The organism is Neobacillus terrae (assembly GCF_011393025.1).
GTDB classification, from domain to species: domain Bacteria; phylum Bacillota; class Bacilli; order Bacillales; family Cytobacillaceae; genus Neobacillus_A; species Neobacillus_A terrae.
Genome location: NZ_JAAOEO010000013.1, coordinates 1 through 57671 on the forward strand (window position 1 = coordinate 1; position 57671 = coordinate 57671).

General features: G+C 42.0%; 58 protein-coding genes, 1 tRNA gene and 1 other RNA gene (1 of these 60 running past the window's edge). 11 read left to right on the forward strand and 49 right to left on the reverse strand.

Going from position 1 to position 57671, the window contains the following annotated elements:
- Window positions 1–521: 521 nt before the first annotated feature.
- Window positions 522–1439 (forward strand): class I SAM-dependent methyltransferase, encoded by a 918-nt coding sequence (locus G8761_RS17380; RefSeq protein ID WP_166028954.1) that lies wholly within the window; start codon window positions 522–524, stop codon window positions 1437–1439.
- Window positions 1440–2343: 904 nt separating this feature from the next.
- On the opposite strand, the gene ssrA is transcribed toward G8761_RS17380, so the two are convergent.
- From ssrA to rpoN, 16 genes are all read right to left on the reverse strand, one after another.
- Window positions 2344–2678: a transfer-messenger RNA gene (gene ssrA, locus G8761_RS17385) on the reverse strand.
- Window positions 2679–2829: 151 nt separating this feature from the next.
- On the reverse strand, window positions 2830–3297 hold the full coding sequence (smpB, locus tag G8761_RS17390) for an SsrA-binding protein SmpB (protein WP_166028956.1): 468 nt from the start codon (window positions 3295–3297) through the stop codon (window positions 2830–2832).
- A gap of 90 nt (window positions 3298–3387) precedes the next feature.
- The gene (gene rnr, locus G8761_RS17395; protein ID WP_166028957.1) at window positions 3388–5733 is read right to left on the reverse strand and encodes a ribonuclease R; all 2346 of its coding nucleotides are present in this window, start codon (window positions 5731–5733) and stop codon (window positions 3388–3390) included.
- Between the two features lie 239 nt (window positions 5734–5972).
- Entirely contained in the window at window positions 5973–6719 is a 747-nt protein-coding gene (locus G8761_RS17400; RefSeq protein WP_166028959.1) for an alpha/beta hydrolase, read from the reverse strand.
- Between the two features lie 117 nt (window positions 6720–6836).
- Window positions 6837–7196: a PH domain-containing protein gene (locus G8761_RS17405; protein WP_166028961.1), complete on the reverse strand. Its 360-nt coding sequence runs from the start codon at window positions 7194–7196 to the stop codon at window positions 6837–6839.
- 100 nt (window positions 7197–7296) lie between these two features.
- Window positions 7297–7530, reverse strand: coding sequence for a preprotein translocase subunit SecG (gene secG, locus G8761_RS17410; protein ID WP_166028963.1), 234 nt, complete (start codon window positions 7528–7530; stop codon window positions 7297–7299).
- A 101-nt stretch (window positions 7531–7631) separates the two neighbouring features.
- Window positions 7632–8549 carry a DUF7916 family protein gene (locus tag G8761_RS17415; protein WP_166028964.1) on the reverse strand — a complete coding sequence of 306 codons (918 nt, stop codon included), beginning with the start codon at window positions 8547–8549 and terminating at the stop codon, window positions 7632–7634.
- Window positions 8550–8921: 372 nt separating this feature from the next.
- Window positions 8922–10298, reverse strand: coding sequence for an N-acetylglucosamine-specific PTS transporter subunit IIBC (gene nagE, locus G8761_RS17420; protein WP_166028966.1), 1377 nt, complete (start codon window positions 10296–10298; stop codon window positions 8922–8924).
- A 203-nt stretch (window positions 10299–10501) separates the two neighbouring features.
- A complete protein-coding gene (gene eno, locus G8761_RS17425) occupies window positions 10502–11800 on the reverse strand; it encodes a phosphopyruvate hydratase (RefSeq protein WP_166028968.1) in 1299 nt (432 codons plus the stop codon).
- Window positions 11801–11861: 61 nt separating this feature from the next.
- On the reverse strand, window positions 11862–13394 hold the full coding sequence (gpmI, locus tag G8761_RS17430) for a 2,3-bisphosphoglycerate-independent phosphoglycerate mutase (protein ID WP_166028970.1): 1533 nt from the start codon (window positions 13392–13394) through the stop codon (window positions 11862–11864).
- Window positions 13387–14148, reverse strand: a complete 762-nt coding sequence (gene tpiA, locus G8761_RS17435) for a triose-phosphate isomerase (protein WP_166028972.1) — start codon at window positions 14146–14148, stop codon at window positions 13387–13389. Before tpiA ends, gpmI begins: the two co-directional genes overlap by 8 nt.
- Window positions 14149–14183: 35 nt before the next feature.
- Window positions 14184–15368, reverse strand: a complete 1185-nt coding sequence (locus tag G8761_RS17440; RefSeq protein WP_166028974.1) for a phosphoglycerate kinase — start codon at window positions 15366–15368, stop codon at window positions 14184–14186.
- A 214-nt stretch (window positions 15369–15582) separates the two neighbouring features.
- On the reverse strand, window positions 15583–16590 hold the full coding sequence (gap, locus tag G8761_RS17445) for a type I glyceraldehyde-3-phosphate dehydrogenase (RefSeq protein WP_166028976.1): 1008 nt from the start codon (window positions 16588–16590) through the stop codon (window positions 15583–15585).
- A gap of 55 nt (window positions 16591–16645) precedes the next feature.
- On the reverse strand, window positions 16646–17668 hold the full coding sequence (locus G8761_RS17450; protein WP_166028978.1) for a sugar-binding transcriptional regulator: 1023 nt from the start codon (window positions 17666–17668) through the stop codon (window positions 16646–16648).
- A 141-nt stretch (window positions 17669–17809) separates the two neighbouring features.
- Window positions 17810–18049 carry a glutaredoxin family protein gene (locus tag G8761_RS17455; RefSeq protein WP_166028980.1) on the reverse strand — a complete coding sequence of 80 codons (240 nt, stop codon included), beginning with the start codon at window positions 18047–18049 and terminating at the stop codon, window positions 17810–17812.
- 227 nt (window positions 18050–18276) lie between these two features.
- A complete protein-coding gene (rpoN, locus tag G8761_RS17460; RefSeq protein ID WP_166028982.1) occupies window positions 18277–19605 on the reverse strand; it encodes an RNA polymerase factor sigma-54 in 1329 nt (442 codons plus the stop codon).
- A 378-nt stretch (window positions 19606–19983) separates the two neighbouring features.
- Here rpoN and G8761_RS17465 point away from each other — a divergent pair, with 378 nt between their 5' ends.
- Window positions 19984–20205, forward strand: a complete 222-nt coding sequence (locus tag G8761_RS17465; protein WP_166028984.1) for a helix-turn-helix domain-containing protein — start codon at window positions 19984–19986, stop codon at window positions 20203–20205.
- Window positions 20206–20679: 474 nt separating this feature from the next.
- Here G8761_RS17465 and G8761_RS17470 read toward each other — a convergent pair.
- A tRNA-Arg gene (locus G8761_RS17470) sits at window positions 20680–20751 on the reverse strand.
- Between the two features lie 258 nt (window positions 20752–21009).
- Between G8761_RS17470 and clpP the strand changes: the two genes are divergently transcribed.
- Window positions 21010–21639 (forward strand): ATP-dependent Clp endopeptidase proteolytic subunit ClpP, encoded by a 630-nt coding sequence (gene clpP / locus G8761_RS17475; RefSeq protein WP_338000987.1) that lies wholly within the window; start codon window positions 21010–21012, stop codon window positions 21637–21639.
- Window positions 21640–21830: 191 nt separating this feature from the next.
- Here clpP and G8761_RS17480 read toward each other — a convergent pair whose 3' ends face one another.
- The 21 genes from G8761_RS17480 to hprK form a co-directional block, all read right to left on the reverse strand.
- Window positions 21831–22088, reverse strand: a complete 258-nt coding sequence (locus G8761_RS17480; protein WP_166028988.1) for an HPr family phosphocarrier protein — start codon at window positions 22086–22088, stop codon at window positions 21831–21833.
- Between the two features lie 62 nt (window positions 22089–22150).
- The gene (gene whiA, locus G8761_RS17485; RefSeq protein WP_166028990.1) at window positions 22151–23101 is read right to left on the reverse strand and encodes a DNA-binding protein WhiA; all 951 of its coding nucleotides are present in this window, start codon (window positions 23099–23101) and stop codon (window positions 22151–22153) included.
- A gap of 48 nt (window positions 23102–23149) precedes the next feature.
- On the reverse strand, window positions 23150–24133 hold the full coding sequence (locus tag G8761_RS17490) for a gluconeogenesis factor YvcK family protein (RefSeq protein WP_166028992.1): 984 nt from the start codon (window positions 24131–24133) through the stop codon (window positions 23150–23152).
- Entirely contained in the window at window positions 24126–25022 is an 897-nt protein-coding gene (rapZ, locus tag G8761_RS17495) for an RNase adapter RapZ (RefSeq protein ID WP_166028994.1), read from the reverse strand. Before rapZ ends, G8761_RS17490 begins: the two co-directional genes overlap by 8 nt.
- Before the next feature lie 27 nt (window positions 25023–25049).
- On the reverse strand, window positions 25050–25508 hold the full coding sequence (locus tag G8761_RS17500) for an NUDIX domain-containing protein (RefSeq protein ID WP_166028996.1): 459 nt from the start codon (window positions 25506–25508) through the stop codon (window positions 25050–25052).
- Window positions 25509–25803: 295 nt separating this feature from the next.
- The gene (gene trxB, locus G8761_RS17505) at window positions 25804–26751 is read right to left on the reverse strand and encodes a thioredoxin-disulfide reductase (protein WP_166028998.1); all 948 of its coding nucleotides are present in this window, start codon (window positions 26749–26751) and stop codon (window positions 25804–25806) included.
- Between the two features lie 92 nt (window positions 26752–26843).
- The gene (locus G8761_RS17510) at window positions 26844–28346 is read right to left on the reverse strand and encodes a tetratricopeptide repeat protein (protein WP_166029000.1); all 1503 of its coding nucleotides are present in this window, start codon (window positions 28344–28346) and stop codon (window positions 26844–26846) included.
- 408 nt (window positions 28347–28754) lie between these two features.
- Window positions 28755–29375, reverse strand: coding sequence for a bifunctional phosphoribosyl-AMP cyclohydrolase/phosphoribosyl-ATP diphosphatase HisIE (hisIE, locus tag G8761_RS17515; RefSeq protein WP_166029002.1), 621 nt, complete (start codon window positions 29373–29375; stop codon window positions 28755–28757).
- Complete coding sequence (gene hisF / locus G8761_RS17520) at window positions 29372–30130, reverse strand: imidazole glycerol phosphate synthase subunit HisF (RefSeq protein WP_166029004.1); 759 nt, start codon at window positions 30128–30130, stop codon at window positions 29372–29374. The genes hisIE and hisF overlap by 4 nt, the downstream gene beginning before the upstream one ends.
- 31 nt (window positions 30131–30161) lie before the next feature.
- The gene (gene hisA / locus G8761_RS17525; protein WP_166029006.1) at window positions 30162–30893 is read right to left on the reverse strand and encodes a 1-(5-phosphoribosyl)-5-[(5-phosphoribosylamino)methylideneamino]imidazole-4-carboxamide isomerase; all 732 of its coding nucleotides are present in this window, start codon (window positions 30891–30893) and stop codon (window positions 30162–30164) included.
- Window positions 30890–31525 carry an imidazole glycerol phosphate synthase subunit HisH gene (gene hisH / locus G8761_RS17530; protein WP_166029009.1) on the reverse strand — a complete coding sequence of 212 codons (636 nt, stop codon included), beginning with the start codon at window positions 31523–31525 and terminating at the stop codon, window positions 30890–30892. Before hisH ends, hisA begins: the two co-directional genes overlap by 4 nt.
- A complete protein-coding gene (hisB, locus tag G8761_RS17535; protein ID WP_027321964.1) occupies window positions 31526–32113 on the reverse strand; it encodes an imidazoleglycerol-phosphate dehydratase HisB in 588 nt (195 codons plus the stop codon).
- A 19-nt stretch (window positions 32114–32132) separates the two neighbouring features.
- A complete protein-coding gene (gene hisD / locus G8761_RS17540; RefSeq protein WP_166029011.1) occupies window positions 32133–33398 on the reverse strand; it encodes a histidinol dehydrogenase in 1266 nt (421 codons plus the stop codon).
- A 1-nt stretch (window position 33399) separates the two neighbouring features.
- Window positions 33400–34041, reverse strand: a complete 642-nt coding sequence (gene hisG / locus G8761_RS17545) for an ATP phosphoribosyltransferase (protein ID WP_166029013.1) — start codon at window positions 34039–34041, stop codon at window positions 33400–33402.
- The gene (locus tag G8761_RS17550; RefSeq protein ID WP_166029015.1) at window positions 34034–35221 is read right to left on the reverse strand and encodes an ATP phosphoribosyltransferase regulatory subunit; all 1188 of its coding nucleotides are present in this window, start codon (window positions 35219–35221) and stop codon (window positions 34034–34036) included. The genes hisG and G8761_RS17550 overlap by 8 nt, the downstream gene beginning before the upstream one ends.
- Before the next feature lie 560 nt (window positions 35222–35781).
- Window positions 35782–35949, reverse strand: coding sequence for a hypothetical protein (locus G8761_RS17555; RefSeq protein ID WP_166029017.1), 168 nt, complete (start codon window positions 35947–35949; stop codon window positions 35782–35784).
- 18 nt (window positions 35950–35967) lie between these two features.
- Window positions 35968–36501, reverse strand: coding sequence for an acyltransferase (locus G8761_RS17560; RefSeq protein WP_166029020.1), 534 nt, complete (start codon window positions 36499–36501; stop codon window positions 35968–35970).
- 1 nt (window position 36502) lies between these two features.
- Entirely contained in the window at window positions 36503–37150 is a 648-nt protein-coding gene (ppaX, locus tag G8761_RS17565) for a pyrophosphatase PpaX (protein ID WP_166029022.1), read from the reverse strand.
- On the reverse strand, window positions 37140–38087 hold the full coding sequence (locus G8761_RS17570) for a nucleoside recognition domain-containing protein (protein ID WP_166029024.1): 948 nt from the start codon (window positions 38085–38087) through the stop codon (window positions 37140–37142). Before G8761_RS17570 ends, ppaX begins: the two co-directional genes overlap by 11 nt.
- Before the next feature lie 17 nt (window positions 38088–38104).
- Window positions 38105–38926 (reverse strand): prolipoprotein diacylglyceryl transferase, encoded by an 822-nt coding sequence (lgt, locus tag G8761_RS17575; RefSeq protein ID WP_166029026.1) that lies wholly within the window; start codon window positions 38924–38926, stop codon window positions 38105–38107.
- A gap of 85 nt (window positions 38927–39011) precedes the next feature.
- The gene (hprK, locus tag G8761_RS17580) at window positions 39012–39947 is read right to left on the reverse strand and encodes an HPr(Ser) kinase/phosphatase (RefSeq protein ID WP_166029028.1); all 936 of its coding nucleotides are present in this window, start codon (window positions 39945–39947) and stop codon (window positions 39012–39014) included.
- A gap of 240 nt (window positions 39948–40187) precedes the next feature.
- Between hprK and nagA the strand changes: the two genes are divergently transcribed.
- From nagA to G8761_RS17595, 3 genes are read left to right on the forward strand one after another with little or no spacing between them, the layout of a single operon-like run.
- Complete coding sequence (gene nagA, locus G8761_RS17585; RefSeq protein WP_166029029.1) at window positions 40188–41378, forward strand: N-acetylglucosamine-6-phosphate deacetylase; 1191 nt, start codon at window positions 40188–40190, stop codon at window positions 41376–41378.
- Complete coding sequence (gene nagB, locus G8761_RS17590) at window positions 41375–42100, forward strand: glucosamine-6-phosphate deaminase (RefSeq protein WP_166029031.1); 726 nt, start codon at window positions 41375–41377, stop codon at window positions 42098–42100. The genes nagA and nagB overlap by 4 nt, the downstream gene beginning before the upstream one ends.
- A gap of 24 nt (window positions 42101–42124) precedes the next feature.
- Window positions 42125–42850 carry a GntR family transcriptional regulator gene (locus G8761_RS17595; RefSeq protein WP_166029032.1) on the forward strand — a complete coding sequence of 242 codons (726 nt, stop codon included), beginning with the start codon at window positions 42125–42127 and terminating at the stop codon, window positions 42848–42850.
- Window positions 42851–42859: 9 nt separating this feature from the next.
- Here G8761_RS17595 and G8761_RS17600 read toward each other — a convergent pair whose 3' ends face one another.
- From G8761_RS17600 to G8761_RS17630, 7 genes are all read right to left on the reverse strand, one after another.
- Complete coding sequence (locus G8761_RS17600) at window positions 42860–43219, reverse strand: phage holin family protein (RefSeq protein ID WP_166029034.1); 360 nt, start codon at window positions 43217–43219, stop codon at window positions 42860–42862.
- A complete protein-coding gene (locus tag G8761_RS17605; RefSeq protein WP_166029036.1) occupies window positions 43216–43413 on the reverse strand; it encodes a PspC domain-containing protein in 198 nt (65 codons plus the stop codon). The genes G8761_RS17600 and G8761_RS17605 overlap by 4 nt, the downstream gene beginning before the upstream one ends.
- A 12-nt stretch (window positions 43414–43425) precedes the next feature.
- Window positions 43426–44544: a DUF4097 family beta strand repeat-containing protein gene (locus G8761_RS17610; protein ID WP_166029038.1), complete on the reverse strand. Its 1119-nt coding sequence runs from the start codon at window positions 44542–44544 to the stop codon at window positions 43426–43428.
- A gap of 37 nt (window positions 44545–44581) precedes the next feature.
- Window positions 44582–44896, reverse strand: coding sequence for a magnetosome magnetite crystal formation protein family (locus G8761_RS17615; RefSeq protein ID WP_166029039.1), 315 nt, complete (start codon window positions 44894–44896; stop codon window positions 44582–44584).
- A gap of 787 nt (window positions 44897–45683) precedes the next feature.
- Entirely contained in the window at window positions 45684–48557 is a 2874-nt protein-coding gene (gene uvrA, locus G8761_RS17620; protein WP_166029041.1) for an excinuclease ABC subunit UvrA, read from the reverse strand.
- A gap of 7 nt (window positions 48558–48564) precedes the next feature.
- Window positions 48565–50544: an excinuclease ABC subunit UvrB gene (gene uvrB, locus G8761_RS17625; protein WP_166029043.1), complete on the reverse strand. Its 1980-nt coding sequence runs from the start codon at window positions 50542–50544 to the stop codon at window positions 48565–48567.
- A 333-nt stretch (window positions 50545–50877) separates the two neighbouring features.
- Window positions 50878–51114 (reverse strand): DUF2198 family protein, encoded by a 237-nt coding sequence (locus tag G8761_RS17630; protein WP_166029046.1) that lies wholly within the window; start codon window positions 51112–51114, stop codon window positions 50878–50880.
- Between the two features lie 245 nt (window positions 51115–51359).
- Here G8761_RS17630 and G8761_RS17635 point away from each other — a divergent pair, with 245 nt between their 5' ends.
- The 4 genes from G8761_RS17635 to G8761_RS17650 all read left to right on the forward strand — a co-directional run bounded on the left by G8761_RS17635 (window position 51360) and on the right by G8761_RS17650 (window position 53350).
- Entirely contained in the window at window positions 51360–51620 is a 261-nt protein-coding gene (locus G8761_RS17635; protein ID WP_166029048.1) for a hypothetical protein, read from the forward strand.
- 25 nt (window positions 51621–51645) lie between these two features.
- Window positions 51646–51945: a hypothetical protein gene (locus G8761_RS17640; RefSeq protein ID WP_166029050.1), complete on the forward strand. Its 300-nt coding sequence runs from the start codon at window positions 51646–51648 to the stop codon at window positions 51943–51945.
- A 137-nt stretch (window positions 51946–52082) separates the two neighbouring features.
- Window positions 52083–52412 carry an ArsR/SmtB family transcription factor gene (locus G8761_RS17645; RefSeq protein WP_166029052.1) on the forward strand — a complete coding sequence of 110 codons (330 nt, stop codon included), beginning with the start codon at window positions 52083–52085 and terminating at the stop codon, window positions 52410–52412.
- 20 nt (window positions 52413–52432) lie between these two features.
- Entirely contained in the window at window positions 52433–53350 is a 918-nt protein-coding gene (locus G8761_RS17650) for a cation diffusion facilitator family transporter (RefSeq protein WP_166029054.1), read from the forward strand.
- A gap of 232 nt (window positions 53351–53582) precedes the next feature.
- Here G8761_RS17650 and G8761_RS17655 read toward each other — a convergent pair whose 3' ends face one another.
- Entirely contained in the window at window positions 53583–55700 is a 2118-nt protein-coding gene (locus tag G8761_RS17655) for a heavy metal translocating P-type ATPase (protein ID WP_166029056.1), read from the reverse strand.
- Window positions 55701–55704: 4 nt separating this feature from the next.
- Complete coding sequence (locus tag G8761_RS17660) at window positions 55705–56091, reverse strand: ArsR/SmtB family transcription factor (protein ID WP_166029057.1); 387 nt, start codon at window positions 56089–56091, stop codon at window positions 55705–55707.
- Window positions 56092–56235: 144 nt separating this feature from the next.
- Here G8761_RS17660 and G8761_RS17665 point away from each other — a divergent pair, with 144 nt between their 5' ends.
- Window positions 56236–57018, forward strand: coding sequence for a DUF2071 domain-containing protein (locus G8761_RS17665; RefSeq protein WP_166029059.1), 783 nt, complete (start codon window positions 56236–56238; stop codon window positions 57016–57018).
- 74 nt (window positions 57019–57092) lie between these two features.
- On the opposite strand, the gene G8761_RS17670 is transcribed toward G8761_RS17665, so the two are convergent.
- Together G8761_RS17670 and G8761_RS17675 are read right to left on the reverse strand one after the other, a co-directional pair.
- The gene (locus G8761_RS17670; RefSeq protein ID WP_166029060.1) at window positions 57093–57548 is read right to left on the reverse strand and encodes a chemotaxis protein CheX; all 456 of its coding nucleotides are present in this window, start codon (window positions 57546–57548) and stop codon (window positions 57093–57095) included.
- Window positions 57549–57577: 29 nt separating this feature from the next.
- A protein-coding gene (locus tag G8761_RS17675) for a methyl-accepting chemotaxis protein (protein WP_166029062.1) crosses the window boundary here: on the reverse strand, window positions 57578–57671 show its end. It continues 1385 nt past the right edge of the window; 94 of the gene's 1479 nt are visible here — the last part of the coding sequence; its start codon lies off the right edge, out of view; the stop codon is at window positions 57578–57580.

Below are 57671 nucleotides of genomic sequence, written 5' to 3' on the forward strand. Positions count from 1 at the left end.
CTAGCCTTTACCAGAGAAATGTAACCATCCTCCATTTAAGCTAGAAACATTTCGCACAGCTAACCTGCCCCGTTAGTTGAACAAGTAAAAATCCACTCTAGAGTCATTTAATGTCCTCATAACACAATCACACAATTATAAAAGTTCGAAATGTAAATTGTCACTTTTGGAGGTAATTTGCACCTATTTTAAGCGTTATTTTGCACTATAAGTAAATATAAAAAAGCCCAATTTCCCAACATGAAATTGAGAAATTGAACTTTTCGCTACTACGGAAAAGCGCCCGATTGTTGAACAATATCCTTTATTACTTAAAATAGAATTTCTACCATAATATATAGAAATATATCTTAATTTACTACAAAGTAATTTATTAACGTAATTTATTAATTATTATAAAACAAAAAAATCTTGACAAAAATTTTTATTTATGCTATAATTTACAGTTAAAATTTTTGTGTGTATAATAAGATTCTCCTGGCCAGGGGAATCTTATTTTTGTTATATGGGAGGATTAATGTATGAAGAAAAATGAAACAAGTTTAACTTCCTTAATATCAGCCTTTGGTCGAGCATACCACAGTAAATATGACACACCCAAAATTTTTGATGATTTTATTGCAAAAGATTTAATTACCCAAAAAGAATTTGCAGATATTCGTGAGAACATGATTAAAGGAATTCAATTCTTTAATAGTAAAATTGCAAAGAAGTTTCAAGATCATCCAGATGAAATTTTAAAATGGATTACACAAGTTCAACTTTCTCCAACTCCTTTAGCACGTGCTGCCTATTGCGAAAATGTATTATTTCATGAAATGTTGCTAGGCGTTAATCAGTATGTCATTCTAGGAGCTGGATTAGATACCTTTTGTTTCCGACACCCAGAATTAAACGACAGCATAGAAATATTTGAAGTTGATTATCCAGCCACACAAGACTTTAAAAAGATAAGGTTAGCAAATGCTAATTATCAAATTCCGGATAATCTTCATTTTGTTTCAATGGATTTCACCAAAGAATTTACTGTTCAAAATCTTGTTGAAGAAGGTTTTATGCCTAAGAAAAAAACTTTATTTAGTCTTTTAGGTGTTTCTTATTATTTAACAAAAGAGGAAAATACCAACTTGATTAATAAATTATTTACCAAAGTTCCATCAGGAAGTTCTATCGTTTTTGATTATGCAGACGACAAACTATTTGAAGAAAAAGGAATGTCTAATCGAGTTCAAAATATGGTTCAAATGGCTTCAGCTAGTGGTGAGCCAATGAAATCATGTTTTACTTATGATGAAATGGAGAAAATGTTAGAAAACTCAGGTTTACTCATTTATGAACATCTATCACCTGTTACTATTAATAATGAATTCTTTCGTAGTCGTACAGACTATTTGTCTGCATTCGAAACGATTCATTACATCCATGCTGTAAAAGAATAATATTTCGGTTAATAACAGACTTACCTCCCAATTTCCCTATGATTGGGAGGTTATATTCATTTTTATCTAAAAATTTATATATTCTAATTTTCTTACTGCAAGTTATTCAAAAATCTGGCCCGATTGTGGAAGATTTTAAGCCTAATTCCTCGCTAAAAATACGAAGAGGATTAGGCTTTTTTATCTTTTATTTATTAACATTGTTAGTCTCCATTTTCGTGACGTTATCCATCTGTAATTGCATTGGCGATAAGTGGTAAATCTGATGTCGATTACTGGTAAAAACCTGACAGAAGTTATACATTCTTATGGCCGAAATCAGATTGTTAAATACATTTATAACTGTGATAATTCATTTATTAAAAATGAAAGTATGAAAAAACAAAAAAATGTAGACCTTTTTAAAGATCTACATTTTTTATAAAATGACTCAGCAAATTGTTTCAAGCATACTATTGTCACAAACAATTTTAAGCATAATGATGTAATAGTGACATTTTTATGCTTAAAGTAAAAAATTTAAGCATAACATTGCGCAAAGTATATTTAAGCATAATTCTTCATACTGCGCAATCTTATGGTTAAAGTCTCACAAATTGCTAGGCTTTATCCACCTATGTATGGTGGAGACGGTGGGACGTGCTCTTCCATGCTTTCGTCATGGCACTGACTATATCTTGAACCTGATTAACAGGTTCTCCGGCGTATTATGCGAAACATAGATTTCTCCATTAGGAGTTGATTTCGCATCCTAGTACTACCAATGTGGCAGCCTATAAGTCGATACACGGCTGTTGGATTGCTCCACATACCGCTCGGCATTGCCTTGCCGCTAAAGCGGGTTAGGTTTCACCGATAAAGCCGAATTTTCACTTATGTGTTACCACATAAGGCGACTAATTACTAATCGAACCCACGTCCAAGAACATCGGCACTTAAGCTTCTACGAGTGTAGTCGACATATTGGCGCTTCACTGATCCATATGCCTGTCGACAGGCGTCCAGTCAGCTAGCCTGGTTGTTCTCTTCCTTCATCCTCAGGCGGTGGAATCCGGCGTAGCCCACTTAGAGTGAGTCCCTTACCCTACCACATGGGCGATGGAGGGAGGAACCGCTATGCAGTATTAAGCTGCGAAAGCGAGGTTGTTGTTAGTTTTGCCAGTTATGGCTTTGACGTTTTTACGAGGCCGATCCCCTCGACTCGCACCCTAAGCTCGAACTACCCCTGTCGAATCCGTAGCGTCCCCATATATAAGAAAACGTCGGAATCTCAGCTTTAGCTGAGCATTAAGTCGTTGCCGCATCCCTGCGACATAAACAAGTATACCATAGTTACAGAAAAATTCAATTGTAAGTATCTGTAAGCAGAGACTAACAAAGGTACGATTGGCTACATTTTCTGCCGATCGCGGAAAGCGCGCTCGATATCACGTTTGGCTTCTTTCTGTTTTAAATCCTCACGCTTATCATAATTCTTTTTACCCTTTGCAAGACCAATTAAAACTTTGGCAAAACCATTTTTCAAATACAACTTTAAAGGAATAAGTGCATATCCCGCCTGCTTTGTTTCACCCAGAAGCTTGGCAATTTCACGGCCGTGCAGCAAGAGCTTCCTTGTCCGCAATGGATCATGATTATATCGGTTTCCCTGCTCGTACGGGCTCACATGCATGCTGTATAAAAAGATTTCATTATTTTGAATCCTGCAGTAGGAATCCTTTAAGTTAATGCGTCCAGCACGGATAGCCTTAATTTCTGTTCCTTGCAGAACAATGCCCGCTTCATATGTTTCTTCGATAAAAAAGTCATGGTATGCTTTTTTATTTTGTGCCAGAACCTTGCCTATACCCTTTGGCATGTTTCTTCCCCCTTACATTGCCTTTATTTTAGCAGATTCCCTTCTCCCCTACAACGAAGGAGAGAGCCAAAGCGGCCCTCTCTTCAATACTCAGCGTTTATTTTTCCGCTTCGTGCTTTTATTTTTAGGGACATTATCAAAAAACTTTCTTTTCTTTTTCGCTTTCGGTTTATCAGAATCGGAGCCTGCTCCTCTTCCACCAGCCCTTGGACCTTCATCCCTGCCGTGGCGTGGCTTTTTCGATTCACTGCCTGTTTTAAATACTTTTGGAGCTAAAGGCCGTTCCGGTCTCTTTCCTTTCATGCCGACAATTTCAAAGTCGATCGACCGTTCATCCTTGTTAACCTTCACAACCCTGACTGTGATTTCATCCCCAATCCGGAAGACGTTCCCGGTCCGTTCGCCAATCATCGCAAACTGGCGTTCATCAAAACGATAATAATCATCCGTCATGTAGCTGACATGTACAAGTCCCTCAATCGTATTTGGCAGTTCAACGAACATACCGAAATTGGTAACTGAGCTTATAATGCCATCGTACTCCTCGCCAATTTTGTCCTCCATGTATTCCGCTTTCTTCAATTCATCTGTTTCGCGTTCCGCATCCACAGCCCGGCGTTCCATTTTAGAGGTATGATCGGCGATTTCAGGAAGCCTTGCATTCCATTTTGCCCTAACGGCTTCATTAAGTTTTCCCTCGATTAAATAGGTCCTGATTAAGCGGTGGACTATCAAATCCGGATAACGGCGGATTGGAGAAGTAAAGTGGGTATAAAACTCTGTTGATAACCCAAAGTGTCCCAGACTTTCAGGATAATACTTTGCCTGCTGCATAGAGCGCAGCATAACGGTTGATACTACCATTTCCTCCGGCTTGCCCTGTACCTCTTCAATAATCTCCTGTAAGGCCCTTGGGTGAACATTATTGGCTGTACCTTTGACAATATAACCAAAGTTCGTTATAAACTCGAAGAAACGTCTCAATTTATCTTCCTTAGGATCCTCATGAATCCTGTAGATAAACGGAACTTCCATCCAGTGGAAATGCTCCGCTACTGTTTCATTGGCAGCAAGCATAAATTCCTCAATTAAACGTTCCGCTACAGAACGTTCCCGGAGCACTACATCAGACGGCTTTCCTTCCTCATCAACCAAAACCTTTGATTCTTTAAAATCAAAATCAATGGCTCCACGGTTCATTCTCTTTCCTCGAAGGATAGAAGCGAGCTCTTCCATCAATTCAAACATTGGCACAAGAGCTTCATATCGGCTGCGTGTCTCTTCATCTTTATCAACAAGGATTTTATTTACATCATTGTAGGTCATCCGTTCAGTCGTTTTAATTACACTCTGAAAAATTTCATGATTGACAACGGTGCCTTCAGGAGTTATTTCCATATCGCAAGATAGAGTAAGACGGTTTACTTTAGGATTTAAGGAGCATATTCCATTCGAAAGACGGTGCGGAATCATTGGGATAACCCGGTCTACTAAATAAACACTGGTTCCCCGTTCCTCCGCTTCCACATCAATCGGCGAACCCTCCGTGACATAATAGCTGACATCTGCAATATGTACCCCGAGCTTGTAGTTTCCATTTTCAAGCTTTGTAACAGTAACAGCATCATCCAGGTCCTTGGCATCCTCGCCATCTATTGTAACGATGGTTTGACCGCGCAAATCACGTCGGTTTGCCAATTCGCTTTCATCGATTTCATCCGGAGTTTCATTTGCCTGCTCCAAAACTTCATCAGGAAACGCGAGCGGCAGGCCATGCTTATGAATTACAGATAAAATGTCCACACCCGGATCATTCTTATGGCCGAGAATCTCAACAACTTCACCCTCAGCGCTCTTTCGGCCTTCGGGATATGTTGTAAGTTTCACCACTACCTTATGGCCTTCAACCGCCCCTTTAGACGCTGACTTAGGAATAAAAATATCACTCGTAAACTTTTTGTCGTCGGGAAGAACAAATCCGAAATTTTTGCTTTCTGTATACGTACCGACTATCTGCTGAATACCCCGTTCTAGAATACGGACAATCGAACCTTCACGTCTTTGTCCTGAGGTCTCGGTTGAAACCCTTGCAAGCACAGTATCTCCATGCATGGCATTATTCGTCTCATTTGGAGGAATGAAAATATCATCCATTCCTAGTTCATCCGGAATAACAAAAGCAAAACCCTTTGCATGTCCAGTCAGTTTACCGCGAATCAGGTTCATTTTTTGCGGCAGGCCGTAGCGGTTGCTGCGAGTACGAACGACAAGCCCCTTTTCCTCCATCTGAACAAGTGCTTTAACAAACTCCTTAAAGTCACCAGAGTCCGCAATTCCAAAAGCCTCTTCAAGCTCCTGAACAGTCAGCGGCTTGTAGGCTTCATCTCTCATATATTGCAAAAGCTTATCAACATGCTTTTGAATATTTTCTTCCAAGCAAATTCCTCCTTTTAAAGCTGAGCGTCCGTTTTGCGAAGCAACTACCTATAAAACATCATGTACTTCTTCATTTGTAATTAATTCATGCAGCTTTGCGACAAGCTGAACATTAGCGCTCTGAATAGGCATTGGCGCAGGAGCGCTTGACCGTGACTCATCGCAGAAAAAATAAGGCTGACACTAGGTGTTGGACGCTGAAGCTGGATAGTTCCAGTATATTGATTAAATTTTACTTATTAGTCTTGCCAGTTAAGCCTTTCTAAAAACATATAAATATCTTCATGGAGCTGTTCGCGCTCTTTATCAAGTGTAATAACGTGACCTGATTCTTCATACCATTTTATTTCTTTGAAGTCGGACTCCACATTTTTATAAATAATATTGGCGCTTTCAGGATTGATCATATGGTCATTCCGGGCCTGTACCACAAATGTAGGTGTATAAATCATATCAACATGCTCACGGACATCGCTAATTAATCCCTGGAGAGCCTTAAGTGTTCCCATCGGCGTTTTTTGAAAATCCTTCATTTCCTCTTCGATTACTTCCGGAGATTTTCGTTCATGCTTTTTATATTCACGGGCATAATCAAGAACACCCTGGTACATGACCTCTTCACTTTTTATATACATAGGCGCGCACATTGGAATAATACCCTTCACAGGTACAGTGTAACCTAATTTCAAGGAAAATACGCCGCCAAGTGACAAGCCTGCTACTGCAATTTCCTCATAGCCTTTATTTTTCAAAAAGCTGTAGCCTTCCATTACATCCTTCCACCAGTCTTCTGGCCCTGTGTGAACCAACTCTTCCGGCGGAACACCGTGTCCCTTATAATGAGGGGCATGGGAGGTATAGCCTTTCTTCTCAAGATATCTTCCCAGCATCCTTACATCGGCAGAGTTCCCTGTAAAGCCATGCAGCAGCAGGACAGCTCGTTTCCCAGCTTCAAAAGTAAATGGTTTTGGCATTGAAATTCGCATCTATATAAACCCCTTTATTCTTAATCATCTTTTATAGTGTAAGCAAAGGGACTATGAACATTCCAGAAAAAAGCCTCCGGACTCCTTTGAACAGAAGTACGAAGGCTTTTTTTAAAATTATTTTAGTTTTGATTGTACTAAAGTTAAAAAGTCACTTACTTTGGCCGGGGTTGAAAAATTTGTAAAGACAATAAACTCATCTTTATAATTCATTACTAGTTTTTTAATAAAGGGAACGGGACCCCTATCTAAAACTATGCCGCTTGTTTCACTAAATCTGGAGATGTGACTGTACTCAAACTCCCATTTAAGTCCTTTTCCAAACATATAGTCAGCACAAAAAAGTATTTTCTCAGTTGTAGCTATTAAAATTCCAGACCTGCTAATATAGCCTGTTTCTATCGTACAAAAAAGTGAAGACAGCACTTCCTTGCTGTTCTTTAAATGTTCCTTTGCAGCTTCTAGACTAATTTTCATCTGTCCCCCCAAAGGCATTATTTGTTAAATAGTGTTATGTTAAATTTTTCCGCACTTATCCAAAATAAAAACCCGGCAATACCGGGTTTTAGTTATTCTATTAGATTTTGAAGTAAGTTACAGCAATAGCAAGAACAAAGAATAAAACGGATAATACGACTGTAATCCTATGAAGGATCAGATCGATTCCGCGGGCTTTTTGTTTACCGAATAATTGCTCTGCTCCTCCGGAAATTGCTCCGGACAAACCAGCACTTTTTCCTGATTGAAGTAAGACAACAATAATAAGGGCGATACTTACGATTACTAATAATGTTACGATTAATGCATGCATGAAGGCCACCTCCTGTTAAGCGTACATTTCACAGTATTTTAAATTTACCATAAAATTACCCTTTTAACAATAGCCGTTATGTGACAGGTTTAGGATAAGCCCTATCTTAAAACAGAGGATGCCATCCTGACATATGTATGGCGCTTTCCTCTGACCACTATTGAGTAGGTCATAATGTTCTCAGGTATAGCTATTCCGGCAACTCCAGCATCTCCAATATGGAACATGTCCGCACCTGCCATTTTACTGTTTAAAGCAATTTGTCTTATAGTACTTTCATCTGCTCCCTCTTGGCTTGTCCCGGTAGTCAAAATAGCAAGTGCCCCTTTTTGCTGAACAATGTCTACTAATTTTGCCGTATTTTCCACCGTGAAACCTGGAACAGTCCCTGGCGAGGGGATTAATACGATATCCGCACCAGCTTCGATGAACGCATGAAGGGTCTCTTCACTCATCATCTGTCTTCCCGTTTCCCCTGAAACCCCTGCCCCGTGCATTTTTCCAGCGATAATAAGGCCTTCTTCCCCAAAAACACTCCTTGCTTTTTGAATAGCAGCCAAAATCTCCAGATTTGTAACACCGGTTTTAGGGTTCCCTGTTAAACATACAAAGTCAAATCCAAGTTCTTTGGCTTTCTGAAGTGATTCCTCAGATGCAAGTCTTCCTTCCGGGAGCTCAGTAAGATTTTCTAGCCTTTTTGCCTGAAGATCAACTGGTTCAAGGTTAAGACCCACTGGACGGCCTGTCAGCTTCTTTAAGGTTCTCACGATATCATCCGGCTTGGTCTCCGGAAGTCCCTCCATCGAAGGATGAAAGACATCAAAAAAGTTTAAAAGGATCATGTCTGCACCAAACGCTGACGCCAATTCCGCATTCGTAACTGCTGGATAATAGGGTGTAAAGCTTCCGATTACCTCGGAAACAATGGTTCTTCCTTCCGATGCTCGTATAGCCTGCTTTAATTCCTGGCCATTCATCGACTCAAAATCGGTTGCTGTGCAATCAAGTAAACGTTTCATATCATCTCTCCTTCATTAAGAAAAGCGCAAGCGCCCGTTCAGCGAAGCAGCTGCCCGAGTAAACCTCCTGTTATCCTTCTATGAATAGACAACATGCAGCTTTGCGACGAGCTGAACATTAACTCCTTTGATTATGCTATGGCGCAGGAGCACTTTAAAAGTTCGATGTTGACTTATCGTAGGGAGAAGCGGGATGGACACTAGCAGCACCAAGTATCACCTAACGGTCATACTTGATGCAAGATAATCCAGGAAGCTTATCAGAATGAAAACTAGCTGGGCGCTGGAGCTAGACAGTTTAGTAGGTAAAACTTTATAATTTCTTATCATTTGAAAAACCTGGCGATAGAAACCGCCAGGCCGTTTTTACGGTTATAGTTTTTTCAGTTCATTTGAAACAAATTCAACATCTGTTCCCACGACAACCTGCAGATCGGTCTTGTTGAGCTTAATAACTCCTCTGGCCCCGAGCCTTTTCAACTCATTTTCATTAATTGCACTTGTGTCTTTTACCTTCAAACGAAGGCGGGTAACACAGTTATCAATATCAACGATATTGTTTTTTCCCCCCAAGGCATCAAGGTAGCCAACAGCTAACTCATGATAATTTCCTTTTGCAGCTGTGTTTTCTGTAAACTCCCCTTCAACATCATCTTCCCGTCCAGGCGTTTTTAAATCAAATTTTTTGATGAGGAAGTAGAAGATTACAAAATACAAAGCAGCATATATAATCCCTACTAATAAAAGAAGTAACGGCTTCTGTGCTATTCCATAGTTTAGTACATAGTCGATGGCTCCCGCTGAGAACCCAAAGCCATGATGGATTCCAAGAAGATAAGTAATGGACATAGCCAAACCTGTCAGCACTGCATGGACTCCATAAAGTACTGGAGAAAGGAACATAAATAAAAACTCAATTGGTTCAGTGATACCTGTTAGGAATGAAGTAAAGGCAATACCAATCAGCATACCTGTGACTGTTTTCCGGCGTTCTTTTTTCGCAGCTGCAATCATGGCTAAAGCTGCTGCTGGAAGACCGAACATCATAATAGGGAAGAACCCTGTCATAAATACGCCAGCAGACGGATCTTTAGCAAAGAAGCGGGACAAGTCCCCTTTTACTACCTTGCCTGCAGCATCCGTAAATGATCCAAACTCAAACCATACAAGAGTATTCAATACGTGGTGAAGGCCAAGAGGAATAAGGAGACGGTTTAATAATCCAAATACACCTACTCCAACTGCACCTGCTCCTGTAATCCACTTACCTACTCCATTAATAACATCCTGAATTGGCGGCCAAACATAACCAAAAACAGCAGCGAGAACAATCATCGTTAACGAAGTAATAATCGGGACAAAACGGCGGCCCCCAAAGAAGCCAAGCCAATCTGGAAGTTTCGCTTCAGAATACCGGTTATACAGCAACCCTGCTGTTATACCAGAGATGATCCCCCCCAAAACTCCCATATTTATGTCCTCATTAATGGCACCTGCTCCCTTGGTTAACACAAAGTACCCAATAGCACCTGCAAGAGCGGCGGCACCATTGCCATCTTTCGATAAACCAATTGCTACACCAATGGCAAACAACAAAGCCAGATTGGAAAATACAGCGTCACCCGCAGCCGAAATAAATTTAATATCCAATAAGTCCGGCTGGCCAAGGCGCAGCAAAAGAGCAGCTGCAGGCAACACTGCGATAGGAAGCATTAACGACTTTCCAATTCGTTGCAAAAATCCTAACATAAAAATTCCCTCCTTCCGATTTGTACAAGATATGTAAGTGCTTACAAAAATCTTCAATTAAACCTTCGGCAAATAATGACAAAGCCTAATTGTTTTCTTATTTTACCATTTACAGCCTAAAAATGAAATAATTTTTTAAACACTTTTAGGCATAAAAAAAGATGCGCATTCGTCAATGCGCACCTTTTTTTGTATAGTGAATCTTATTTTTTAAGATTGTAGAAAGATTTAATTCCGTTGAACTGAGCTGTTTCACCTAATTGATCTTCAATACGAAGTAATTGGTTGTATTTTGCCACACGGTCAGTACGTGATGGAGCACCAGTTTTGATTTGGCCAGCATTTGTAGCAACAGCAATGTCAGCGATTGTAGTATCTTCTGTTTCACCAGAACGGTGAGAAACAACTGCTGTGTAGCCTGCGCGCTTCGCCATTTCAATCGCATCAAAAGTTTCAGTTAATGTACCGATTTGGTTAACTTTGATTAGGATAGAGTTTCCTACGCCATTTGCAATACCTTCAGCAAGCTTTTTAGTGTTTGTAACGAATAAGTCATCACCAACAAGCTGAACTTTTTTGCCAAGGCGCTCAGTTAATAGCTTGTGGCCTTCCCAGTCGTTTTCATCTAAGCCGTCTTCGATTGAGATGATAGGATATTTAGAAGCAAGCTCTTCATACCAGTCAACCATTTCAGCTGATGTTTTAACAACGCCTTCCCCAGCTAAATGGTATTTGCCGTCTTCTTTGTTATAGAACTCAGAAGATGCAGCGTCCATAGCAAGCATAACTTCTTCACCTGGCTTGTAGCCTGCTTTTTCAATCGCAGAAACAATTGTTTGCAATGCTTCTTCGTTAGATCCAAGGTTAGGAGCGAATCCACCCTCGTCACCTACAGCTGTATTTAAGCCTTTTTCTTTTAGAACTGATTTTAAGTTATGGAAAATTTCAGCACCCATGCGAAGAGCTTCTTTAAAGTTAGGAGCTCCAACAGGCATGATCATGAATTCCTGAATATCAACGTTGTTGTCAGCATGCTCGCCGCCATTAACGATGTTCATCATTGGAACTGGAAGCTGCTTAGCGTTAAATCCGCCAAGGTATTGATATAAAGGAATATCAAGGTAGTTTGCAGCAGCATGAGCAGCAGCAAGGGAAACACCAAGAATTGCGTTTGCACCCAATTTCCCTTTGTTTTCTGTTCCGTCAAGTGCGATTAAAGCATTGTCAATTCCAACCTGGTCAAGAACGCTGAACTCTTCTCCAACCAAATGAGGAGCAATAATTTCATTTACATTATCAACTGCTTTTTGAACGCCTTTTCCAAGAAAGCGTTCTTTGTCTCCGTCACGAAGTTCTACTGCTTCATATTCACCAGTAGAGGCACCGCTTGGCACCATTGCGCGTCCAAAAGCACCTGATTCAGTAAATACTTCAACTTCAACTGTAGGGTTTCCTCGGGAATCTAATACTTCACGAGCATATACATCAACGATAAATGGCATTTGTCTCTCTCCTTAGAGTGTAATTTTGATTGAGGGGACTAGCCGCCTAGCCCCTCCTTAATTATTTAATAATCGATTTTCCCGTCATTTCAGCAGGCTGCTGAACTCCAAGTAAGTCTAACATAGTTGGAGCCAGGTCGCCCAGGATACCGCCTTCACGCAGCTCAGCCCCATTTTTTGTCACAATGACAGGAACAGGATTGGTTGTATGTGCAGTCATTGGCTGGCCTTCGAGGGTTACCACTTCATCTGCATTACCGTGGTCCGCTGTAATAATAGCCGCTCCCCCTTTTGCGAGGATAGCATCTACAACCCGGCCTAAGCACTCATCTACTGCTTCAATAGCCTTAATAGTTGGCTCAAGCATACCGGAGTGGCCTACCATGTCAGGGTTAGCAAAGTTTAAAAGGATCGCATCAAATTTATCAGCCTCGATTTCCTTTAGAAGAGCCTCTGTTACTTCGTAAGCGCTCATCTCAGGCTTGAGGTCATAAGTTGCAACCTTTGGTGAATTAATCAGGATTCTTTCTTCACCCGGAAACTCCTGCTCACGTCCACCGCTCATAAAGAATGTAACGTGAGGATACTTTTCAGTTTCCGCAATTCTTAACTGTGTTAAGTTATTTTGGGATAGCACTTCACCAAGCGTATTATCCAAGTTTGATGGCTTGAATGCAACATATCCATCAACTGATTCACTAAAATGTGTTAAGCACACAAAGTAAAGGTCCTTTGGATGTTTTGGGCCGCGGTCAAACGAACGGAAATCCTGATTTGTAAACGTATTGGATATTTGAATAGCACGGTCAGGACGGAAATTATAAAAAATAACAGCATCATTGTCCTGAATAGTGGCAACAGGTTGGCCTTGATCATCAGTAATGACTGAAGGCAATACGAACTCATCAAAGATACCGTTTCGGTATGAATCCTCGACAACTTGTTCTGCACTTGAATAGGAAGGGCCTTCACCATAAACCATGGCACGATAGGACTTTTCTACACGCTCCCAGCGCTTGTCTCTATCCATGCTGTAATACCGTCCGGAAATGGTGGCAAATTGGCCGACTCCATACTCCTTCATTTTGTCCAGCGTCTGCTTAATATATGTTTCAGCTGTTTGCGGTCCAACATCACGGCCATCAAGGAAAGCATGGATATAAACTTTTTCAACGCCTTCAGATGCGGCAAGCTTCAGCAAAGCAAACATATGGTTAATATGGCTGTGAACTCCGCCATCAGACAAAAGTCCAAACAAATGCAGGTTAGTTCCATTTTTCTTCACATGATCAATTGCTCCAAGGAAGGTTTCATTTTTTTGAAATTCCCCTTCGCGAATTGAAACGTTAACTCTGGTTAAGCTTTGATAAACAATCCGGCCGGCACCAATGTTTAAGTGGCCAACCTCGGAATTCCCCATCTGACCTTCAGGAAGTCCAACTGCTTCACCGCTTGCAGTCAAATGAGAGTGCGGATAGCTGTTCCAGTAACGATCAAAGTTTGGTTTGTTTGCGTGGGAAACGGCATTCCCTTTTGTTTCGCTCCTGCATCCGAAACCATCCAGGATGATCAGAGCTACTGGAGATTTACTCATACTTTCCTGCCTCCAATAATTGCAAGAATGACTGTACTTCTAGGCTTGCTCCTCCGACTAATGCTCCGTCGATATCAGGCTGGCCCATATATTCTTTAATATTTTCAGGTTTTACACTTCCGCCGTACTGAATACGAACGGCATCTGCAGTTTCCTGTGAAAATTGCTCAGCAACTACCTTACGGATATGAGCACAAACTTCGTTGGCATCCTGAGCACTAGATGATTTTCCTGTTCCAATTGCCCAAATTGGTTCGTATGCAATGACTGTTTGTTTTACCTGTTCTTCGGTTAAACCTTCAAGCGCTTTTTTAACCTGGTTTCCAACTAGCTCATTAGTCTCACCGTTTTCACGCTGTTCTAAAGTTTCACCACAGCAAACGATTGGAGTCAGATTATATTTAAAAGCAGCAATAGTCTTTTTGTTAACTGTTTCATCTGTTTCGTTGAACATTTCACGTCTTTCAGAGTGTCCAAGAATAACATATTTAACGCCTAGATCAGCTAGAGCTGCAGGGCTGGTTTCACCTGTAAAAGCTCCCTTTTCTTCAAAATGCATATTTTGAGCGCCAATTTCAACGTCATGGTTCTCCGTTGTTTCAACAAGACTTGGTAAAAATAATGCTGGGGCACAAATAACAGACTCAATTTCGTTCTTTGAAGGAACGAGGCCGTTTACTTCTTCAGCAAAGCTTTTAGCTTCGGAAAGAGTTTTGTGCATTTTCCAGTTGCCTGCGATGATTGGTTTTCGCATTTTTCGCACGTCCTTTCGTATCGAAAAGTCTTTAATTACTTATCGTTTAAAGCGACAACGCCTGGAAGTTCCTTACCTTCCATGAATTCAAGTGAAGCACCGCCGCCAGTAGAAATATGGCTCATTTGTTCAGCAAGGTTGAATTTCTCAACAGCTGCCGCAGAATCTCCACCGCCGATCACAGAATATGTATCTTTGGATTCAGCAAGTGCTTCTGCCACAGCTTTAGTACCCTGAGCAAACTTATCGAATTCGAAAACGCCCATTGGGCCGTTCCAAATAACTAGCTTGGACTTTTTAATGACGTCCTTGTAAAGCTCCGCTGTTTTCGGACCGATATCAAGAGCTTCCCAGTCTGAAGGGATAGAATCGATCGAAACCTCTTTAGTATTAGCATCAGGTGAAAAATCATCTGCAACAATTACATCGATTGGCATATAGAAGTTAACGCCTTTTTCTTTTGCTTTTGCAATAAAGGAATTAGCAAGGTCGATCTTATCTTCTTCAAGCAAAGACTTCCCAACTTCATTGCCTTGCGCTTTAACGAAGGTATAAGCTAATCCTCCGCCAATAATGAGGTTATCAACCTTTTCTAAAAGATTATCAATAACACCAATCTTATCTTTTACTTTTGCACCGCCAATGATGGCAGTGAAAGGTCGTTCAGGATTGGATAGAGCTTTTCCCAATACCTCAAGTTCTTTTTCCATCAGGAAGCCCGCAACAGCAGGAAGATAGTGAGTAATTCCTTCTGTGGAAGCGTGCGCTCTGTGAGCAGCTCCAAAGGCATCATTTACATATACATCCGCAAGTGCAGCAAATTCCTTTGCTAACTCAGGATCGTTTTTCTCTTCACCAGGATAAAAACGAACGTTTTCAAGTAAAAGCACTTCGCCTTCGCTCATTGCTTCAATCTTTTGTTTAACAGAATCTCCGTAAGCCTCATCCGCTTTTTGAACATTCTTTCCTAGAATCTCTCCAAGACGAGCTGCAACTGGAGTTAAACGCATTTCTTCAACCACTTTTCCTTTTGGACGGCCAAAGTGGCTTGCAAGAATTACCTTTGCACCTTGTTCCACTAAATAGTTAATGGTTGGCAACGCTGCACGAATCCGTGTTTCGTCAGTTATTTTTCCATCCTGCATTGGAACGTTAAAGTCTACACGGCAAAATACGCGTTTTCCTTTAACATCTACATCTTTTAATGTCTTTTTGTTCATCGAATGGACCTCCTAAATAGAAAAGTGAATCGGTCAGAGTCACCTTTCAAAAGTTTGGCGAAAAACAGGAACCGATTAAAATGCTAAAAAATAGTAAAAGGGAGAGGGGAATCCTCCCCGCTCCCCTTTGAAAAGCTTCAATCCATTTCACTTTCATTATTATAGACGTTCCGCTAAAGGATATCCAACAATACCCATAGGGAATTCTTAATAATTAAAGACCTTTACTAGCGATGTAGTCGATAAGGTCAACAACGCGGTTAGAGTAACCAGTTTCATTATCGTACCAAGAAATTACTTTTACCATGTTGCCTTCCATAACCATTGTAGAAAGGGCATCGATAGTAGAAGAATTAGTGTTGCCATTGTAGTCGCCGGATACAAGCGGCTCTTCGCTGTAACCAAGGATTCCTTTTAAGTCGCCTTCTGCAGCTTCTCTTAAAGCATTGTTGATTTCTTCAACAGTTACTTCTTTTTCAAGGTCAGCAACAAGGTCAACTAATGAAACGTTAGGAGTAGGAACACGCATTGCTCCGCCGTTTAATTTACCTTTAAGTTCAGGCAATACAAGGGATACTGCTTTAGCCGCACCAGTAGTTGTAGGAATAATGTTTTCCGCAGCTGCACGAGCACGACGGTAGTCTTTATGCGGAAGGTCAAGAATTTGCTGGTCGTTAGTGTATGAGTGAATAGTAGTCATCATACCGCGCTTGATTCCGAATTTGTCGTTTAACACTTTTGCAAATGGAGCCAAGCAGTTTGTTGTACAAGAAGCGTTAGAAATTACATTGTGGCTAGCTGCATCGTATTTGTCTTCATTAACGCCCATAACGATTGTGATATCTTCGTCAGAAGCTGGAGCAGAAATGATAACTTTTTTAGCGCCTGCTTCAAGGTGTTTAGCTGCATCAGCACGCTTTGTGAAACGGCCAGTAGATTCTACAACCACTTCTACACCTAGCTCGCCCCATGGAAGCTGAGCTGGGTCGCGTTCAGCAACAACTTTTACTTTGTGTCCGCCAACTACTAGGTAGTCGCCATCAACTTTAACATCGTCCTGAAGAGTTCCGTGTACGGAATCGTATTTTAAAAGGTGTGCAAGCATGTTTGCATCTGTAAGGTCATTTACTGCTACTACTTCAACATTAGGATTTCTAAGAGCCGCACGGAAGACTACACGTCCGATACGTCCAAATCCGTTAATACCAACTTTAACTGTCATGATTAATTTCCTCCTTTAAATTGGATAAGGATTAATTTTTTTATATAAAAAGGATTTAACCTTTTAATAACTGCCTTGCAGCTCCTTCATCCGTTATCAAAATGGTGGAAGAAGGCGCCTGCTTCATGTATGCCTGAATTGCCTTGGACTTTGATTTGCCCCCGGCAACAGCAATGACATTTGGTATGCGGTTTAAATCATCTAACTGCAGTCCTATTGTCAGGACTTTATGAATAATATCGCCTTTTTCATTAAAATAATAACCAAAGGCTTCACCAACTGCTTTTCCCGATTTAACCTTTTCCAAATCCTCAGAATTGGTTTTTCTTCGTTCAGCCATTGGAATAGCTTCTCCAATACCATGTAAAATAATGCTAGCAGATTTGATCAGGCCGAGAACTTCATGGACGATTGGTTCTTTGATAAAAGATTCATAAATATCCCTGCTTACCTGGTCGGGCACATAAAATACCCGATGTTTGGCTTTTGCATTAGCTGCCATAATTGCGCAAATGGTATTGGCCTGGTTTTGCACATCTTCACCAATACCTCCACGGGCAGGAACGAAAAGAATTTCTTTCTTCCCTAAATCAGGGGTAAGCATTTCTGCAACTGACGCCATTGTGGAGCCGCCTGTAACGGCAATGATATTCTTCTCATCAAGAAGAAGCTTCATGCAATTCACACTAGCCTTGCCAAGTTCGGACTTAACAAGCGGAGAATCGTCACTGTCACCCGGGACGATAATTACATTGCGAATCCCAAGCGTGCGTATCAACTCTTTTTCCAGTACATCTATACCCTTTAGTTCACGCATTAAGCTTTCAAGGCTTTCCAATAAATTTTTCCCTTCAGAGGTTAAACTCATTCCAATATTATTAGCTGAAATTAAGTTTTGATCTTTTAAAAAATCAACCTCACTGCGAAGGATTCTCTCAGAAATGCCAAGGCCGACCGCCAGACTTCTTCTTCCAACTGGCTGCATGAAACCAATGTTGTGAAGAATGGTGTACCTTTTTTGCATGACCTGCAGGAGATCGGGTAATAATTTTCTTTGGATATCGAAAATAGAATCCATTGGGCTAGCTCCTTTGTTATGTAGATGGACCACAAATGTCCCGCATAGACATATTATGTCCCACCAGCTGTAAAAAAAATCACCCCGGCCACATTTTTCATTGTAACCGAAGTGAAAACCTATTTCAACCAATAAGTCTGCCTATTTTTTCTGCAAACGTTTACTTATGTCAAACTCGTTAACGCAGCCATATCCAAGCTCTTCACCGTCAAGTACAAAGACAGGAATCATTAAACCGTACTTCTCCGTTAAATCGTCACTTGTTTCGATATTTATTTCATTTATTGAAAAAGAGTACTCTTTTTGCAGCTCGATTAATTCTTCCTTTGCATTCTCGCAAAGATGGCAACCCTTGCGTGTATAAAAATCAATTACAGGCACTATAATATCCCCCTTCTTACTGTCCAGCTACAGCATCCAGCGACTAGTGTCCATCCCACTCCTCCCTACGATAAGTCAACATCGAATCGTGTTACTCTTCGTGTTTCCTTTATCTCAGTCGAAGCGGAGGCCTGCAGGAAGCAGGTCAGAAAGGCGTTGCCACAGGACGTGGCGTTTTTAGCCTTTCATCGTATCCTTACGTCGCTAAACAGATGCCTCCGCTTTTCCTAATATCTTTTTCTTTTAGAAGAGGATGGTATGCCCAGCTGGTCGCGGTATTTCGCAACGGTTCTTCTCGATACCACTGTTCCCTCAGCATTTTTTAGATGCTCGGCAATATCCTGATCGGATAAAGGCTTCTGCTTATCCTCTTTCTCTATTAAGAGTGAGATTGCTTTTTTAACAGCAGCAGAAGAAATACTTTCCTCATCAATTGTTTGGATTGTACTGGTGAAAAATGATTTTAGTTCAAACGTTCCAGAAGGAGTTTGAACATACTTTTCTCTGACAGTCCGGCTGACTGTAGATTCGTGGATGCTGAGCTCCTCAGCTACTTCCTTCATCGTCATCGGTTTTAAGTACTGCGGCCCCTTCTGAAAAAAGAGCGGCTGCTTTTCAGCTATTTTCATAACTACCCTTATCAAGGTTTCTCTTCTTTGCTCGATACTTTTCAAAATCCACTGGTAATCTTGGAATTTATCCTGCAAAAAACGCCGGACCTGCTGGTCTTTTGTTTCGGAAAACTGTTTATAATAGGATTCATTAAAGCTGATTTTAGGAAGCGGATCATCGTGAGTTCGGACAATGATGTCTCCATCTGCAACCTCAATAACAGCATCCGGAATAACAAAGGATGTTTTTTCATTAAGGAACTCACCGCCAGGCCGTGGATTCAGTGATTGAATATGATCAAATACATCCTGAACCTCTTTAAGAGTAATATCAAGTTCCTTTGCTATAACTTTCCACTTTTTTTCCGCCAGCTGGACGAAATAATCTGAAACGATCTCGTGCGCCAATTTATGTTCAGGGAAGTTCCTCTCCAATTGGAGCAGCAGGCACTTCTGAAGACAGTCACCGGCAATACCAGCGGGTTCCAAGCCTTGCAAAATGGAAAGACTTTTTTCAACCATTTCCGGGTCTGCCTGAAGAGCAGCAGCCGCCTCGTCTATACTTCCAGTGAAGTAACCGTTTACATCAAGATTATGAATTAGATAACGTATTATTTTAAGCTGTTCATTAGAGTGCTTTTTTAAATTCAATTGGGAGATTAATTGTTCTTCAAGAGTGATAGAGTTGTCCGCGATGTTTTCAATCCAATCCTCTCCACCTTTAACAGCCCGCTTATGCTTTTGGCGGCTTCGGTCCTTTAGCGGATCCATTGGCTGGACATTCCCCGGCTCAATTTGAAGAAGAGGATTTTCAAGCGCTTTATTTTCCAGGAAAGCAGTCAGCTCCTGCGCTGTATATTGCAGCAGGGCAATGGCCTGGGTAAGTTCCTGGGTCATATTTAGTTTTAACGTCTGCTGCTGCCATAATCCTGCATTTAAATTCATCTCTCATTCCTCCTCTCCTTATTTTACATTATAGGAGATGATTGGTGTATGGTAAGAAATTGGTATTGAAGATTTTTTGTTCAAACCTTAGTAACATAATATTAATAGCTGTAAGCTGATTTCGCTCTATTCATTGACTTAGTTTTTTATTATGCAAAAATAGACTCGCTTTCCGCGGGCAAGCCGCTAGCCTCCTCGGTCGTCAACGGACCTGCGGGGTCTCGCCTGTCTTGCTTTTCCCGCTGGAGTCTCTCCTATTTTTGCTTATCACTTAATTCAGTTATTTTTCCATGTATACCTTTAATACATAATACATGGCCAAATAATTATATTGTATGCTTACTAGCACCATCAATTTCACTTTTTAGGAGAATGAATATGAGAAAAAGAGTAGTTTTGAAAATCGGTGCTTTAATAGAAAAGGAAGGTTTATCAATCGAAGAATTTTCCTACAGAACAGGTATACCGCATACTGCTTTGACAGAACTGTTGGATGAAAAAACAGAGGAGTTTGAAATTGAACATATTACCAGGATAGTGAAGGCATTCAACATAAGTGATATAAATCAAATAATAACTCTGGAAAAAACAAACGATTAAGGTGCCATATCATTTTGCTCAGCCTTTCTGTCATTCCCTATTAATTTCCGCGCGTACAAGCGCACACATACGCTCATAGAACAGTAACATCATCATGGATTTACTATTTTTACCTAAGTCAGCAAAGGGCAGTCGCTAGTACTGCCGAAGAAAATGACGCCCTGGCGCCTGCTATTCTACGAACCCATAACGCAGCATTTAAAATTATCTGGTATTATTGCGTGGTATTTTCGGAGAGAAAACAATTGGAAACAGAACAAAAGGCGCAAGCGCCCTGGTTAGCCCCAACAGGCATAAGACGAATCACGTAGGAAATCCTGATTTCTGAAGTGATTTGGCTTATGACCCCGAGGGGCTGGGCGCTGGAGCTGGATTACAATAACCTAGTTCGGAGTTTTCCACAAGGTGAAAATCTATAATTTCCTAACCGACAAAAAAATCCCCTGCTATAAAGCAGGAGATCTCTTAATTGGACGCCCTCGGCAGGAATCGAACCCACATCTCAAGAACCGGAATCTTACGTGCTATCCGTTGCACCACGAGGGCAAATATACAAAATTATGAATGGGTGTCTGCCCAACTCACGCTTACATATTATATGACATGTTTCTTTTCTTTGCAAGTGCAGAATATGTTTAAAATGGGCAATGATGGGTATGATGGTTAAGGGTATATTTGTTGGTGAAATAGTGTCGAACGATTCAGTTTGTAGGAAGAGTTTAATTGTTTGACCTTAATTGACCATGAGTGTATGATAACAATACATAGTTTTTCCAACTAGCCTGCCAACAGGGCAGGAAAGGCATTTCCAGTTTAAAGGAGGAAGAAAAAATGAATTTAATCCCTACAGTTATTGAACAAACCAACAGGGGGGAAAGAGCTTATGATATTTATTCCCGCCTTTTAAAAGACCGTATTATTATGCTTGGAAGTGGCATTGATGACAATGTTTCCAACTCTATTGTTGCTCAGCTGCTATTCCTTGAAGCTGAAAATCCTGAAAAGGACATCACACTTTATATTAACAGCCCTGGCGGCAGCATCACAGCCGGTATGGCGATCTATGATACTATGCATTACATCAAACCACATGTATCAACAGTGTGTATCGGTATGGCTGCATCTATGGGGGCATTCCTTCTTGCCGCTGGTGAAAAAGGAAAACGTTATACCCTTCCAAACGCTGAAGTTATGATTCACCAGCCACTTGGCGGAGCACAAGGACAGGCAACAGAAATCGAGATCGCTGCTAAGCGTATCCTTTTCCTTCGTGAAAAATTAAACACTATTCTTTCTGAGCGCACTGGCCAGCCACTTGAAGTAATCTCCAGAGATACTGATCGTGACAACTTCATGACAGCTGAAAGAGCAAAAGAATACGGTCTTGTTGACCATATCATTACACGTAATCCAAACGTAGAAGAAAAGAAATAAGAATATTTGAGTGGCCATCCCGCGGGATGGCCTTTTTTATTGGCAAAGAAATGAAGAATTTTTTACAAAGAATGAAGTACTTTTACAAAGAATGAAGTACTTTTACAAAAAGTGAAGAAATTTCGCCTTAGGAGTCCACAAGGTGATTATGTCAAAGTAAAAAAGTCCGGCGACAGCCAGACCTTTTATTATTAATTTTCTTTTTCAATAAACTGTGAAAGTGTTGAAATTGCTTCTTCTTCATCACTGCCGTCAGTAATGATACTGATGACTGCACCAGAGCCAACTGCTAGGCTCATTAGCCCCATAATACTTTTTGCATTTACCTTTTTTCCTTCTTTTTCAAGAAATACATCAGATGAAAAACGGTTTGCTTCCTGGACAAACAGTGCTGCCGGACGAGCCTGAAGACCCGTTTTCAATTTTACTTCCACTTCTTTTACCAACATAACATGTTCCCTCCTCTGGGATTTTCTCTTTATATCTAAAAAAGTCTGCGGGCATAAACCTTTTATTTAAAATGAGCAGGCTGGCCAGCCCTCAGTTTTTCAGCAATCTCGTCGATCTTGCGCAGGCGGTGGTTGATTCCGGATTTGCTAATGTTTCCGCCACCAAGCATTTCACCAAGCTCTTTAAGGGTAATATCCTGATAATTAATCCTTAGCTCAGCGATTTCTCTTAACTTATCAGGCAATGTATGAAGCCCTACTGTCTGGTCGATAAAACGTATATTTTCCACCTGTCTTATTGCTGCTCCAACTGTTTTATTAAGATTGGCTGTTTCACAGTTGACCAGGCGATTTACGGAATTGCGCATATCCCTGACAATCCGGACATCCTCAAAGCGCATCAATGCATTATGTGCTCCAATAATGTTCAGGAATTCAGTAATTTTTTCGGCTTCTTTTAAGTACGTAATATATCCCTTTTTGCGTTCAAGAGTTTTACTGTTTAAGCCAAATGAGTTCATTAATTCACACAAGGACTCATTATGCTCCTGATAAAGCGAAAAAATCTCCAGATGATAAGACGAGGTCTCAGGATTATTAACCGAGCCTCCTGCAAGAAAAGCGCCGCGTAAATAAGAACGCTTACAGCATTTCTTTTTAATCAATTCTGGTGAGATATCATGGACAAAGGCAAAGCCCTCACCTAGAATTTTTAAATCTTCCAATATATCCCGCGCATTCTCGTTTAAACGAACAATGTACACATTGTTCTTCTTTAAACGCATCTTTTTTCTAACAAGAAGTTCCACTCGAACTTCATAATTTTTTTTAATCAGCGTATAAATTCTTCGGGCAATCGCAGCATTTTCAGTTTGTATATCAACAACCAGCTTTCGGCTTGAAAAAGAAAGAGATCCATTCATCCGAATCAGAGCCGAGAGCTCTGATTTGCTGCAGCATTGTTTTGATTCCAGTCCGGTCAGTTCTTTTTTCGTTTCCGAAGCAAAAGACATGCCTTCACCCCCTTTTAGAGACAAACGTTTGCATTAACACATTTATATTTACGAGTTAAATCTCTTTTTAGTTTCATTCAAAAGCAATGAATACAAAATTTCAGCTACTTTTTTGGGATCATGCCTAAAAGCACTGTTTTCCTGAATGGCAATATCACCATGTACCACTTCCAGCCCAAGATTAAACAACTCAGGCACATCGTAGACAACGGGATTAGCCAGTTCTTCATTGTATCTTAACTGTATATCATGAGGAATTTCCTCGTTATGGACTAAAATAGTATCAATAAAATGGCACTCCATATGGTCATAAATAGCTTTTACATGGTCACTGGCTGTAAAACCATGAGTTTCTCCCGCCTGGGTCATGAGATTGCAAATATATATTTTTTTAGCATTCGACTCGCATAACTCTTTACCGATCCCAGGCACCAATAGGTTCGGCAGAATGCTCGTATAAAGGCTCCCAGGGCCAAGTATGATCAGATCTGCCTGCTGGATTGCCTGTATAGTTTCAGGCAGTGGCAAAATATCTTGCGGAGTTAAAAAAACCTTTTTTATTCTTTTGCCCGAAAAAGGAATTTTTGACTCACCCGAAACGACTGTACCATCTTCCAGCTCAGCATGAAGCACAACATTCTGATTGGCAGCAGGAAGCACCTTTCCCCGTACATTAAGTACTTTGCTCATTTCTTGAATGGCATGCACAAAGTTTCCTGTAATTGATGTCATGGCTGCCAGAATTAGGTTTCCAAGAGAGTGGCCGGAAAGCTCGTTTGCAGTTTTAAATCGATGCTGGAACATTTCCTCAATCAAAGGCTCTACATCGGAAAGAGCGGCAAGAACATTCCTTATATCACCAGGAGGCAGGATATGCAGTTCATCCCGGAGCCTTCCGGAACTGCCACCATCGTCAGCAACGGTTACAATCGCTGTTATGTCAACAGGATACTTTTTCAAGCCCCTCAGTAAAACAGGAAGGCCGGTACCCCCGCCTATAATAACGATTCTTGGCTGTCCGCTGTCAGTCATGTTGTTTTTCCTTCCTCTTCTCAATATCCCTATGGGTTATTTGAGTGTGGTAATCCTTTTGAAAATAGTGCCCAATGTATTCAGCCAGTGTAACAGAACGGTGCTGTCCGCCTGTACATCCAATCGCAACTACAAGCTGGGATTTACCTTCGCGTTTGTAGTGCGGCAGCATAAAGCTTAAAAGATCCGTTACTTTTTCAAGGAACTTTTGTGTCTCGCTCCATTTTAGCACATAGCTTGATACCTCTTCATCCATTCCTGTTTTTGGTCTCATATGATCGATATAATGAGGATTCGGCAGGAAGCGCACATCGAAAACAAGGTCCGCATCTATAGGAATCCCGTGCTTAAATCCAAAAGACATCACATTTACTGTAAACACCGTTTTACTGTTGGTAGTAAATTGGTTAATAATTTTTTCACGAAGTTCTTTAGGCTTCATGGCTGAGGTATTATAGATAACCTGAGCCCTGCCTTTCATCTCTTCCAAAAGTTCCCGCTCCAGCTTGATTCCTTCAAGCGGAAGGCCAGATGGGGCAAGCGGATGAGACCGGCGCGTTTCCTTATACCGTCTCACTAGTGCTGCATCATCAGCATCTAGGAACAAAATTTGCGGTGTGACCCACGAGGTCTCTGCCAAATCATCAAGAGCCTTGAAAAGATGATCAAAAAACTCCCTGCCTCTTAAGTCCATGACAAGTGCGACTTTATTCATTTTGTTTCCTGATTCCTTCATCAGTTCCAGGAATTTCGGCAGCAGGGTTGGCGGCAGATTATCAACGCAAAAGAATCCTAAATCTTCAAAGCTTTGAATCGCAACTGTCTTTCCTGCCCCGGACATACCCGTTATGATAACCATTTGCAAATCGTTGGCAGCTCCGGTACTCATTCCCATTCCCCCTATAAAAATTGTTTATTAACTAGGATCTAATCTATAACTGATCAGTTCAAAATTCTTCGTATATGTAAACGTGCCATAAATTATGCCGTTTCCATGAATCATATAATCAAGGATGTGATAGTCCCCGGCTGCCATGGGCAGATTTTGCAGCTGCTCAGCAGGGTGCCATTCCAGCTTGCCTTCAGCTGATTCCTTCAGCATGACTCCGTCAGAGTCAGTAGCCATGAAAGTAAACATCATCCATTCCGATATGATCTGATCTTTCTCCATCATGATAAAAGTGAAAATGCCTTTTAGCTGAGGTTTTTTTAAATATATGCCGGTTTCTTCCCGGTATTCCCGAATACAGGAATCCCTTACAGATTCACCTGGCTCCATTTTTCCTCCTGGCGCCACCCACCATCCGCGGCGCGGTTTTTGAAGCAACAGTACCTGATTATCCTTCACTAAAACACAATTGGTGACTCGCTGCACCTTTCTTCACCCCAATGTACCGACTATCGATTCTTTTTATTATACTATTTTTGGCAACCTGTCACAATGAACAGAAAAGGAATATTGAGCGAAAAAGGCAGGATACTTTTACCACTAATTTGGAATAAAAAAAGAACACAGGTTATGCACCTGTGTTTAAAAGGATTATATTTTTAAAAGGGGGTCAATTTCTATTTTTATCATACCCTACCAATATTTCACTTCTGTTACAGAAGAGTTAAATGCCGTTTACGTTTGTGTGAATTTTTATCCTAAAATCGACATAATTGGTTTTTTACTGTCTTGCTTTCATTTCTTCCTTAAGCTCTTCTACAAAATGCTGAGCACTTTGAGCGGCGATACTGCCGTCACCTGTAGCTGTAACAATTTGACGAAGTGTTTTTTCACGAATATCCCCGGCTGCAAAAATTCCAGGAACCTTTGTTTCCATAAGGGCGTTGGTCTCAATATAACCATTTTCGTTGGTTATTCCAAGGCTTTCAAACGGTTTGGATAGTGGGATCATTCCAATATAAATGAAAATGCCGTCAGCCTTGAATTCTGTTTCCTCACCATTTTCAGTGGATACTAGTGTAACGCTCCCCACTTTGCCTTCCCCATCGATTTCCTTCACCGTATGATTCCAAATAAAATCAATTTTTTCATTGGCAAAAGCGCGATCCTGGAGAATCTTTTGCGCTCTTAGTTCACTCCTGCGGTGAACAATGGTTACCTTGCTGGCAAAACGAGTTAGGTATACACCTTCCTCAACAGCAGAGTCTCCTCCGCCTACAACAACGAGCTCTTTTCCTTTAAAGAAAGCACCATCACAAACTGCACAATAAGAAACACCGCGGCCGCCCAGTTCTTTTTCGCCTGGCACACCAATTTTCTTATATTCTGCACCGGCAGAAATAATAACAGAATAGGCTTTATATTGTTTAGAGCCTGCAACGACTGTTTTATAGTCGCCATTGTCGATGATTTCTTTAATATCGCCATAGGCATACTCAGCACCGAACTTTTTGGCATGCTCAAACATTTTAGTTGAAAGTTCAGGTCCAAGAATGCTTTCGTAACCAGGATAGTTTTCAACATCCTCCGTATTCGCCATTTGTCCGCCAGGAACACCACGCTCAATCATTAGCGTAGAAAGGTTAGCACGTGAAGTATATACAGCAGCAGTCATCCCGGCTGGGCCAGCTCCTGCGATGATTACATCATAAATTTTTTCCTCAGTCATTATTTTCACTCCTAAAATGGGACATACATAGCTTTATTTTTTCCAATTATCTTCATACTATAAAACAATGTTTTGGACGTCCATACATCTGCTCACTGCAGACAGGAGTTCACCAATTTAATATATTTTCCGATGGTGGAGGCTGAAATGCCATATTGCCCGGCAATCACTTTTTGAGATAATTTCACACCGCGCAGTTTTGACCATATAAAGTCCATAGCAGCGGCCCAAGCTGTTTTATTTTGTATTTCTGCCCCAGTCTTTAATGCTTCCGCAAACACCGAAAACCACATTAGGTACAAACCGGCTTCCATGGTACCGATTGGCTGGTGGAACTCATATAAAATCTTGGCAACCTCATCGGCATCAGCTGCAGGAGAGTAACGTTTCCGTTTACCAGTCTTGATCATCTGCAGATATTCCTGTTCAAGCAGTGACAGCTTGTCATTCTGATTCACACGTTTTGCTGAGAGCAGCGTATCCCTTTTCTCAGATACGGAAATAAGAAATAGAGCAAACAATCGTTCTTCCAGATAATCGCTGTCCAATTTCTGATAGATGGATTCTATATGATCTTCAAAGCCATTGATCGGCTCCCTTGTCTCATTCCAGGGTTCGAGGCCTTCTTTTTCCGGGCTCGTTTGAAGTACCAGCTCCCACATGGTCCGCGCCATTTTTTCATGGCCGGTGTGGTACGCAGCATAGGACAACCAGTAATAAAAAGGACCGTCACCGTTAAATCCACTTTTATAAAGCTTACGCAGCCATACATAGGCGGACTCATATTCACCAACAAGTGCAAATGTTGCACCAAGCTTAAATTGATGCTCAGTTAAAAGAGGAGTGACTTTTTTCAAAATCCCAATCAAATGTGAAACCTTCTCCGGCTCCTTCAAGTAATGCGCAAAAACGAGAAGATTGCACAGCGCGTGTAAATTCCCGGGATTGCGTGTAAGAACATCCATTAGTATAGATTCGGCTTTCTCAGTTTCACCTAGATAAAAATAGGCCAATGCCAGATTATTGTAGGCTGACCAATATTCCGGATACTCTTCTACCACTGAATTCAGCAGTTCGATAGCCTTTGGAAAATAGCCGGATTCCAGCAGGTCTCTTGCCTGTTCCTGCTTGGCGATCAAATCATCCTCTTCATAGAGTACTTCATCCATGTCATCCTCTTCGAGAGTAAGCAGCTCAATGAGGTCTTCGGTATCCTCCATAAAGTCACCCTCAGGCTCCAGCTCTAAATAGAGTTTGGCATGATTATAGGCATCTTTAAAAAAGCCCATATGGGCATAATTATTGGCTAAAAAATAATGGCACTCGGCCATTTCTTCGTCCAGTTCTTCCAAGATAAGATGCAGCAGCTTATTGGATTGCTCATATTCACCTAGCTCGGTCCAAACGATTGCCAGCTGGCACGCAATCATGGGCTCACCAGGTTCAAGCTGTAGGGCTCGCTGCAAATACTTTTTTGATTTTATAAAATCACGGCGGTGGAACGCTTTAAGCCCCTTGGTAAAATAGTATTCCCCCGTCGGAATAAATGTAAGGATTTTCCCTTTTTGTTTTCTTGCTTTAGAGTCTTTACTCATGAAGTCCTCCATCAAAACCATAATAACTAGAGTAGTATATCACAATAATGGCACGTACGAGAAGGGTTTCAGAAACTTCACCAGCCTTCTGACTCAGGGAAATATATTATTTTCCCAATATCTTATTGGGAAAGAGACTAACCTCCTGGTAAACCAAGATACAATTACCAAATGAAATAGACGGAATCCCCTCCCTTTCCGCGGACGAACTGCCAAGCCTCCTCGCTCGTTCCTCGCTGTGGGGTCTTGTCAGCCCGTTTTTCCGCAGGAGTGTCGCGGATTCCCTTTAATATACAAATAGAGTTAATATTGCCGTGTTATTAAAAGTTCCTTGTTCCAAATTTAATTCTCTCTCCACCAAGTTGGACTCTTTAAAAATTAAACAAAAGACAGCCTAATTGGCTGCCTTCACTTTTTATGTCTTTCATTTAATACTTTAAGTACCTCATTGAATGGAAGTTTTTGCTCCACAAGAAGAACCATCAGGTGGTAAATTAGGTCGGCTGATTCCCATTTGAGCTCCTCAGGATCGCGGTTTTTGGCAGCGATAATAACCTCTGCGCTCTCTTCCCCAACCTTTTTCAGAATCTTGTCGACACCTTTTTCAAAAAGGTAGGTTGTATATGCTCCTTCTGGCCGCTGGGCATCCCGGTCAATGATTAGTTTTTCTAGAGTCTCAAGGATCGTGTAGCTGCCTTCGTAAGAATTAGTTTGGTTACCGTTGCCAGTAAAACAGCTTGTCGTACCGTTATGGCAGGCAGGCCCTTTCGGATTAACCAAAACAAGAAGTGCATCCTTATCACAATCATATTTCATTTCCACTACAGATTGTGTATTGCCGCTTGTTTCACCCTTATGCCACAGTTCCTGACGGGATCGGCTGTAAAACCAGGTTTCTCCGCTTTCAAGTGTTTTTTCCAGAGATTCACGGTTCATATAAGCAAGTGTTAGAACTTCTCTTGTAGTTGCGTCCTGAATGATGGCAGGTACGAGGCCTTTTTCATCAAATTTTATTTCTTCCGGGTTCATCTGACCGACACTCCTTCTTCTCTTAGAAATTGCTTCACTTCTTCTACTGAGGTTTCTTTATAATGAAAAATGGATGCAGCAAGGGCGGCGTCCGCCTTGCCTTCTGTAAAGGCATCTTTAAAATGGGCTGCATTTCCCGCTCCGCCTGAGGCAATGACAGGAATGGAAACCGCTTCGCTTATCGCCCTTGTCAGACTTAAATCATAGCCTTTTTTCTCTCCGTCACTGTCCATGCTCGTTAATAAAATTTCTCCGGCCCCACGTTCTGCAGCTTCTATAGCCCAATCAATTGCCCTTTTATCAACAGGAGTCCGGCCTCCATGAGTATATACACGCCAGGTTCCCCAGTCTTCGTCGTATTTTGCATCGATTGCGACAACAATACACTGTGCCCCGAAAAAGTTTGATCCTTCATTAATAAGTTCAGGATTCATTACAGCAGCGGTGTTGAGGGACACTTTATCCGCTCCTGCTCTTAATATTCTTTTCATATCCTCCAGCGAGTTAATTCCCCCGCCGACTGTAAACGGAATAGCCAATTCAGATGCAACAGCCTTAACGACCTCGACCATGGTTTTCCTGCCCTCTGAAGACGCCGAGATATCCAGAAAAACTAGTTCATCTGCACCCTGCTCATCATAAAACCGGGCAAGTTCAACAGGATCACCGGCATCGCGGAGCTGCACAAACTGAATGCCTTTCACAACCCTGCCTTCCTTAACATCAAGGCATGGGATAATTCTTTTTGTCAGCATAATAAGTTGCCTCCATATAAAGCGGTAACGCTTATTTTTTCATCTCAGCTAATGCTTTTGGCAATGTAAATCGATTTTCATATAAGGCTTTTCCAACTATCGCTCCGCTGACACCCTTTGAAGCTGCTACCTTCACTGTAATAAGATCCTCAAGTGAGCTAATTCCGCCTGAGGCAATGACGCTTTTTCCTGTCACTTCTGCCATCTCAATGACTGCTTCTATATTTGGGCCGGAAAGAGTACCGTCAGTTGCGATATCTGTAAAAATAAATGTTTCCGCTCCGTCATCGGCAAATCTTTTTCCAAGCTCAACCGCTTTAACCTCAGAGGTATCAAGCCATCCATGTGTAGCTACATAGCCATTTTTCGCATCAATACCGATTGCCATTTTCGAACCATATTTTTTAATCATCTCAATAGCAAACTCTGGATTGGAAACAGCTATGCTTCCGATAATGACTCGCTCCACACCATTATCGAGGTAATGGAGGATGTCGGCCTCGGTCCGGATCCCGCCGCCGATTTGAATTTTAGCATCCAATTCTTTGGCAGCCTGAATGACGAAACGGTCGTTTACTCTTTTACCGTCTTTTGCTCCGTCAAGGTCCACCATATGTATCCACTCTGCGCCTTCTGCTGCAAAACGGTTTGCCATGTCAAAAGGGGAATCGCCATAAATGGTTTCCTTATCATAATCACCCTGTAAAAGGCGGACACAGTTCCCGCCCCTCATATCTATAGCGGGGTAAATAATAATGCTCATTGAACGGCCTTCCTTTCTTCAGCAAGCTCTAAAAAGTTTTTTAGAAGCTCCATTCCCAGCTTACTGCTTTTTTCAGGGTGGAATTGCATTCCGTATAAATTGTCCCGGCCCACAATGGCTGCAACATCCTCGTTATAAGATGCCTTAGCAATTACTACTTCTGACTCAGCAGCATCCACATAATAGGAATGAACAAAATACACATAATCTTCCTGAACGTTTTTAAGTATTGATGATTCTTTTACAAACTCAAGCCCGTTCCAGCCCATATGGGGAACCTTATAGGCTGAATCTTTTTTCGTACCCGGAAAACGCCTTACCCTGCCTGGCAAAAGAGCCAATCCCTTTGCCGGGCCGTTCTCTTCACTTTCTTCAAAAAGAAGCTGCATGCCGAGGCAGATTCCAAGTAAAGGCTTGCCTGTTGCTGCAAACTCCTGGATCATCTCCGACAGGCCTTCTTCATTCAGCTTTTCCATTGCATCCCGGAAGGATCCAACACCAGGCAGAAGAAGCGCATCTGCATCCATCAGCGAGGCCTTATCTCCTGATAAAAAGTAATCGGCTCCCAGCCTTTCGAGTGCTTTACTGACACTGAAAAGGTTGCCCATGCCGTAATCCACAATTCCGATCATTTATAACATTCCTTTCGTTGACGGAACTCCTTTTATCCGCGGGTCAACAGTTGTCGCCTCATCTAGTGCACGGGCTAGTGCTTTGAAAACAGCTTCAATCATATGGTGTGTATTTTTTCCATAGTGCACGATAACGTGTAGATTCATTCTTGCTTCAAGGGCAAGCTTCCATAAAAACTCATGAACTAGCTCCGTATCAAAGGTGCCCACTTTTTGGCTCGGGAACTCGGCACGCATTTCCAGATGCGGACGGTTGCTCAAATCAACTACTACCTGAGCTAACGCTTCATCCATTGGAACAAATGAATTACCGTAACGTTTGATGCCTTTTTTATCGCCAAGCGCTTCTCTTAACGCCTGTCCCAAACAGATGCCGATATCTTCAGTCGTGTGGTGGTCATCGACCTCAGTATCTCCTTTGGCATCTACGGTTAAGTTAAATTGACCATGCTTTGTAAATAAATCAAGCATATGGGTCATAAAAGGAACTCCAGTTTCAAGATTTGACTGTCCTTCTCCATCTATTGAAAGCTGAAGCTTAATTTGCGTTTCATTGGTGTTCCGCGCGACACTCGCTGTTCTTTCCATTTATGTGACCTCCCTAATACTATTTAAAACGCGATTCTACAGCTCGGGCATGGGCTTCAAGGCCCTCCATCCGTGCAAACTCGGCAATTTTGGGGGCATTTTCCCTAAAGGCTTGCTCACTATATACAATGACACTTGATTTCTTTTGAAAATCATCTACATTTAAAGGGCTTGAAAAACGGGCCGTTCCGTTTGTCGGCAGTACGTGATTCGGTCCGGCAAAATAATCTCCGACTGGCTCTGAACTATATCTTCCAATGAAAATAGCTCCAGCATGGCGGATTTGCCCAAGCAGCTCCATTGAATTTTCCGTTATGATTTCTAAATGCTCAGGAGCAATAGCATTGATTGTTTCTACTGCTTCATCCATGCTTGATGCGACATAAATAGCACCGTAATCACGAATGGAGGCAGAAGCTATTTCCCTCCTTGGCAGTATTTCAAGCTGTTTTTCCACTTCAGCAGAAACCTCTTCAGCCAATTTGGCAGATGTTGTCACCAAAATACTGCAGGCTCTGGTATCGTGTTCTGCCTGGGATAAAAGGTCTGCTGCTACCTCATTGGCACGTGCCGTATCATCTGCGAGAATAGCAATCTCACTCGGTCCGGCAATCATATCAATATCAACGTCCCCAAAAACCTCTCGTTTTGCCAATGCGACAAAAATATTTCCAGGTCCTGTTATTTTATCCACTCTCGTAATTGATTCTGTGCCATAAGCAAGGGCAGCTATTGCTTGTGCTCCGCCAACTTTAAAGATTTCCGCTACTCCTGCTTCTTTTGCTGCAACCAGTACAGCAGCAGGCAGCTTTCCATTTTCACCTGGAGGAGAAACCATCACGATTCTTTTCACCCCTGCCACCTGGGCTGGAATCACGTTCATCAAAACGGAAGATGGATAGGCAGCCGTTCCGCCAGGTACATAAACACCGGCAGAATCAAGCGCAGTAATTTTTTGGCCAAGGATTGTTCCGTTTTCCTCGGTCGTCATCCAGGAAGGGCGGAGCTGCTTTTCGTGAAAGGAGCGAATGTTTTCGGCGGCCTCCCGGACAATGGCAACAAAATTCTTGTCCACCCCATTGTAGGCTTCCTCAACTTCCTCACTGCTAACAGAAAAAGAATTTAAATCCGTACGATCAAATTTCTTTGTATATTCCCTTATAGCCTCGTCGCCACGCGTGCGTACGTTTTCGATAATTTGCTTTACAGCCGCCTGCTGTTCAGCTGTTCCTGCATCGATTGATCTTTTTATAGACGCTAAATCCTGAACTTGTAATATTTTCACCTTACATCATCCCCGCCTTCGTAACTACCTTGCTTAACCGGTCCACGAGCTGAGTAATGGGTTCATCTTTAATTCGGTAGCTTACTGGATTCACAATCAGGCGGGAAGTTATATCGACGATTCTTTCATATTCCACCAGCCCGTTTTCAACAAGCGTTCTCCCTGTTGAAACAATGTCCACAATCCTGTCTGCCAAACCAATAATAGGCGCAAGCTCAATGGAACCATTCAGTTTAATAATTTCAACCTGCTCCCCCTGCTCCCGGAAATACGCAGCAGCTACATTGGGGTATTTCGTTGCAATTTTAGGGGCAACCTCATTCATTTTCGTGTTAGGTAATCCTGCAACAGCCAGATAACAGCCGCTTATTCTTAAATCAAGTAGTTCGTAAACATCCCGTTCCTCTTCAAGCATGACATCTTTTCCGGCAATTCCAAGATCGGCTACACCATGCTCTACATATGTAGGAACATCCATCGGTTTTGCCAGGATAAACCGCAGTTTTTCTGCTTCGACCTCTATAATCAATTTTCGGGATTCATCAAATTCGGGAGGAAGGGCATAACCCGCCTCGCGAAGCAGGTCGGCCGCTTCTTCAAAAATTCTGCCCTTCGGCATAGCAATCGTCAGCCAGTTACTCATTTGACTGCTCCTTCCCCGCTTTTCCTAACAAGTAAGCGGCATCTTCAAATTTGCTTGAAAAAGTATCTACATTTTTTACGCCATTAATATCCTGCAGGGCAGCCCGAATTCCCTTCGCCCTCAGTTCCTGTGCCATTTTAAATGCTTCCTGCCTTCGTTCCTGGCTAAAGAAAATGCATGTTACTGGTTCTTTGCTGCCGTTTCCACCGAGAGCCTCGAGCAAGCGGTCAAGCCTAACAGCAAACCCTGTGGCACTTGCAGGTCTTCCGAATTTTTCAAGCAGCCTGCCGTATCTGCCGCCATTTCCTATTGGAAAACCAACATCTCCAGCATATGCTTCAAAAAGGACACCGGTATAGTAGCTCATATGGCTGACAAGAGTCAGGTCAAATTTCACACGTCCCTGCTCGCCGTAATCACTGATAATGTTCCATAATTCCTTTAGCTCCTGCAGCGCTTCCCTGCCTTCCTCATTCTCGACAATGGCAAAAGCTTTTTCAATGATATCTTCTCCGCCACGCAAATCAAGAAAATCAAGCAGCCGCTGCTTATCTATTGATGACAGGGCTAGTGACCGAACATGCTCCCGGTATCCAACATAATTTTTTTCATATAAAAACTTTCTTAATGTATTAGCCCGATCTTCAGTTCCCAGGATCTGCAAAAATAAATCCTGAACAAAGCCGATATGGCCAATTGAAAGCTGAAAACTCTCGAGCCCTGTGCTTTTCAGCGAGTCAATCATCAGGGCAATCACTTCTGCATCACTTGAAACCGTTGGATCATTTAAAAATTCAACGCCAATCTGTTCAAACTCAGCAGGACGTCCACCCTCTCGCTGCTGAGCTCTGAATACATTAGCTGCATAGGCAATTCGAAGCGGCAGGTCTTCCTTTAACATTCTGGAAGCAGCCACCCTGGCAATCGGTGCTGTCATATCCGGCCTAAGGACAAGCGTATGGCCCTGCTGGTCAAGTAATTTAAAAAGCTGCTGATCAAGTATCGCGGATGCAGATCCGACAGTTTCGAAATATTCTAAGGTTGGTGTTTCTAAAAATTGATAGCCCCACAGCTTGATTTTCTCTTCCATCAGCGTGCGGATCTGGTGTTTTTTCTCATATAGCTCCGGCAGGGTATCCCTCATGCCAAGCGGCTTCTCAAACATAAATAGGCGGGTCATAGTTATCCATCCTTTTATCTTTAACTATAGGAAATTATCAAAATCCTTTAGTTCGCTAATATGGTAGTAAAATAAAGTTATCTGTAGTTTACTCCTTCTCATACTTCCCGTCAATTGAAAACTTTAAGCCAATTTGTTTTCATATAGTTTCTATTCATCACCTGTTTTGTCCTCTATCGATTGCTTTTTAGTATGATGCTATTAAACTCTACTTTTGATTTTCGCTGCACAAAGGAATGCTTCTTTGAAGAATCAGCGCAGAGACAGGTCGGTCTTTTGCCGTCACGAAGCCACCCGCTTTCCTCGGGCGATCCGGATCCTGTCAAACTTCAGTGCCTATCCCCTTGAGATCGCTTCAGCCCTGACTTTGAAGTCAAAGAACGACTTCATCGTCAGGACCTCCAGCGCTTGTCGGAGCTGAACAAGCACTTCCGTTCTTCTTTCTCCTCGGCGTGCGCCTGCGGGGTCTCCCTTTGCCCGCTTTTCCCGAAGGAGTCTCTCGGCTTTTCGCTGCAATCAACATAAGTAAAAATCAACACAAATTATTAAACAGCCTAGATTTAATCAATTAATTTCAGCATTTTATCGATTACGCTTGGTATTTTATCAATCATTTTCTGAATTCTATCGATTACGCTTGGTGTTTTATCAATCATTTTCGGCATTCTATCGATTACATTTCGTTTTTTATCAACTTTTTTAACCTCCATTTCTCGGATTTTCCGCACAAAAAAACAGGCACATTTCTATGCCTGTTTTCCATAAATAGGATCACTTGACCAGCGTTCGGCCAGTTCTTCCTTCGTATAAATTATTTTCATTGGGTTTCCGCCAACAAAAGTCCCTGGAGGAACATCCTTATGGACAAGTGTTCCGGCAGAGACAATAGCACCGTCGCCAACCTTTACTCCCGGAAGGATCGTTGAGTTGGCGCCAATCATGACCTCGCTTCCGATTTCAATTGGTCCGAGGCGGTATTCCTTAATCAAATATTCATGTGCCAGTATCGTTGTATTATAGCCGATAACGGTGTTGCGGCCTACACTTATTTTTTCCGGAAACATAACATCCAGCATGACCATCAGGGCAAATGATGTCTGGTCCCCGACCTTCATTCCCAAAAAAGTCCGGTAGAGCCAATTTTTCATGCCCAGAAACGGTGTATATCGTCCCAGCTGAATGACAATAAAATTTTTGACAACCTTCCAAAAGGGTACAGTTTTGTATACATGCCACAGAGAATTGGCGCCTTCAACCGGATAACGGGTTGTATTCCTCATCTTATTCTTCTCCGAGAATCGCCAATATGTCTGCCATATTTTCAAGCATGAAGTCTGGTTCAAAATTGGCCAAATAGTCGCGGCCTTTCATGGACCAGGCTACTCCCGCAGTTTTTGTGCCTGCATTTTTTCCAGCCAGAATATCATGGTAGTTATCACCGACCATAATGGCTTCTTCAGGTTTTGAGCCAAGCTGCTCCAGTGCCTTCAAAACTGATTCTGGATCCGGTTTTTCCTTTTCGACATGATCCAAAGCCACAACTGCCTCAAAATAAGGTTCAAGATCCATCAGCTTTAACCCTTTAAGGACAACATCATGGAGTTTAGTTGTTACGATTCCTAGCTTGTAGCCACGCTCTTTCAGTGTATGAACAGTATCCTTTACACCTACAAATTCCTTTACAAGCCGATCGTGATTCGCAAGATTATATGTCCGGTACTCGAGTATCATTTCGTCCACCCGGTCTGGATTCAGCCCAGAAAAAGTCTCCATCAGACTTGGACCCATAAACGGATATACATCCTCTCGCTGATACTTGCCTGGATAATATTTATCAAGTGTGTGCATAAAAGTAGAAATAATCAATTCATTTGTATCAATTAATGTTCCATCAAGATCAAATAAGATGGTTGTTATTTTATTGCTCATACGTTGCTTCCTTTCTTTTTAAAAAGCCTGTGTGCTTCCAAATAAATCCAACCAATAGAGTCAGTACGATTGCTACACCAAGGCGTATCAGGAATAAAGGCCAGACTGGTATCCCAAGCGGTATGAATATCAGGGTATCTTCTACCACTGCATGGCAGGCCACCAGAAAAATAAACGCCAGTGTCAGATCTTTCTTGCTGACGCCATCCTCTTTTACTGCCTGAATCATAACGCCTGCACCGTAAGCCAGACCAAACAAAAGACCAGCAGCCATAGTTGTAGAGGTGTTTTCCTTCATTCCAAGGGAGCGTGTAATCGGCCCCATGCCTTTTGAAAAAATATCAAGCCATTTCAAGTCCTTCAAAAGTTGAATAACAACCATCAATGGAATGACAATCATTGCTAGCTGTAAAATACCAAGCCCTGCTTTTTGGACGGCCTGGAGAAGTATCTCGATAATCCCACGGGCATGTCCAGTTTGCTCAGGAACAAGTCCATATTTAGCTGTATTTGAACCACCATGCCAAACCAAATTAATCACAATCGCTGAGAGAAAAGCAAGGCCAAGTCTAGTCAGAATAACGATCCAAACCTTCACACCCGCTTTTGCAGCTACACTTGTCTCAACTAACAAATTATGCGAAAACGAAAGCATGACAGCCAATATAAAAACTTCTTTCACAGTAAAATGAAGGGTTAAAATAGCACCGATAGCTCCGTATAAATTCAGGAAATTACCCAGAACGAGCGGAATTGCGGCATCACCGGACAAGCCAATTAGCTTCATTATCGGTGTTATCAGCTTCATCAGCCAGGGAAGAACAGGTGTATATTGTAAAATCGCCACTATTAGAGTGACAGAGAAGATAATTTTTCCCAATGTCCAAGTTGTCTTCAGTCCAACCAGCAAGCCCCTTTTGAGAGAGCCAATCAGCATGTTCCATCCCCCATTGATTATTTATTTTCTAAATCCTGATATCTGTGATTTGCCATTCCAGATTTCCTTCTGATGATGATAGCAATGATTGCTACGACAATCAGGAAGATAGATATGGTCTGCGCAATTCTAAGCGTCTGGGTTAGCATTAAGCTATCTGTTCTCATGCCTTCTACAAAGAATCTTCCGATTGAATACCAAATGACATAGGATAAAAACAATTCCCCGCGGCGCAGGTTCACTCTCCGTAGTGCTATCAGCAAAATGACCCCAGCAAAATCCCATAATGATTCATATAAAAAAGTAGGATGATAGTAAGCACCATTAATATACATTTGGTTAATAATAAAGTCTGGTAAATGCAAATTTTCAAGAAACGCTCTGCTTACTTCTCTCCCATGTGCTTCCTGATTCATAAAATTTCCCCAGCGGCCGATTGCCTGGCCAAGAATAATGCTCGGAGCTGCAATGTCAGCAACCTTCCAGAAGGAAATCCCCCTAGACCTTGTGAAGAAATAGGTGGTAAGAACAGAACCGATAAGAGCTCCATGAATAGCAATTCCCCCATGCCAAATTTGAAAAGTTTCACTTGGATGGTTCTTATAATAGTTAAATTCAAAAAGCACATAATAAATTCTCGCCGAAATAATGGCAATTGGGATTGCCCATAGCATTAAATCTGGAAAAGTTTCTTTCTGGAGTCCTCTGCGGTCACCTTCCCTAATAGCAAGAAGCAGTGCCAGGGCAAGCCCAGACCCGATAATAATGCCGTACCAGTGAACTTGAATCGGTCCAAGGCTAAAAGCGATTGGATCAAGTGGGTGTATATTTTTTTCCATGAACATTCTCCTTATTCCTTTGTTCTCTATTTATAAGTGAAGCCTATGGGATCACCCCAAGGCTCCTCATCCCCCAAATTATAACCTACATATCGTCATGATCATTGTCTTCAATTACATCTGAAAGTCTTTCCGTAAACTGCTGGGCTGCATTAACTCCCATCCTTTTCAGACGGTAGTTCATTGCAGCTACCTCGATAATAACTGCAAGGTTTCGGCCTGGGCGTACAGGAATCGTAAGTTTTGTAACATCAGTGTCAATAATCTTCATTTTTTCTTCATCCAGACCAAGTCGGTCATACTGCTTTTTGGAATCCCAGATCTCAAGATTAATTACAAGGGTAATCCGTTTATTGCTTCGGACCGCTCCCGCACCGAATAAGGTCATGACATTGATAATTCCAAGGCCGCGGATTTCAAGCAAATGCTCAATCAGCTCAGGAGAAGTTCCGACGAGTGTATCCTGGTCCTCCTGGCGAATTTCCACGCAATCATCCGCGACCAGACGGTGGCCGCGTTTAACCAGTTCAAGCGCTGTTTCACTTTTACCAACCCCGCTTTTACCCGTTATTAGCACGCCGATACCGTATATATCAACAAGTACACCATGAACGGCAGTTGTTGGAGCAAGTTTGCTTTCTAAAAAGTTGGTCAGGCGGCTCGAAAAACGGGTCGTTTTCATATTGGCCCTTAATACAGGAACTGATTCCTGCTCTGCGGCTTCAATTAATTCTTCGGGAACTTCAAATCCCCGTGTAACTATGATTGCCGGAGTAATATCTGTACAAAGCTGTTCCATCCGGTTAATACGTTCCTGTTTCGGCAGTTCATTGAAAAAAGACAGTTCTGTTTTCCCTAAAAGTTGAATCCGTTCAGCAGGATAATATTTAAAGTAGCCAGCTATTTCCATTCCAGGCCTGGAAATATCACTAGTGATAATCGGGCGGTTAATTCCTTCCTCTCCGCTCACTAGCTCAAGGTCAAATTTTTCATAGATATCTTTGGTGCGTACCTTTCCCAAAAGAAGCCCTCCTTTTTGCAAATCATTAATATTGCACTGTGTCCTAAAATCGGATCGAATTTTTATTTCCATGATTCCTCTTATTTTAGCACTTTTCAGCAAAGAACCAAATGAACGATTGCGAAATGAGCTGTTTTTTTGTGTAAAAAGTGGTACTAGGACTACCAACTGGTATAGACAACTAAACCACAAATTAATATAATAATTTTATAAAAGCTATCATCGATAGGAGCTGGTAATGTGGGCACTCTTCTACTTGTTCATGGAAAAGCATTAGTGGAAAAAGAAATAAAGACAGAAGTTTATATATATCTAGAAAAAGAAAAAATTTTGGAAATCGGGCCTATTGAGGACGCAGAGCTTCGTTTTCCGGAAGTTGAAAAAATTTCAATACAAAAGGGCCATACAGTTGTTCCGGGATTTATCGACCTTCACATTCACGGAGCAGCAGGCGCTGATACAATGGATGCCACACCTGAGGCACTCAAAACGATTGCAGAAGCCCTTGCAAAAGAAGGAACAACAAGCTTTCTGGCGACTACTATTACTCAGGAAAAAATGAATATAGAAAAGGCTCTCGAAAATGCAGGCAACTATATTCAGGAGAATAACCTGACTGGAAGAGCAGAAGTACTCGGAATCCATTTGGAAGGGCCATTTATAAACGAAAAACGTGCAGGCGCGCAGCCAAGGGAATATATTCTCAAGCCAAATCTTGATTTATTTAGACATTGGCAGGAGCTTGCCGGCGGGAATATAAAGCAGGTAACTATTGCACCTGAATTGGAAAATGGATTGAAACTGATAGGTTACTTTAAACAAAATGGAGTTATCGCTTCCATTGGGCACACCGATGCTGTGTATGAGGAAATGGAAGCTGCGGTAAATGCAGGTGCTAGACAGGTTACTCACCTTTTTAACGGAATGAGAGGAATGCATCACAGGGAACCTGGAACTGCAGGAACAGCTCTTCTTTTTAAAGAGCTGATGATAGAAGTAATTGCTGACGGCATCCATGTCCATCCTAAAATGGTAAAGCTCGCCCTGTCTGCAAAGGGAGCAGATGGCACGCTTTTGATAACCGACTCTATGCGAGCCAAATGCCTTAAAAATGGAGTTTATGATTTGGGCGGGCAGGACGTCCATGTGGCGGATGGAAAAGCCCTGTTAGAGGATGGAACATTGGCAGGAAGTATTTTAAAAATGAATGAAGCAGTCAAAAATATTGCGAAGTTTACGGAAATGACGCTTACGGAAGCCGTTCAATTGGCAAGTACCAATCCTGCAAGGCAGCTCGGTGTTCTTGATCGAAAAGGAAGCATTGCAGCAGGAAAAGACGCAGATATTACAGTCTTAAATGACCAATTCGAAGTGGAATTAACGTTATGCCGTGGAGAGATTGCTTTTAAAAAGGAGGAAAAAGCAGGATGAGAATTATTCGAACAGCCAATTATCAGGAAATGAGCCAGGCGGCGGCTAATATAATAACGGATAAAGTCCGCTCAGCTGGAAAGCTGACACTTGGACTTGCCACTGGCAGTACGCCACAAGGGGTATATGAACAGTTAATTTCAAACCATGACAGGAACGGAACCTCCTATCGAAATGTTCAAACGGTTAATCTTGACGAATATATAAATCTTGCCATTGATGATCCTAATAGCTATCATTCTTTTATGAAAAAAAATTTGTTCGATCTTTTAGACATTCCAGCAGAAAACACAGCAATTCCTAATGGAATGGCGGACGATCTTGACAGAGAATGTGAACGTTACGAAGAGCTAATCAGAAGTAAAGGCGGCATTGATCTTCAGCTGTTGGGAATTGGAGGAAATGGGCATATCGGCTTTAATGAACCGGGAACACTGTTTAGCAGCCGAACTCATATTGTGAGTCTCGCGGAAAGCACCCGCCAGGCAAACTCCCGATTCTTCCCTTCTCTTGAAGATGTACCAAAAAGTGCAATTACCATGGGAATCGCAACCATTCTGGACAGCAAAGAAATCCTTCTGCTTGCTTCCGGAGAGGCGAAGGCAGAAGCCATTTCCCGGCTAATCAGTGGCGATTGTGATGAAAGCTTCCCAGCCTCTGCTCTTAAGCTTCATGAAAATGTCACGATTATTGCGGATGAAGAAGCTTTAAAATATATTTAAGTCCGTATTCGAAGGAGATTTTTAATGATAAATAAACAATCACCTATACCAATCTATCATCAGCTGGAGAGTTTTTTAAAAGAGCAGATTGAAAACGGGACACTCCTGCCAGATGAAATGATTCCTTCTGAACGGGAGTATGCCGAACGGTATGAAATAAGCAGAATGACTGTCAGACAGGCCATTAACAATCTGGTAAGCGAGGGGTTTTTATACCGCCAAAAAGGCAAAGGAACCTTTGTCAGTAAGAAAAAAATTGAACAGGATTTGGAAGGGCTAACGGGTTTTACAGAGGACATGCTGGCAAGGAGAATGACACCGAGCAGCCGGCTGCTTTCTTTTAAAATAATTCCTGCTGATATTGAGGTATCAGGCCAACTAAAAATCGCCCAACAAAATCACGTTTATGAAATCGTCCGTGTCCGTCTTGCTGATGGGATACCAATGGCACTTGAAACAACCTATGTCCCGGCTGATATTGTTCCCGGACTTACGGAAGAAAACAGCAATCGGTCTTTATATGAATATATCGAAAAAAATTCTTCCCACCATATTAGCGAAGCACACCAGGAGATTGAAGCTACAGCTGCCCGGGGCTCAGAGGCGGAACTGCTGGAGATAGCTGTGGGAGCCCCAGTACTGTTAATTATGAGGACAGCTTCCCTGGACAACGGAACACCCTTTGAATTTGTAAAATCCATTTATAGGGCGGACCGCTACAGATTTATTCATAAATTGAAGAGGAAATAAGCGCAGAACTTATCTGCGCTTACGTTTTTCAAATAAAGTTTTCTGCACGATTAAATTTATAACTGACATTAGAATGGCAGCCATAAAAGCCATACCAAATCCAGAGATGTCAAAGGCACTTCCCATCAGTCTGTCGGTCAGCATCAGAGTAACCGCGTTAATCACAAATAGGAACAAGCCCATTGTAAGAACCGTAACCGGCAGCGTGAGAAGAATCAGCACCGGGCGGACGAGTATATTTAGAATCGACAGCAATAAACTTGCCTCTAGGGCAGCAGTAAATCCCACCAGATGAAAGCTTTCCTGAAAATATCCTGCAAATGCCATAAATAAAATGGCATTAATGATGATCCCGCCTATCCACCTCATCTATAGTTACCTTCATTCGGCATGATGAAAATCAAAAGAATATAAAGAAGACCCATTGGAAAAAATCCTGTAAACAAAAAGAGAACAAGATACAGAACCCGGAGCAAAGTTGAATCCATGCCTATTCTTTCTGATATCCCTCCCAGCACTCCGGCCAGCTTCCGGTTGGACCTAGACCTAATCAGCTTATTCATGACAATCCCTCCTTACTTATATAAATTCACGATATCAGACTGATCAACCGTGATAGCACCCGTTTTGTTATCAGCGAAAATCTTTGTGGCACCTGTAGTATCCATCGATTTAAAACGAAGTAATTTTTGCAGCTTTTCACTTTTCTCTTCAACAATCTGAATTCCATCAAGCTTTACATTAAAACTGCCTAAATTACTCTTCAGTTCACCATCTACCTTCGTTCCTGCCGGCAAAAACAAATCAATGCTTCCGGTAGTCCCTTTTGCAGAAAAACTTTCACAGCTTTTCCCCATGAGATGGCAAGAAATATTACCATTTAAAGTTTGGGCCTCAGCTTTTTTAAAGTCCCCGGTAAGATCAATTGTTCCATTAATCGTCTCAACTTCGAGGGCAGCAACACGGCTGTGTTCTATTTTTATATGCCCATTCGCAGTCTCCGCTTCCATCCTGTTACCGGTCAACGATGCAAATTCAATTTTTCCATTAGCCGTTTTCACACGCAGATCCCCAATATTCAAGTTTTCACCACTAATCGGGCCGTTAAACATTCTGATTCTCGCTCTCTCGTAATCAGCATGTGGAATATAAACCACCGCTTCTACCTTCATCCACTTTTGCTGTGTGCCAAATCGAAGCTTCTCGCCCTCAATTGCGAAGAAAACATCCTTTAAAAAGTTTTCACGGGCCTGCTCTTGAGTCTCAACACGGTAGACCTTCGCCTGGCATTCAATCCTTACATCCTGCTCGTTCCAGGGAACAACCATCATGGACCCATTGGCAATATCCAGGTCCATCTCTTTTAAGTAAACCCCGTTTTGCTGAAAAATGTGGGATATTTCAACGGAATGTCCGAAGTTAAAATCTAAATCAAAGTCTTTAATTTTCTTCAGGGCAGAATCCACAAATTCGAAGATTTTATCCTTAGCTGACTGAAATTTATATTGAAACGGTTCTTCCTTCTTGGCCTCTTCAAAGTGAACAGCAGTAGTTAGTTCATTGACTATTTCCGCCTGCTTTTGTTCCATGGTTTTCTCTGCTTTATCCAATTCCTCAAGCAGTGTTAATGCTTCCTCAACCTTTAGCTTTCCTTCCTCCACCATTTTTAAAATCCGCTTCCGTTCGTTCTGCATACCATTACCTCCCCTAAATTTTCCTGTCTTATCATATTTATTCAGCCCGCAAAGCCTTTACGCCTTTAACGATATTCCATATAACCACAGCCAAACTAACCAATCCCATAATGATGGATGTAATCACTGTAAAAATAGGTATGCTATCCGCCATCCTGCTAAAATCGTAAAAAATGCTCATAACAAACAATGGAATTAGAATTAAAGGAATAAGATGCGAAAGTAAGGCAGCTTTTGCGTGTTGTTTTGTAACGTGATCGTTTGAGGCCAAATACACAACCAGCGGAAAAAGAAAGCCTGCAAAGAAAATACTAAAATAACAAAGTGAAGAAAGGATCCTTCTAGTTTCCAATCCACTCAGCTCCCCTAACGTTCTTATGATCGGCCGTAATGGGCCGTTCCTCTTATAAATAGTACGTTTGGGCGGGGAAAAAGATTCACTTGGGAGTGTGGAAGGATTAAAAATATGGGAGGCCGCACAGAGTCAAGGGCGGAATGTGGTGCGAAAAGTTTCAGATTGGAGCATTTTGGTGTTCCGCGCGTAGGACCTTAAATCGGCGCATATACTACAGACACCCGCGCGTAAGATCCATAAATCAGCGTATATACTGCGGACACCCGCACATAAGATCCATAAATCGGCTCGTATACTCTTAAGATCAAAAGCGCAAGCTTAAATTCCCTTTTAAAAAGACTTAAACGTATAAAATTATTACGACTTTAAAAGGTTTACCATCATGTTTCTGGAGGTTATCAATCAGTTTTGAAGATTAAATGATCATTTTTGTATATTAATCGATCATTTTTGTAGATTAATCCATTATTTTTGTAGAATAATCCATCATTTTTGTAGATTAATTTATGATTTTTGTAGATTAGCCGATCATTTTTACCCATCTATCAATCACTTCTTTAATCTTATTAATATTTCAGTTCGTACCAAAACTTCTACCTCTTTTCGTAAAACTTCTACTCCTTTTTCCGAAACTTCTTCTTCTTACACTAAATAGACCGGCCCTAGCAGGTCTCGTCACATATGTTTCCAAAAAAAAAACACAGTTCCTCGAACTGTGGCACCTTTAGATTTTTCACTTTCTTATCTTACAAAAAAAAGAGCCGAAGCCCGCTGGTTAGCGGTTTCAGCTCTTTACACCTTCTTGTTCCTGTATGAGTTTCTCCATTCGCAGCCGGTCTCGCAGCAGAATTGGTTTGAGATATTTGCCTGTATAGGATCCTGGTACTTCAGCAACCTTTTCAGGTGTACCGGATGCAATAATAGTACCTCCCTTGTCCCCGCCTTCTGGACCCAGGTCGATAATATAATCGGCTGCCTTGATAACATCCAGATTGTGTTCGATGACAAGGACTGTATCCCCATTTTCAACGAGACGCTGGAGAACCACAAGCAAACGGGAGATGTCATCCACATGAAGCCCTGTTGTCGGCTCATCCAAGATATAGAATGACTTTCCATTTGAACGGCGGTGCAGTTCGGAAGCAAGCTTAACACGCTGCGCTTCCCCACCGGATAGAGTTGTTGCGGGCTGACCAAGAGTAATATAACCGAGACCTACATCATAAATAGTTTGCAGCTTTCGGGCAATTTTAGGGATATTCTCGAAGAATTCGAGTGCATTCTCAACAGTCATATCCAGGATATCCGAAATGTTTTTGCCCTTGTATTTTACTTCAAGCGTTTCCCTGTTGTAGCGTTTTCCGTGGCAAACCTCGCATGGAACATATACATCGGGCAAAAAGTGCATTTCAATTTTTATAATCCCGTCACCACGGCAGGCTTCACACCGGCCACCCTTTACGTTAAAGCTAAAGCGGCCCTTCTTATAGCCGCGTACCTTCGCTTCATTTGTAGAAGCAAAAACATCGCGGATATCGTCAAACACACCCGTATAAGTGGCTGGATTGGAGCGAGGTGTCCGGCCGATTGGAGACTGGTCGATATCAATTACCTTTTCAAGGTGCTCGATTCCTTTAACTTCCTTGTGCTCACCAGGTTTTGTTTTTGCGTTATGAAGCTTCTGGGCAAGTGATTTATGAAGTATTTCATTAATCAGCGTACTTTTACCAGAACCAGAAACTCCAGTAACGGAAATAAACATTCCGAGTGGAAGCTTCACATTTACATTGCGAAGATTATTTTCAGATGCTCCTTTAATCTCAATATAGCGGCCATCCGCCTTGCGTCGTTCAATTGGCAGGGGAATGAATTTTTTACCGCCCAGGTATTGCCCTGTTAGGGAGTTTGGATCTGCCATTACCTCTTCCGGGGTGCCTGCAGAGACAATTTCACCGCCATGCACACCGGCACCAGGTCCGACATCAATCAGGTAATCAGCGGCAAGCATGGTATCTTCATCGTGCTCAACCACAATCAGCGTATTTCCGATATCACGCATATTTTTCAATGTGCCAATCAGCCGGTCATTATCGCGCTGATGCAAACCAATAGAAGGCTCATCCAGAATATATAAAACACCTGTTAATCTTGAACCAATCTGGGTAGCCAGCCTAATTCTCTGTGCTTCGCCTCCCGAAAGAGTTCCTGCAGCGCGGCTAAGAGTCAGGTAATCAAGCCCAACATTTATTAAAAATCCAAGGCGTTCTTTGATTTCTCTCAAAATCAGGGTGGCAATCTTCGTTTCTTTTTCGGTGAGCTCCAGCCCATCAAAAAAGTCATTTGCATCCTCAATCGAAAGGGAGGTTACCTGAGAGATATGAGTTCCAGAAATTAGAACGGCAAGACTTTCTTTTTTCAGACGGTAGCCTTTACAGGTCGGACATGGCTGCTGGGCCATGTATTTTTCCATCTGCTCACGAATCCAGTCAGAGCCTGTCTCTTTAAAACGGCGCTCCACATTGCGGAGGACGCCTTCAAATACGATATAGCCATCCTTTACCTGGCCAAAATCATTTTCATAGCGGAAGTGAATCCTTCTGCCTTCAGAACCATAAAGGATTTTATCAAGCTGATTTTTCGGAAGGTTTTTGACAGGAACATCCATGTCAATTCCGTATTCCTTACATACCGCTTTCAGCAGCTGCGGGTAATACTGTGAGCTTGTCGGTTCCCATGGAGCAACGGCGTGCTGATTCAGCGTTAATTCCTTATTTGGGATAACAAGGTCTGGATCGACTTCAAGCTTTGAACCAAGACCATCACACTCTGGGCAGGCTCCAAATGGGCTGTTAAAGGAAAACATCCGCGGCTCAAGCTCGCCGATTGAAAAACCGCATATTGGGCAGGCGTGATTTTCACTGAATAAAAGCTCTTCTTCTCCCATTACATCCACAATAACACTGCCTTCACCAAGGCCGAGGGCACTCTCAAGTGAATCGGCTATCCGGGTGGCAACACCCTCTTTTACCACAATACGGTCAACCACGACTTCGATGGAGTGCTTCTTATTTTTCTCAAGTTCAATGTCGTCACTAAGGTCATACATTTCCCCGTCAACTCGGACACGAACATACCCTTGTTTTTTAATCTCATCGAAGACTTTAACGTGAGTACCCTTTCTTCCGGAAACAATCGGTGCAAGAATCTGCATCTTTGTCCGTTCAGGATATTCCATGATCCGGTCCACCATCTGTTCAATCGTCTGTGAAGATATTTCAATGCCATGGTTCGGACACGTCGGTCTTCCAACTCTGGCAAATAGCAATCTTAAATAGTCATAAACTTCTGTTACCGTCCCAACCGTTGAGCGCGGGTTGCGGCTTGTTGTTTTTTGATCAATTGAAATCGCCGGTGACAGCCCTTCAATTGCATCGACATCCGGTTTGTCCATTTGCCCAAGGAATTGCCGTGCATAAGCAGACAGCGATTCAACGTATCGGCGCTGCCCTTCCGCATAAATAGTATCAAAGGCAAGCGAGGACTTTCCGGAACCGGAAAGTCCTGTCAGCACAACAAGCTTATCTCTCGGAATGGTGACATCGATATTTTTTAAATTGTGAGCTCTGGCACCTTTGACAATCAGTTTATCCATCGCCATGTATACGTCATCCTTCCGCTTTCAACTCAAATAACAAGTCACGAAGCTCGGCGGCTTTTTCAAAATCAAGCGCTTTGGCCGCGTCCTTCATTTCTTTTTCCATATTCATAATCATGCGTTCTTTTTCTTTCTTTGACATCTTGCCAAACTTAGCAGATGGTTTGTACTCTTCCTGCTCCTCGGCAGCGTGGGTAGCACGGATCGAATCCCGTATTCCCTTTTGGATGGTCGTTGGAGTAATGCCGTGCTTCTCATTGTATTCTTCCTGGATTGCACGGCGCCTTTTTGTTTCACTTATAGCCAGTTCCATCGAATTGGTCATGCGGTCAGCATACATGATTACGTGACCGTTAGAATTCCGTGCCGCACGCCCGATGGTCTGAATCAGTGACCGCTCGGAACGGAGGAACCCTTCTTTATCGGCGTCCAAAATTGTCACGAGTGATACTTCCGGTATGTCGAGGCCTTCCCTTAGGAGATTGATTCCGACAAGAACGTCATATTTGCCAAGGCGGAGTTCACGAATAATTTCAATCCGCTCAAGCGTCTTAACCTCAGAGTGAAGATACTGTACTTTGATTCCAATTTCCTTTAAGTAATCCGTCAGGTCCTCGGACATTTTTTTCGTAAGGGTAGTCACAAGGACGCGTTCATTTTTCTTAATTCTATCTTGAATTTCACCAATTAAATCATCAATCTGACCCTCAATCGGCCTGACCTCAATGTTTGGATCAAGCAGACCAGTTGGCCGGATAATCTGTTCTACCATTACTGGCGTATGCTCAATTTCATATGGGCCAGGTGTTGCTGATACATAAACAATTTGGTTGATATGTCCTTCAAATTCAGTGAACGTCAGCGGACGGTTATCCATTGCCGATGGCAGGCGGAAACCGTGATCCACAAGCACCTGCTTACGGGCCTGGTCACCATTAAACATTCCCCGAATTTGCGGAAGGCTAACATGGGACTCATCGACCACAATTAAAAAATCATCCGGGAAGTAATCAATAAGCGTGTAAGGTGTAGAGCCCGGTGGCCGGAGTGTCAGATGGCGAGAGTAGTTTTCAATACCGGAACAGAAACCCATTTCCCTCATCATTTCAAGATCATAACGGGTCCTTTGTTCAAGCCTTTGTGCTTCAAGAAGCTTCTCTTCTGAACGAAGAACCTCAAGCCGTTCCTCTAATTCTTTTTCAATATTCTGGATCGCAATCCGCATTTTCTCTTCGCGTGTAACGAAGTGGGAGGCCGGGAAGATGGCTACGTGATCACGTTCACCAATAATTTCACCTGTTAAAGCATCCACTTCACGAATACGATCAATTTCATCCCCAAAAAATTCTACACGCATACAGTGCTCGTCACGTGATACCGGAAAAATTTCGACTACATCTCCCCGCACCCGGAATGTTCCACGTTTAAAATCGATATCATTTCGTTCATATTGAATATCAACTAAACGGTGCAGCAGCTGATTGCGCTCAATTTCCATACCGGTACGGAGCGATAAGACCATATCACGGTATTCTTCCGGAGATCCCAAACCATATATACAGCTCACACTTGCGATGATTATGACATCCTTCCGTTCAAACAGCGAAGATGTAGCTGAGTGGCGGAGTTTATCGATTTCATCATTAATGCTCGCATCTTTTTCAATAAATGTATCAGTCGAAGGCACATAGGCCTCAGGCTGGTAATAATCATAATAACTGACAAAGTATTCAACCGCGTTGTTCGGGAAAAACTCTTTGAACTCGCTATAAAGCTGGCCTGCTAGTGTTTTGTTGTGTGCGATAACCAGGGTAGGCTTATTGATTTCTTTAATGACATTGGAAATCGTAAACGTCTTCCCTGTTCCTGTAGCACCAAGCAAGGTCTGGTGCTTCTTATTTTCGCGAATTCCCTTTACCAGCTGCTTGATTGCTGCCGGCTGGTCGCCCTGTGGTGAATACTTCGATACTAATTCAAATTGGTCCTTCACAAAACATCCTCCTGTTACTGGATTTCATTTAGAGCATGGTTCATTAAACCTGTTTTCGGACCTTCTGTGCTGCCATGCTATATAAAAAAGACTCGCGCCTTCCTAGCGACGCAAATCATACCCTATAAGTCAAAAAGCTCATATCACCATTCTACCACAAACTCCCTATTACAAACCAACTATATGCGAACTTACATTCGCAAAAACCTTTTTCCAGTTATTTTAAGGGACTTTTCCACAACTATCAGGATTTATTGTTGCTTTTTACTGTTTTTATGAGGCACTTTATAGGCAAAAAATATAGCCTGCCGGTTTTGAGCCAGCAGGCTATATTCATGAACGGCTTCCGCTTTTTCTTGGCTTCATTTTAGAAGCCAGCCAAAAGCCTGCCGTTAAAGAAAAGGCATCAATAATGATTAGTGTCATGGTATGCGTATACCCTTTATAAACAGATGTGGCTATTAATGCAACTGTTAAAATAAGTGCAATTACACGGTTATAGCAAACTCTGGTAAACAGCAGGACAAGCAGTCCAGGCAGAAGGAGTGCCGCCAAATATTTGATCAACAAGTATAACACCTCATTATTTTCTGGTCCCATTGAACTCATTCTAAAAACTAATCCAGTAATTTGCAACTGTCAAATTCTAAATATTGATAGAATTTAATTTTAAATGGAATTCCTATTCTATATAAAAACACTTCTAGTCTTTACCATGTTTAGGAAATCTTTAAAAGTGTAAAGAAAAGTTAAGGAAACTAACCTTAATAGGAGGGGTTCCATTAAGTTATACAAAAGAAAATAATGCCAGAAAAATGCTGCTTATTAATGAATCTGACCAAAGTGATAAAGAACTAAGTCTTGGCGATGAAGATAGTGTTCTTAATTATTCTAGGCTGAAGCTTACTCTTTTGTTAGATACCGAATCAGATGTCTACCTATATGAAGTGGTCTTTGACAATGGGCTCTTATACGAGGATGCAGCAGAGCAAATTTTAGAATTAAAACAATCCGTTCCTAGTAAAACTGTTGATCTTTCAGAAATCCGGAAAAAAGCAGATGAATATAGATCCTGAGATAAAAGATACTCCATCCTACTAAATGGCGGTGATTAAAAATGCCAACCAAGGTTATTCAAAGGAAGAAGTATTACGAAGTCTCGAAGAGGATATAGCCAAATGTAAAAAGAAAATAGATGAAACTGTCCACGATGCGACATTGACCGATATGACAAAAAGTTTGTCTCAGAATCTAACATCTTATGAAATAGTAGCCAACTCAAAGCAGGTTAACTACCCAGTTATTGATTCTGAAGCACTCCATAACTACTTAATGAATTATGATTTAAAAAAGCCTATTAGCGAAGGAAATTACTATAATGTCATAAGCTTTGAAGAGTAATAAAAAAAAGCCCCTTTTTAAATCCAGTTTGGGGCTTTTTCGTATTAGATTTGAGTTTGAATTTTTTGGCTTTTTTTTAGACAATATGCACATATGAGCATATACTAATTTAGAGTATTTTATTGGAGGTTTCAAATATGGATGGGGATGAAAAGGGCTTTGAAAAGGCTAAAATAAAATCGTTAAATGAGGAGACTCTTTTTATAGTTTCCCAAACCTTTAAGGCATTAGCAGACAGTACAAGAATTAAAATCCTCTACTTATTATCCCAAAAGGAATGCTCGGTAAATGAGATTGCAGAGGAATTGGGACTGCACCAATCGACTGCTTCCCATCAATTAAGCTTTTTAAAAAATCTTCGGCTTGTGAAGTTTAAGCGGGAAGGAAATACTGTTTATTATTCACATGACGACCAGCATATCCTGGATCTTCTGCAGCAAGCCATCGACCATGCATGCCATAATTAATTTTATAGGAGTGATTTTTCATGTCGCATAATCATAATCATGGGGGGCATGGACATAACCATGAACCGGGAAATTACGGATTAGCATTCGGGGGCGGGATCATCCTGAATACCGTGTTCATTATTATAGAAGTTGTTTATGGAGTTATTGGTGACTCTTTGGCACTGCTTGCAGATGCAGGACATAATTTGAGCGATGTCCTCGGTCTGGGAATTGCCTGGATTGCCGTTTGGCTTGGCAAAAAAGGACCATCAGAAAAAAGGACCTATGGATTTAAAAGAAGTTCCATTTTAGCGGCTTTATTCAATGCGGTTTTCCTCCTAGTCGCTTTAGGTGCCATTGCATGGGAAGCCATACAGCGTTTCTCCTCTCCTCAGCCGGTTGAAGGGAAAACTGTCATCATTGTCGCCATAATTGGGATTATAATTAACACTATTACTGCATTGCTCTTTATGTCGGGACGGAAGAACGATATAAATATCAGAGGCGCATTTATGCATATGGCAGCAGATGCCCTCGTATCCCTCGGTGTTGTGGTGGCCGGTTTTATCATTTTATGGACAGGTTGGGAATGGCTCGATCCGACTGTCAGTCTGGTGATTGTCATTGTCATTTTCTTTGGAACATGGAGTCTCTTAAAAGAATCCCTTAATCTTTCCCTTGATGCTGTTCCTGAAGGAATCGACATTAAGGCGATTAAAAGTTATCTTTGTGAAATACCGACTGTTCTGGAAGTTCACGATTTGCATGCTTGGGGAATGAGTACTACAGAAGCGATCATGACAGCACATATCGTTCGTTCCTCTATAGAAGATAACGATGAATTGCTTAAAAGGATAACCAAAGAGCTCCATGATCAATTTGGTATTGAACATACTACCATTCAAATTGAAAAAGGAACATTCAACTGTTCCCAGCAGCCCGATACCACCATCTAAATTACAAAAACAGCAATCCATAACCAGGATTGCTGTTAGTTTTTTCTTAAGATTATTTTACGATTCATTCCCCGAAACATTATATTTTGGTCTTCCAGCAGGGGTAAACTGATATCCCACTTTCCTATGGAGAGATTCAACTGGAATGCCAATATACGTTCCTAAAAGGCTTATTAATGAACGAACCATCCTTATAAGAGGAAAAGCTTTTTCCCTTGCCGAGCATATCCATTTATTTTTCCCTTACTTTTAACAGCCGCAAACCGTTTAAAGTGACAAGGAGAGTTGTGCCCATGTCTGCAAAGATGGCAATCCACAGGGTAAGCCATCCAGGAATCACAAGTAAGAGAGCAATCAGCTTGATAACAAGAGAGAAGGTTATATTTTGCTTTATGATTGTTAGGGTTTTTCTGCTTAATTTTATCGTAAAAGGAAGCTTTCGCAGGTCATCATTCATGAGTACAATGTCTGCTGTTTCGAGTGCGGTATCCGACCCGGCACCGCCCATGGCAATCCCTATTGCTGCAGTGGCAAGTGCCGGAGCATCATTGACTCCGTCTCCTACCATGGCCACAGTGCCATAATCCCTTTGCAGTTCTTTGATAAAATGAAGCTTATCCTGCGGCAGAAGTTCAGCTTTTACATCTGTCATACCGACTGTTTTTCCAATTGCCTCCGCAGCCGCATGATTGTCTCCAGTAAGCAGAATGGTTTTTTCGATCCCCTGATTATAAAGGTGTGAAACAACCTCTTTGCTCGTGCTGCGGACTTCATCTGCAACAGCTGCAACCGCAAGAACTTCTTCGCGGTCCGCAATAGCCATCACAGTTTTCCCATCCTTTTGCAGGCGCAGGAATTCGTCCCGAATGATAGGAAGGATAATATCTGGTGCTTTCTTTTCAATCATTTTTAAATTACCAACAAAATATTGCGTGCCGTCTACACTTCCGGCAATCCCCATTCCAAGGGTTGAAGTAAACTCTTCAACCGAGAAGTCAGGAGCTTTTTCCGCAAATTTAATGATGGCAGAGGCAAGCGGATGCTTGGCACGGCTCTCCAGCGCTGCCATAACAGCGAGGATATGATCGCGGTTTTTTCTTTTTCCAAAAGTAATAAAATCTGTTACCACTGGGATACCTTTTGTCAGGGTGCCAGTTTTATCAAAGGCGATCGCTTTTAAGGCTCCTGCTTCCTCCAGATAGTTCCCACCTTTAATCAACACACCGTTTCGGGCTGCATTGCCGATAGCGGTGACGATCGAAACCGGGGTGGAAACCACCAGGGCGCAAGGACAGCCGACGACGAGAACGGCAAGACCCTGATAAATCCACGCGCTCCAATCTCCATGAAATAGCAGTGGAGGAATGATAGCGACTAGTGCCGCAATGATCATGATCGCCGGTGTATAGTATTGTGCAAACCGATCGACAAAGCGCTGGGAAGGAGCCTTTTCACCTTGGGCCTCTTCGACAAGGTGGATAATTTTTGCAATAGTTGTGTCTTCTGCAATTTTGGTAACTTTGATTTTAAGCAGTCCTTCTCCGTTAAGGGTTCCGGCAAAAACCTCATCACTCTCTGCTTTAGCTGCAGGGACTGATTCACCGGTGATGGCAGCCTGATTGACAGCTGAATTCCCTTCTATTACAAGTCCGTCCATAGCAATCAGCTGGCCGGGCTTTACCAGCATAATATCTCCAATTTCAATATCCTCGGTTTGAAGAATTACTTCTTTGCCGTTCTTTATGATGATTGCTTCCTTTGGGGCCATTTCCATTAAAGAGCTTATAGAATGGCGCGCTTTGTCCATGGAATAGCGTTCGAGCGCTTCACTGATAGCGAAGAGGATAACCACAACAGCACCTTCGCTCCACTGGCCAATCAGCGCAGCCCCGATAATGGCAAGTGTCATGAGAGTCCGCATATCAAATTGCAGTTTAGCTAGATTTCTCAGCCCAGTTTTGAAAAGAGGATAGCCACCAATTAAAATACTTGCAGCAAATGAAAGGATTCCGGGAAGGCTTTTCTCACCCGCTAAATATCCGAGAATAATAAGTAAAAAAGATATTTCGAGCAGAAAATACTTTTTCCAAAAAGGGACTTTGACAGTCGGACGCTGCTCCCCTTTTTCCGGCTGGATGACGAGCTTTTCAAAAGCTCCCGCTTCCTCCAGCTGTTTGATTTCTGTATTTCCGTATACCGTGAGTTTGGCAGCGCCAAAATTCACTTTTGCATCCAAAACACCATCCAGGTGTTTCACGTTCTTTTCGAACGTTGCAGCACAGCCTGCTCAGGACAAGCCTTGAACTCGGTATACTTGTTTTTCTGAAGCTTGAGAGTTTGCTATAGACATGAGGTCACCTCTTTTCAACCGGCTCTGCCCGGCCGCTTAATTCCTGTTGATGGGTAAATGCCAGGTGAATCAGCTGTTTAACATGATCGTCATCTAGTGAGTAAAAAACAAGCTTGCCTTCTTTACGGTATTTTGCCAGCCCCAGACTTTTTAAATGTCTGAGGTGATGCGACGCAGTTGCTGTTGTTGCACCAGCGATACTCGCAACATCGCAAACGCAAAGCTCTTCCTCTATTGTGAGGGAGTACGCTATTTTCATTCGGGTTTCATCTGATAAAGCTTTAAAAATTTTGGAAACGTTACTAATATTATTAGGCTTTAGCAGCTTTTGAATGCGCTCAACCTTGTCAGTATCAACGCAAGTAACCTCGCATACATCGTGTTCCTTCATTTTTTCACCCACTTATTCAAATGTTCGTTTGAATATATCTTATTCAAATCAACGTTTGAATGTCAATCGTGAGTGGCCAAATGTTTTAAAAAATACGATGAGAGTAAATGTAGAGATAAGTATATTATGAAAGGATGTTGTTTTGTGGAAGAAAACGGACGTTCCTATCCTCTCCCTGAAACCCCATGGATTATGACGCAAACCTGGGAAAACTTATTGTTTATCCATTGGCCGGTATCAGCAGAAAGCTTAAGAAATCTTATTCCTGAAGAGCTGGAGCTGGAAACCTACAATGGCACCGCATGGATTGGAATTATCCCTTTTCAGGTCAATAGCCAGCGCGTAAGGAAGGTGCCTGAAATTCCGCTTTTTAACGAGTATTTGGAGCTGAATGTGCGGACGTATATAAAACATAATGGGGTAAAAGGGATATTCTTTTTTTCACTGGACGCCAGTCATCCCCTTGCAGTCCTGGGGGCAAGGATCCTTTCCCTTCCTTATAAAAATGCATCCATGGACTTTGAGAAAAAAGAGGATAAGGTTCACTTTGAAAGCAAACGCGTTTTGAGCACAGATACTCCCGCCAACTTTAAGGCGGTCTACAGGCCTGTATCACCTCCTGAAGAGTCGGTGCCGGACAGTCTTGAGCAATTTCTATATGAACGGTACGTCTTATTTACAAAAGGCGCCTATGAAATATTGCGAGGAGACATCCTGCACGAACCATGGGAGGTAAGCAAAGCCTCGCTAGAGATTCAGGAGAATTCCATGTCTCCCGTTGAACTCCCAAGTCAGGAACCACTCGTCCACTTTTGTCCCTCGAAAACTGTTTTTTCTGGCCATTTCAGAAGGCGTAGAAAACGTATCCAGATTAGGGAAAAACAGTTGCGAATGAAGGGGAACTGCGTGGCCGAAATTCAACTCTGATAGGGAAAAAGAGAACGAAAGCTTGGACTTCGGGACGGAAACAAAAAAAGAGCCTCAGTGGCTCTTTTTGTTTTCTAAGCTTCGGCAATGGATAATAAAAAGGACATTTCTCCGGCACCGCTTACATTGATAGGCAGTTCGACCGGGTTTTTAATGTTGTGGAGCGTTGTTTTTCCTTCGATAACAGTAGGCGGGGTAATATCCATTGATATTCCCTGCTGTGAGGCAAAGGTTGTCATATTTCCTGCCAGCATATTGCCAAGCTCTCCGGTAAATGAAAAGAGCATTTCTCCCTCAACCTTCATTCCAAACATGCTATTAGCAATCTCTCCAAAAGTTGAAGGCTCTGCTTTTAAAATCAACTGGCCCTTGCACTCCCCCGTCATCCCAATTAATACACCCAGATGGGAAGTGACTTCATTTGTCTGGGCCATTTTGGGCTTTTTTATCTCCACCTCAAGCGGGATAACCGCTTTAATGGAGTGAATAGCAGAATTTAATAGCTTTGTAATCATGGTTGCATTGCTCATTGTTTTGTTTTCACTCCATTATGACTATATTATTCTTCACGAAAAGTATCTTTTATTTTTTCTGCACTATTTGATAAATCATCCATATAAGCGGCGATTTGAACATTATCATCGCTGATTGTT

Coding starts and splice junctions, on each gene's coding strand:
- G8761_RS17380 (WP_166028954.1), top strand. CDS start 522: ATGAAGAAAAATGAAACAAGTTTAACTTCCTTAATATCAGCCTTTGGT.
- smpB (WP_166028956.1), bottom strand. CDS start 3,297: ATGCCAAAGGGTATAGGCAAGGTTCTGGCACAAAATAAAAAAGCATAC.
- G8761_RS17400 (WP_166028959.1), bottom strand. CDS start 6,719: ATGCGAATTTCAATGCCAAAACCATTTACTTTTGAAGCTGGGAAACGA.
- G8761_RS17405 (WP_166028961.1), bottom strand. CDS start 7,196: ATGAAAATTAGTCTAGAAGCTGCAAAGGAACATTTAAAGAACAGCAAG.
- secG (WP_166028963.1), bottom strand. CDS start 7,530: ATGCATGCATTAATCGTAACATTATTAGTAATCGTAAGTATCGCCCTT.
- G8761_RS17415 (WP_166028964.1), bottom strand. CDS start 8,549: ATGAAACGTTTACTTGATTGCACAGCAACCGATTTTGAGTCGATGAAT.
- nagE (WP_166028966.1), bottom strand. CDS start 10,298: ATGTTAGGATTTTTGCAACGAATTGGAAAGTCGTTAATGCTTCCTATC.
- eno (WP_166028968.1), bottom strand. CDS start 11,800: ATGCCATTTATCGTTGATGTATATGCTCGTGAAGTATTAGATTCCCGA.
- gpmI (WP_166028970.1), bottom strand. CDS start 13,394: ATGAGTAAATCTCCAGTAGCTCTGATCATCCTGGATGGTTTCGGATGC.
- tpiA (WP_166028972.1), bottom strand. CDS start 14,148: ATGCGAAAACCAATCATCGCAGGCAACTGGAAAATGCACAAAACTCTT.
- G8761_RS17440 (WP_166028974.1), bottom strand. CDS start 15,368: ATGAACAAAAAGACATTAAAAGATGTAGATGTTAAAGGAAAACGCGTA.
- gap (WP_166028976.1), bottom strand. CDS start 16,590: ATGACAGTTAAAGTTGGTATTAACGGATTTGGACGTATCGGACGTGTA.
- G8761_RS17450 (WP_166028978.1), bottom strand. CDS start 17,668: ATGGATTCTATTTTCGATATCCAAAGAAAATTATTACCCGATCTCCTG.
- rpoN (WP_166028982.1), bottom strand. CDS start 19,605: ATGAATTTAAATGCAGGATTATGGCAGCAGCAGACGTTAAAACTAAAT.
- G8761_RS17465 (WP_166028984.1), top strand. CDS start 19,984: ATGAGAAAAAGAGTAGTTTTGAAAATCGGTGCTTTAATAGAAAAGGAA.
- G8761_RS17480 (WP_166028988.1), bottom strand. CDS start 22,088: ATGTTGGTAAAAGAAGTGGAAGTAAAATTGAAAACGGGTCTTCAGGCT.
- whiA (WP_166028990.1), bottom strand. CDS start 23,101: ATGTCTTTTGCTTCGGAAACGAAAAAAGAACTGACCGGACTGGAATCA.
- G8761_RS17490 (WP_166028992.1), bottom strand. CDS start 24,133: ATGACTGACAGCGGACAGCCAAGAATCGTTATTATAGGCGGGGGTACC.
- rapZ (WP_166028994.1), bottom strand. CDS start 25,022: ATGAGTACCGGAGCTGCCAACGATTTGCAAATGGTTATCATAACGGGT.
- trxB (WP_166028998.1), bottom strand. CDS start 26,751: ATGACTGAGGAAAAAATTTATGATGTAATCATCGCAGGAGCTGGCCCA.
- G8761_RS17510 (WP_166029000.1), bottom strand. CDS start 28,346: ATGAGTAAAGACTCTAAAGCAAGAAAACAAAAAGGGAAAATCCTTACA.
- hisIE (WP_166029002.1), bottom strand. CDS start 29,375: ATGAACCCGGAAGAAATAAAATTTGATGAAAAAGGCCTCGTACCTGCC.
- hisF (WP_166029004.1), bottom strand. CDS start 30,130: ATGCTGACAAAAAGAATTATCCCATGCCTTGATGTTAAGGAAGGCAGG.
- hisA (WP_166029006.1), bottom strand. CDS start 30,893: ATGAGCATTATTATTTACCCCGCTATAGATATGAGGGGCGGGAACTGT.
- hisH (WP_166029009.1), bottom strand. CDS start 31,525: ATGATCGGAATTGTGGATTACGGCATGGGCAACCTTTTCAGTGTCAGT.
- hisB (WP_027321964.1), bottom strand. CDS start 32,113: ATGGAAAGAACAGCGAGTGTCGCGCGGAACACCAATGAAACGCAAATT.
- hisG (WP_166029013.1), bottom strand. CDS start 34,041: ATGAGTAACTGGCTGACGATTGCTATGCCGAAGGGCAGAATTTTTGAA.
- G8761_RS17550 (WP_166029015.1), bottom strand. CDS start 35,221: ATGACCCGCCTATTTATGTTTGAGAAGCCGCTTGGCATGAGGGATACC.
- G8761_RS17560 (WP_166029020.1), bottom strand. CDS start 36,501: ATGAGGAATACAACCCGTTATCCGGTTGAAGGCGCCAATTCTCTGTGG.
- ppaX (WP_166029022.1), bottom strand. CDS start 37,150: ATGAGCAATAAAATAACAACCATCTTATTTGATCTTGATGGAACATTA.
- G8761_RS17570 (WP_166029024.1), bottom strand. CDS start 38,087: ATGCTGATTGGCTCTCTCAAAAGGGGCTTGCTGGTTGGACTGAAGACA.
- lgt (WP_166029026.1), bottom strand. CDS start 38,926: ATGGAAAAAAATATACACCCACTTGATCCAATCGCTTTTAGCCTTGGA.
- nagB (WP_166029031.1), top strand. CDS start 41,375: ATGAGAATTATTCGAACAGCCAATTATCAGGAAATGAGCCAGGCGGCG.
- G8761_RS17595 (WP_166029032.1), top strand. CDS start 42,125: ATGATAAATAAACAATCACCTATACCAATCTATCATCAGCTGGAGAGT.
- G8761_RS17600 (WP_166029034.1), bottom strand. CDS start 43,219: ATGAGGTGGATAGGCGGGATCATCATTAATGCCATTTTATTTATGGCA.
- G8761_RS17605 (WP_166029036.1), bottom strand. CDS start 43,413: ATGAATAAGCTGATTAGGTCTAGGTCCAACCGGAAGCTGGCCGGAGTG.
- G8761_RS17610 (WP_166029038.1), bottom strand. CDS start 44,544: ATGCAGAACGAACGGAAGCGGATTTTAAAAATGGTGGAGGAAGGAAAG.
- uvrA (WP_166029041.1), bottom strand. CDS start 48,557: ATGGCGATGGATAAACTGATTGTCAAAGGTGCCAGAGCTCACAATTTA.
- G8761_RS17635 (WP_166029048.1), top strand. CDS start 51,360: ATGCTGCTTATTAATGAATCTGACCAAAGTGATAAAGAACTAAGTCTT.
- G8761_RS17640 (WP_166029050.1), top strand. CDS start 51,646: ATGGCGGTGATTAAAAATGCCAACCAAGGTTATTCAAAGGAAGAAGTA.
- G8761_RS17645 (WP_166029052.1), top strand. CDS start 52,083: ATGGATGGGGATGAAAAGGGCTTTGAAAAGGCTAAAATAAAATCGTTA.
- G8761_RS17650 (WP_166029054.1), top strand. CDS start 52,433: ATGTCGCATAATCATAATCATGGGGGGCATGGACATAACCATGAACCG.
- G8761_RS17660 (WP_166029057.1), bottom strand. CDS start 56,091: ATGAAGGAACACGATGTATGCGAGGTTACTTGCGTTGATACTGACAAG.
- G8761_RS17670 (WP_166029060.1), bottom strand. CDS start 57,548: ATGAGCAATGCAACCATGATTACAAAGCTATTAAATTCTGCTATTCAC.